This is a genomic window from Streptomyces sp. NPDC048603 (assembly GCF_043199475.1).
Taxonomy (GTDB): Bacteria; Actinomycetota; Actinomycetes; order Streptomycetales; family Streptomycetaceae; genus Streptomyces.
On the sequence record NZ_JBICVY010000003.1, the window covers coordinates 57,672 to 113,601 of the forward strand.

Below are 55,930 nucleotides of genomic sequence, written 5' to 3' on the forward strand. Positions count from 1 at the left end.
CCTGATGCGCTACCTGGTGGCGGTGGACCGGCGGCTGCAGCAGATGCCGACGGCGGTCCAGCGCGACACCACGCGCATGGAGAAGGTCCACGAGATGCAGGACGAGTACGCCTGGCTGCTGGAGCAGTTGCCCAAGGGGCGGCCGGTGCCGGGCGAGGTGACCGAGATCCGCTGGATGATCGAGGAACTCCGGGTCAGCTATTTCGCGCACGCCCTGGGGACGGCGTACCCGATCTCCGACAAGCGCATCGTGAAGGCGGTGGACGCCGCGGCGCCGTGACCCGGTTCGACCTGGACCCCAGAACTGCTGTACAGTCTGACTCGCAACCAAGGTCCTGTGGAGCAGTTGGTTAGCTCGCCACCCTGTCAAGGTGGAGGTCGCGGGTTCAAGTCCCGTCAGGATCGCAACAGACTCAGGGCCCGTATCCCATCGGATACGGGCCCTGAGTCGTTTTTGTCTTTCCACGCGTTTCCTGTTTCCGGGGACAGCGATGCCGCCCAAGAGCGAGAATCCCCCTTACGAGTGCACCGCCTCGTACACAAGAGTGATCCACTGTGACAGGGGTCACCACACGAATTTCTGAGATCCCCTCTTTTATCGCACCCCTACGCGGCCTCAATTTAATATGTGCAATGGCACCTCCCCGTGGGCGCGGCCCGGGGGAGCCGGCCGGAAGGCGGACCGGGGCACGGACGAAGAGCCTCCGGGGCACAAAAAAGATCGCGCTGGACCCGGCGGAGTCCAGCGCGATCGAACGACGTGGTGAACCTGTTGGGGCAGGCCCAGTCGGTGGAGCAGGGTGGGTCACATCGGATTGGGGGATCCGTTCGAACCCGGTGAAGCGGGGTGCTACGGGTGCTACGGGTGCTGCGCGGCCTTACGCCTCGCTGCGCTGCTGCGGAATGCCCGCGAGCAGAGCACGAACCTCGGCCTCGCGGTAACGGCGGTGCCCACCCAGGGTGCGGATGGACGTCAGCTTGCCGGCCTTGGCCCAGCGGGTCACCGTCTTCGGGTCCACGCGGAACATCGTGGCGACCTCAGCCGGGGTCAGCAGCGGCTCGGCATCAGGGGTGCGAGCGGTCATGAGCGGCCTCCTCGGGAGAACCGAACCATCTCGGTTCTTTCCTCTAAATTCTGCACCTTGGCCCGCGTTGCCCGAAATGGACAGACGCGGGCCGAGTCGGTTATAGGACGAACGGCTTGTCCTCGGCACTACAACTACACCATCTGTCCAGCCTCGTCGGCCAAACCGACGGAATTGCCCTCCGAGGTGTTCATCAGCGGCGGAAGCCGATGGACCCGCCCATAACGGACAGTCACCCCACCGTAACGATCAGTCACAGAGCGATCAGGAGTCGCGAGACCCCCCATAGAGTGCAATGCCGAGCATTCCGCCCTTAGTTGGACGGAAGGAACCCTCCCCGGACTCCTTGTCCTATTTTGGCACGAGGGTAGGGGAACGGCGCAAGGGTGTGGTTAGTGCGGTCCGTCACGCTTGGGCCAATGGCCCGTATCGGGACGTAGGTCCTGGCACTAGGACCCCAATGCCTGGGTTCGGGTCCATGATCCCTGATTGTGCCCATTGTGGCGATAGCACCGACACGCGGCATGTGACGGGGAGTTCCCGTCCGGGCGACAGGACCGCGCCCGGCTCCCCCGCCGGAGGGCGGCGCCTCCGGCCGGCGAAGGTTCCCTCCCCCGGCTGGCAAAGAGTCTCCCCGTCAGAAGGTGACGCGTCTCTCCCTTCAGGACGTGACGCGCGTCTCCTTTCAGTTGGCGAACAGCCTCTCCCGCACCGCCCGCCAGCGCTCCGCCAGCCCCCCGTACACCGACCGCGCACCCTCCTCGTCCCCGGCGCGCAGCGCCGCCAGCCCAGCCGCCAGGTCCGCCGCCGACCGGTCCGCCGCCAGCCGGGCCGGCGGCAGCGCGTGCACCAGCCCGCCGTAGTCCAGCTCCACCATCGACTTCGGGTGGAACTCCTCCAGCCAGCTCCCGACCTCCACCAGCCCCTCGGCCAGGCCCGAATAGCCCTCCGCCTCCCGCAGCGTCCGCAGCCCGCGCGCCAGCCGCCGCCGGGCCTGCACCATCGGCGTCCGGTAGCGCAGACGCTCCCCCGGCAAGTAGTCCCGCTCCTCGTCCGCGACGAGCACGAACCAGCGCAGCGGCACCTGCCAGACCGCCGTGCGGATCCACGGCCGGGCATCGGGGTTCCGCTCCCGCCAGCGCCCGTACTCCTCGGCCGCCCGCCGCCGCACCCCCGGCGGAAGCGCCGCGTCCAGCACAGGCGCCGGGAAATCCGCGACGAGCTCCTCGAGCGCCAGCCAGCCGCGCAGCCGGGTCCGCCACGGGCAGACCAGGACCACCCCGTCCACCTCCTCGGCGAACGCGTCCGAGCTCTCCCGCTCGGGCACCCCCGAGGGCGGGACCCGCACCAACTCCGCCAGCGAGCGTCGCAGTTCGTCCTGGGCGGTGGGCCGCTCGCCGCGCCGGACGTACGCCGCCCAGTGCGTCCGCTCCGGCTCCGGGAAGGCCGCCAGCGGCTCGTAAACGCGCAGGTAGGAGGCGTAGGGAACGGTCGGCGCCGAGCGCGCCGAGGGGACCGGGAGATCGCTGGATTCGCTCACCCACGACTCTTCCCCCGCGCCGCCGGGAGCTACTCCGCGCACGCCCGGCGTACTGCGCGGGTGGGGCGCGCACGGAGTCCGGGCGAGTGATCCGGGCCACTCCTCCCCGCGCCCGCCCGCCCAGGTCTTACGCTGCTCATACAAGCCCTCCCCACCCTCAGGAGGGTCACCGCCGCATCTCTTCCATGGGAGTCACCACCGTGACCGAAATGACCGACGGCGTCCTGCACACCCTGTTCCGCACGGAGCAGGGCGGCCACGAGCAGGTCGTGCTGTGCCAGGACCGCGAAAGTGGTCTCAAGGCCGTCATCGCCATCCACTCCACCGCGCTGGGCCCGGCCCTCGGCGGTACGCGCTTCCACGCGTACGCCTCGGACGAGGAGGCCGTCCTCGACGCGCTGAACCTCGCGCGCGGCATGTCGTACAAGAACGCCCTCGCCGGGCTGGACCACGGCGGCGGCAAGGCCGTGATCATCGGCGACCCCGACGTCCTCAAGTCCGAGGAACTCCTGCTGGCCTACGGCCGGTTCGTCGAGTCCCTGGGCGGCCGCTACGTGACCGCCTGCGACGTCGGCACCTACGTCGCCGACATGGACGTGGTGGCCCGCGAGACCCGCTGGGCGACCGGCCGCTCCCCCGAGAACGGCGGCGCCGGCGACTCCTCGGTGCTCACCGCCTACGGCGTCTTCCAGGGCATGCGCGCCAGCGCCCAGCACCTGTGGGGCGACCCGACCCTGCGCGGCCGCAAGGTCGGCGTGGTGGGCGTCGGCAAGGTCGGCCACTACCTGGTCGAGCACCTGCTGGAGGACGGCGCCGAGGTCGTGATCACGGACGTCCGCCAGGAGTCGGTGCAGCGGATCCTCGACAAGCACCCGGGCAAGGTCACGGCGGTCGCCGACACCGACGCCCTGATCCGCGTCCCGGGCCTCGACATCTACGCCCCCTGCGCGCTGGGCGGCGCCCTGAACGACGACTCGGTGCCGGTACTGACCGCCAGGGTGGTCTGCGGCGCGGCGAACAACCAGCTCGCGCACCCGGGCGTGGAGAAGGACCTCGCCGACCGCGGGATCCTCTACGCACCCGACTACGTGGTCAACGCCGGCGGCGTGATCCAGGTCGCCGACGAACTGCACGGCTTCGACTTCGACCGGTGCAAGGTCAAGGCCACCAAGATCTTCGACACCACGCTGGAGATCTTTGCGCGCGCGAAGGCCGATGGGATTCCGCCGGCCGCCGCGGCCGACCGGATCGCCGAGCAGCGGATGGCGGACGCCCGCGCCGCCGCCCGCACCGCGTAGGCGTCAAGACCCCCCGGTTGCGCCCGCCGGGGTGCGGCGAGAGAAGACTCACTGCACTTCGGCGGGTCGCCCGCCAATAAAGGGTTAAAATCGCAGCTGACCAGCGAGTACAGGGCGTCTCATGGTCACTGCACCGGGGCACGTCATGCGGGCGGCGTACCGTATGGCCGCGGAAGCAGGTACCGTTAAAGCCCTAAGGACGGTCTCTCCACGGAGAGCCCGCTCCGAACCATGAACGCGTGTCAAGACTCTGGGGCCGTCGAGCCCCGTCACCGAGGGGGTCGAGCCATGGGGCGCGGCCGGGCAAAGGCCAAGCAGACGAAGGTCGCCCGCCAGCTGAAGTACAGCAGCGGCGGGACTGATCTGACGCGTCTGGCCAGCGAGCTGGGCGCATCGACTTCGCAACCGCTCTCGCAGCAGCCGCCGAATGGCGAGCCGTTCGAGGACGACGACGAGGACGAGGACGACCCGTACGCCCGCTACGCGGAGCTGTACAACGACGACGACGAGGACGAGGACGACGAGTCCGGTCCGTCGCAGCAGCGTCGCGGCGCTTGACGCGCTCACCTCGCTCATCGCTTCGCACACAACGCATCACACACTGAAACCCGGTCCAGGGCATTGCCCGGACCGGGTTTCGGCGCTGCTCAGCTCGCGTAGGCACCCGTCAGGGCCGCGCCCTCGGTGTGGTCCCCGCGCTCGGTGATCTCTCCCGCGACCCAGGCGTCGACCCCGCGGTCGGCCAGCACGGTCAGGGCCACGTCCACCGACTCCTGGGGTACGACGGCCATCATGCCGACGCCCATGTTCAGGGTCTTCTCCAGCTCCAGCTGCTCCACCCGGCCGGCCTTGCCGACCAGGTCGAACACCGCACCCGGGGTCCAGGTCGAACGGTCGACCGTGGCGTGCAGGTGGTCCGGGATGACCCGGGCCAGGTTGGCCGCGAGGCCGCCGCCGGTGATGTGCGAGTACGCGTGCACCTCGGCCGTACGGGTGAGGGCCAGGCAGTCCAGCGAGTAGATCTTGGTGGGCTCCAGGAGCTCCTCGCCGAGGGTCCGGCCGAACTCCGGGACCTCCCGGTCCAGGGACAGCCCGGCCCGGTCGAAGAGGACGTGGCGGACCAGCGAGTACCCGTTCGAGTGAAGGCCGGAGGACGCCATCGCGATGACCGCGTCACCCGTCCGGATGCGATCGGCGCCGAGCAGCCGGTCGTACTCGACCACACCGGTGCCGGCTCCGGCGACGTCGAAGTCGTCCGGTCCGAGCAGGCCCGGGTGCTCGGCGGTCTCGCCGCCGACCAGCGCGCAGCCGGCCAGCACACAGCCCTCGGCGATGCCCTTGACGATCTGCGCGACCCGCTCCGGGTGGACCTTGCCGACGCAGATGTAGTCCGTCATGAACAGCGGCTCGGCACCGCAGACCACGATGTCGTCCATCACCATGGCGACCAGGTCGTGGCCGATGGTGTCGTAGACGCCCATCTGGCGGGCGATGTCGACCTTGGTGCCGACGCCGTCGGTGGCGGAGGCGAGCAGCGGCCGCTCGTAGCGCTTGAGGGCGGAGGCGTCGAAGAGTCCGGCGAATCCGCCGAGGCCGCCGAGGACCTCGGGGCGCTGGGTCTTCTTCACCCACTCCTTCATGAGCTCGACGGCGCGGTCGCCCGCCTCGATGTCGACGCCCGCGGACGCGTAGCTGGCACCGGTGGTCTCTGACATGGGAGAGAGAACTTTCGTGTCGTACTGCGTGAGGGGTTACGGGCGGTCACGGACCGGACGGCCCGTGACCCGTCCCGCTACGGACGACGGAGCGCGTCGGCGGCGTCGGTACCGCCGGCCAGCTCGGTCTCCAGCAGCTGCTTGCCGAGGAGCTCCGGATCGGGCAGCTCCATCGGGTACTCGCCGTCGAAACAGGCACGGCAGAGGTTGGGCTTCTGGATCGTCGTCGCCTCGATCATGGAGTCGAGGGAGATGTACGCGAGGGAGTCGGCGCCCAGGGACTTGCCGATCTCCTCGACCGTCATGCCGTTGGCGATCAGCTCGGCACGGGTCGCGAAGTCGATGCCGAAGAAGCAGGGCCACTTCACGGGCGGGGAGGAGATCCGGATGTGGACCTCGGCCGCACCGGCCTCGCGGAGCATCCGGACGAGGGCGCGCTGGGTGTTGCCGCGGACGATCGAGTCGTCGACGACAACCAGGCGCTTGCCCCGGATGACCTCCTTGAGGGGGTTCAGCTTCAGGCGGATACCCAGCTGGCGGATCGTCTGGGACGGCTGGATGAAGGTCCGGCCGACGTAGGCGTTCTTCACCAGGCCGGAGCCGTACGGAATCCCGCTGGCCTCGGCGTATCCGACGGCGGCGGGGGTGCCCGACTCCGGCGTCGCTATCACCAGGTCGGCCTCGGCGGGCGCTTCCTTGGCGAGGCGGCGGCCCATCTCGACCCGGCTGAGGTAGACGTTCCGGCCGGCGATGTCCGTGTCCGGACGGGCCAGGTAGACGTACTCGAAGACACAGCCCTTGGGCTTCGCTTCCGCGAATCGGGAGGTGCGGAGGCCGTTCTCGTCGATCGCGATGAGCTCGCCCGGCTCGACCTCGCGGACGAAGCTGGCGCCGACGATGTCCAGGGCGGCGGTCTCACTGGCGACCACCCAGCCGCGCTCCAGCCGGCCGAGGACCAGCGGGCGGATGCCCTGCGGGTCACGGGCGGTGTAGAGGGTCCCCTCGTCCATGAAGACGAGCGAGAAGGCGCCCTTGACCTTCGGGAGCACCACGCGGGCGGACTCCTCGATGGTCAGCGGCTTGCCGTCGGCGTCGACCTGTCCGGCCAGCAGGGCCGTCACCAGGTCGGTGTCGTTGGTCGCGGCCACCTGGGTGGCACGGCCGTCCTGCCGGGGGAGGTCGGCGACCATCCCGGCGAGCTCGGCGGTGTTCACCAGGTTGCCGTTGTGGCCCAGCGCGAGCGAGCCGTGGGCGGTCGCCCGGAAGGTGGGCTGGGCGTTCTCCCAGACGGAGGCGCCGGTCGTCGAGTAGCGGGCGTGACCGACCGCGATATGACCCCTGAGAGAACCCAGGGAGGTTTCGTCGAAGACCTGGGACACGAGGCCCATGTCCTTGAAGACGAGGATCTGGGAACCGTTGCTCACAGCGATGCCCGCGGACTCTTGTCCACGGTGCTGCAGGGCATACAGTCCGAAGTAGGTGAGCTTGGCGACCTCTTCACCCGGAGCCCAGACACCGAAGACGCCGCAAGCGTCCTGGGGGCCCTTCTCGCCGGGGAGCAGGTCGTGGTTGAGTCGTCCATCACCACGAGGCACAACACCGAGTCTAGGCGACATCGACCACTGGTCCGAATTGGGGACGCCCCGGGAAATGTCACAGCACGAAGGGTGACTGTCTACGCGTGTCTCGGTATCCGGAACGCGATCTTGACAGTGCCGGTGGGTGTCGTGGAGGCTCCCGTGCCATGCAGCCTCTCGGTGACGGCACCGTCACCCTCGTCGAGCGCCGACACGTCGACCTGGTCCGTGTAGCGAGCGCGATCTGTCGCTGCTCCGTCCGCTAGCCGCTGCGCGCCGCCGTAGCCGGCCTGTGGGGCCGGCGCGGCGATCCCGCGTGGCCCTGCCGTAGCCGGCTCGCGCCCGCCGAAGCCTTGCCCTGCGTGGCCTGCCGCGCCTTTGCCTTGCCTCGCATCTGCCTTGCCCTGCCCTGCCCTTCCGCAGCCTTTGTCTGCCCTGACGCGGGCTGCTCCTGGTTCTGCACAGCGATCCTGTGGTCTGCCTGGTGCCCGGCCTCTCGGGCCGTTCCCTGCGGGGCCTTCTCCCCTCCCCGCCCCTTCCCGTAACCGGGGCTCTGCCCCGGCCCCCCCTTCGGGGCGCTGCCCTGTGCGGCGGCCTGCGGGCCGATCGTGGCTTGTCGCGCAGTTCCCCGCGCCCCTGACGGGGCGCACCGGTCCTGCCCCGTCAGGGGCGACGACGGGGCCCGGGGCGGAGCCCCGCCCGGGTTCGGGGCGGAGCCCCGAGGGGTCCGGGGCGGAGCCCCGCCCGGGTCCGGGGCGGAGCCCCGGTTTCGGGATGGGGGTCCCCCCGGACGGAGTCTGGGGGAGGGCGGGGTGGGGGAGAGCCGCGCAGCAGGGCGAGGCGTACGTCAACCATTCGCACTGTCCGGGAGTACCCATAGCCATGCCCAGTAACAGCCAGTCTCCGCTGTCCCGCCGCGCCTTCGGCGGCGCCGTCGGAGCCACCGCCGCCGCTGCGGCGATAGGGGCGGCCGGCCCGGCCGCCGCAGCCCAGGGCTCCGCGCAGGACGCCGTGTACGCCGAGCGCGAGTTCACCGCGCGCCGCGGCCGGCACTCGCGCCGCCCCAACATCCTCTTCATCCTCGGCGACGACCTCGGCTGGGCCGACCTGTCCTCGTACGGCGCCCCGCACATCAAGACCCCCAACCTCGACCGCCTCGCCCGCCAGGGCGTCCGCTTCACCGACGCCTACTCCGGCTCCGCCACCTGCTCCCCCACCCGCTTCAGCCTCTACACCGGCCGCTACCCGGGCCGCACCAAGGGCGGCCTCGCCGAGCCGATCGCCGACAAGTCCGCCGGCCTGGAGCCGACCCACCCCACCCTCGCCTCGCTGCTCCGCGACGCCGGTTACGCCACCGCGCTGATCGGCAAGTGGCACTGCGGCTACCTGCCCGACTACAGCCCGACCCGGTCCGGCTGGGACGAGTTCTTCGGCAACTTCGGCGGTGCCCTGGAGTACTACTCCAAGCTGGGCCTCGGCGGCGAGTACGACCTCTACGAGGGCGACGCCGAGTACAAGGACCTCCGCTACTACACCCGCATCCTCACCGAGCGGGCGAGCGAGTACGTCTCCCGCCCGCGCGGCCGCGACGCGAAGCCCTGGCTGCTCAACCTGAACTTCACCACCCCGCACTGGCCCTGGATCGCCGACGGCGACACCGAGGCGAGCGCCGAGATCACCCGCCGGATCAAGGCGGGCGACGGACGCGCCCTGTGGCACCAGGACGGCGGCTCGGTCGAGAAGTACAAGGAGATGGTCGAGGACCTCGACCGGTCGATCGGCGAGGTGCTCAAGGCCCTGAAGCGGTCCGGGCAGGAGGAGGACACGATCGTGGTCTTCTCCAGCGACAACGGCGGCGAGCGCTTCTCCCACAACTGGCCGCTGTCCGGCAACAAGGCCTCCCTCCAGGAGGGCGGCATCCGGGTCCCCAACATCCTGCGCTGGCCCGCCCGCATCGACGGCGGCCAGGTCAGCCGGGTCCCGGTGGTCACCCCCGACTGGACGGCCACCCTGCTGGAGGTCGCCGGCGCCCGCCCGCACCCCGCCTACCCGCTGGACGGCGCCAGCCTGGCCGGCTACCTGCTGCGCGGTGAGCGGGCACCGGCCCGGGACCTGTTCTGGCGGGTCCGCGGCGAGCGCGCGCTACGCCGCGGCGACTGGAAGTACTACCGCGGCAAGAGCGGCCGCGACCAGCTCTTCGACCTGGCCGGGGATGTCCGCGAGCAGGCCGACAAGGCCACGGTGGACCCGGTCCGCCTGGCCGAGCTGCGCTCCGCCTGGGAGAAGACCAACGGCACGCTGCTCCCCTACCCGGGCTGATCATCCGCTGTCATGATCACCGCATGACCGAATCCAGCGCGTACGTGCGGCAACTTCCCATCGGGGTACCGCTTCCCCTCCCGGACACCGGCGTCCAGGAATGGGACGTATTCCCCTACGAGGGGGACATCCGCGTCCGGGCCCTGCAGCCACCCACGCTGCCCGAGCCGCCGCGGAACGGGGAGCACGGCCCGGAGGGCTGTGTGCCGTGCTCCTACGCCGACGCCGACTGCCTGTGGACCGACGACCACTGGCGGCTGGTCGACGAGCACGGCGCCATGCCGGCCATCGTCAAACTGCTGCCCCGCGGCCACCACGACCTGGCCGACCTGCCGGCCGAGCGGTCCGCGGAGCTGGGCCCGATGATCCAGCGGGTCGAGCGGGCCCTGCTCTCGCTGGGCGGGATCGCCCGGGTGCACGTGAACCGGTGGGGCGACGGCGGCGCCCATCTGCACCTGTTCTTCTTCGCGCGGCCGGAGGGCATGCTGCAGTTCCGCGGCAGCTGCCTCCCGCTGTGGGACGAGGCCCTGCCCAAGGTGGACGGGGATCTGTGGGCGGCGAACCGCGGCGCCGTGGCGAAGGCCATGGCCCAGGACGGCGGCACCGCCCACGTCTGACCACCGCCGGGTGGCCGGACCGGTCACTTCGCCCGCGCGGTCGCCCTCAGGCCCGTGCCGTCGGCCGCGGTCAGGGTGAGCGCGTCGTCCTGGACGGCGTACTGCAGCGGCCCGTTGCGGAGCAGCGCGGAGAACGCCCCTTCGACCTCTCCGGCCGGGCCGGTGCAGGCCATCCGGGTGGCGGCGACCGGCCCGAAGGTGATCTTCGGGCCGTCCACCACCGCCTTGCTGCTGAACCGGTTGCAGCCGAGGCTGCCGGTCACCGCACCGTCGGCGGCGATCGTCAGCTCGGCCCGGCCCTGCGCCCCGGCCGGCACGGAGGACACGGTCTCCCCCTTGATCAGCGAGTCCACGCTCCAGCGGGTTCCGGTGAGCGGCGGAGCCGGCGGGCGGGGCGCCGAGCTCAGCGAGATCCGGTCCCCGGAGGGGGTGGTCAGGGTCAGGGCGTCGCCCGCGCGGGCAATCTGCAGCCGGCCCTTGAACAGCTCGGCGAACGCGTTCTCGAAGGCGAGGTCCGGGCAGGCCATCATGGTGCGCGAGCCCTGCTTCACCTCGACCGTCCGGCCGTCGTCCGCGACGGCGAGTTCGGCCGAACCGCCGTTGCAGCCGTAGGCGACGCCCGCCTCGGCGAGCCCGGGACGGATCTTGATTTCGGCCTGCGGGGGCGCGTTCAGCGTTCGGCCGCCCGTGCTCAGCGACTCGACCGACCAGGTGCCCGCGGACAGGTTCTGCCCGTCCCCGGGGCCGGCCGGCCGGCCCTGGCCCGCGTCACCGCAGGCGGCGAGGGCGAGTACGGCGGCCAGGAGGACGGGGACGGTCCGGACGGCCCGGGAGGTCCGGGAGGTTCGGCTGGCTCGGGAGGTTCGGCTGGCAATCCTCATGCCCCTCCGACGTGGCCGCCGGCCAACCGGTTCCCAGCCGGTTCCCTCAGCTCATCACCGGCAGCAGGCCGGACAGGTCCGCCCGGTCCCCGGAGGCGCTGACCCGCGCCCCGGCCAGCTCCGCCGCCCACCCGGCGCGCCCGGTCGCGAGCCGGATCCAGGTCAGCGGGTCGGTCTCCACCACGTTCGGCGGGGTGCCCCGGGTGTGCCGTGGGCCCTCCACGCACTGGACCACCGCGAACGGCGGGATCCGCACCTCCACCGCGCCCCCGGGGGCCTTCTCCGCGAGCGCGTCGGCGAGCACCCGTACGCAGGCGGCGAGGGCCTGCCGGTCGAGGGGGATCTCCAGTCCCAGCGCCCGGTTGAGGTCGTCGGTGTGGACGACCAGCTCCACCGCCCGGGTCACGACGAAGTCGGCCACCGTCATGCCGCCGATCCACAGCGCGAGCAGCCGGTCCCCGGGCAGTACGCCGAGCAGCTCGGTGAACCGCTCCCCGGTCCGCGCGTACAGGGCGTCGAGGTCCTCAGGCGCCTCGGGTCGCCCCTCCCCCGGCTGCACGTCGACGGTCCAGTCCGCGAGGGGCCCGGTCGCGAACGGCCAGGTGCGTACGCTCACCTCGGCCTTCTCCGCCGGAGGCAGGGCGGCGGCTTCGGCCAGTGAGCCCACGGCCCACGCGATGTGCCCGGCGAGGTCCCCCACGGTCCACTCCCCGACGCCCGAGGCCGCCGCGATCTGTTCCCCGGTCAGCCCGCGCACGGCGTCGGCGACATGGCCGTACTGGGCCAGTACGGCCGCCTTGGTCCGGGCCGTGTCGTACCTGCGCGTCTTGGGTGCCATGCGGCGAGTCTGCCCGATCAGTCCCCGCCCCCGCAGCCGCCGCCGCAGCTGCTGCTGAAGGAGCTCCCGCAGCTGCTGCTGCCGGAACCGCAGCCGCCGGAACCGGAGTCGCCGCCGGAGGACGAGGAGGCCCCCGCCCGGCGGGCCTCGGCCGGCCGGCGCGCCTCCAGCCGGTACGAGGTGCCCGCGGGCCGCCAGGCGGAGAGGCCGTGGCGGCGGCGCGGCAGCAGCTGCGCCACCGTCACCATGGTGGAGAGCCGGCCGCTGTGGTGGTAGTACGCGCTCTCGATCAGGACCTCGGCGCCCTCGTGCGCCGGGCCGTAGAGGATCGCCTCGTAGGGCTCGGAGAACTGGTTGATGTCGTGGTGCTCGACGCGCAGCCGCTCCCCGGGGCCACCGAGCAGGGTGCGTCCCTCGGCCCAGTCGCGGTACCGGTACGCGTACGAGATCAGCGGGGGCGCGTCGGGTGTCCGGGCGTCCGGGTACAGCCACCTGGTCTCGACGGTGCCCCCGCGTACCCCGACGAGGAGCGCGGGCTGCGGGCCGGAGCGCAGCCGCCGGGCGGCGCGCAGCCCGCTCAGGCCATGGCCGATCAGGGCTACGCCGGGCATGAGCAGCAGCATGGCCAGGATCTGTTGCCCGGTGGCGTCGTACGGGTGGTCCCGGTCCGCGCCCAGGTCCGCGGACAGGGCCCAGCCGAGGAGGGCGGCGGCGGCCAGGCAGAGTCCGGCGCCGGTCAGGACGCCGGGCAGGCCGCGTCTGCGCCGGATGGCGGCGGGTTCCTCCGGCAGCCGGTGACGGGCCTTGCCCGCGGCGGCGAGCATCAGACCGCGCTGGCGCCGCCGGGCCCTCAGCCGCAGCAGCGCCCCGGTGGCCGCGTATCCGCACAGGGCGAGGACCAGCAGGTTGCCGATCCGGCCCGGGGTGTCCCAGCCGGGGAGCCCGGCCAGGTCGTACACCGCGTACCCGGCGGGCAGGAACGCGGCCACCGCGGTCACGGCCGGGACCATGCGGTACCAGAGCGGCAGGCAGAACAGCACGACCGCCGGCGGAAAGCTCTCCCAGACCGTGCCCCGGATGCCTTCGGCGGGTTCGTTCCAGGCGAGCAGGACGATCGCCGTGAGCACCAGCGGGGCCAGTGCCCAGACGGCGGCCGGGGCGAAGAACGCGGGGAGGCGGGCCGCACGCCAGCGTTCGGCGTCCGCGACGCTCCAGGTGGGGACGCCGCCGGGTGGTATCGCAGCGTCAGGCAGGAACTTGACGTGGTCACTCACGCCGCCAGTATCCGGAGAAACCCTGACGGGGACAGGGCCCGTCAGGGCACGGAACGGCTACGGCCGTTTCGGCCCCCCGCCACCACGACGGGAGGAACGCGGGCCCGGTCCGGAACCGGGAGGGTTCCGGACCGGGCCCGCGGCGGCCGCGCCGAGCGGCCGGGACGGTCAGGCCAGCAGGGCCGGGATCGTCGCCTCGTGGGCCTCGCGGAGCTCGGCCAGCGGGAGGGTGAACTCGCCCTGGATCTCGATCTCCTCGCCGTCCACCACTCCGATGCGGGTGGCGGGCAGGCCGCGCGCGCCGCACATGTCGGTGAAGCGGAGCTCCTCGCTGCGCGGGACGGCCACGACGGCCCGGCCCGCGGACTCCGAGAAGAGGAAGGTGAACGCGTCCAGGCCCTCCGGGACCACCACGCGCGCACCGTTGCCGCCCTTGAGGCAGGACTCGGTGAGCGCCTGGATCACGCCGCCGTCCGACAGGTCGTGCGCGGCGTCGATCATGCCGTCGCGGGAGGCGGAGATCAGGATCTCGGCGAGCAGCTTCTCGCGCGCCAGGTCCACCTTGGGCGGCATGCCGCCGAGGTGGTCGTGGACGACCTGGGACCAGGCCGAGCCGCCGAACTCCCCGTGGGTGTCGCCCAGCAGGTACAGCAGCTGGCCGGCCTCCCGGAACGCCATCGGCGTACGGCGGTTGACGTCGTCGATGACACCGAGCACCGCCACCACCGGGGTCGGGTGGATGGCGACCTCGCCGGTCTGGTTGTAGAGGGAGACGTTGCCGCCGGTGACCGGGGTGCCCAGCTCCAGGCAGCCGTCCGCGAGACCGCGGGTGGCCTCGGCGAACTGCCACATGACACCCGGGTCCTCCGGCGAGCCGAAGTTCAGGCAGTCGGAGATCGCGAGGGGCTTGGCACCGGTCGCGGCGACGTTGCGGTACGCCTCGGCCAGCGCCAGCTGCGCGCCCGTGTAGGGGTCGAGCTTGGCGTAGCGGCCGTTGCCGTCGGTGGCCATGGCGACGCCGAGGTTGGACTCCTCGTCGATGCGGACCATGCCCGCGTCCTCGGGCTGCGCGAGGACGGTGTTGCCCTGCACGAAGCGGTCGTACTGGTCGGTGACCCACGACTTCGACGCCTGGTTCGGGGACGAGACCAGGGCCAGGACCTGCGCGCGGAGCTCCTCGGAGGTCTGCGGGCGGGGCAGCAGGCCCGCGTCGTCGGCCTGGAGGGCGTCCTGCCACTCGGGGCGGGCGTAGGGGCGGTGGTAGACCGGGCCCTCGTGGGCGACGGTGCCCGGGGGCACGTCCACGATCTGCTCGCCGTGCCAGAAGATCTCCAGGCGCTCGCCGTCGGTCACCTCACCGATGACGGTGGCGATGACGTCCCACTTCTCGCAGATCTCCATGAAGCGGTCGACGTGCTGCGGCTCGACGATCGCGCACATGCGCTCCTGCGACTCGCTCATGAGGATCTCCTCGGGCGAGAGCGTCGCGTCGCGCAGCGGGACGGTGTCCAGCTCGACGCGCATGCCGCCGGAACCGGCCGAGGCCAGCTCGGAGGTGGCGCAGGACAGGCCGGCACCGCCGAGGTCCTGGATGCCCGCGACCAGCTTCTCCTTGAAGATCTCCAGGGTGCACTCGATGAGGAGCTTCTCCTGGAAGGGGTCGCCGACCTGGACGGCGGGGCGCTTCTTGGGCTTGCCCGTGCCATCGGCACTGTCAGACGCAGCGTCGAAGGTCTCGGACGCGAGGACCGAGACGCCGCCGATGCCGTCGCCGCCGGTGCGGGCGCCGTAGAGGATGACCTTGTTGCCGGGGCCGGAGGCCTTGGCGAGGTGGATGTCCTCGTGCTTCATCACGCCGATGCAGCCGGCGTTGACCAGCGGGTTGCCCTGGTAGCAGGAGTCGAAGACGACCTCGCCGCCGATGTTGGGCAGGCCCAGGCAGTTGCCGTAGCCGCCGATGCCCGCGACCACGCCCGGCAGGACGCGCTTGGTGTCGGGGTGGTCGGCCGCGCCGAAGCGCAGCGGGTCGACGACCGCGACCGGGCGGGCGCCCATGGCGAGGATGTCGCGGACGATGCCGCCGACGCCGGTGGCCGCGCCCTGGTAGGGCTCGATGTACGAGGGGTGGTTGTGCGACTCGACCTTGAAGGTGACCGCGTAGCCCTGGCCGACGTCGACGACGCCGGCGTTCTCGCCGATGCCGACGAGCATGGCGTCGTTCTGCGGGGCCTTCTCACCGAACTGCTTCAGGTGGACCTTGCTGCTCTTGTACGAGCAGTGCTCGGACCACATGACCGAGTACATGGCGAGCTCGGCGCCCGTGGGCCGGCGGCCGAGGATCTCCCGGATGCGGGCGTACTCGTCCTCCTTGAGGCCGAGTTCCTTCCAGGGCTGCGCCGCGTCCGGGGTCTCCGTCGCGTTCTTGACCGTGTCGAGGCTCATGCGTTGACCAGCTTCTTCAGGACCGAGGTGAAGAACGGGAGGCCGTCGGTGCGGCCGGTCCCGATCAGCGGCTCGACCGCGTGCTCGGGGTGCGGCATGAGGCCGACGACGTTGCCCTCGGCGTTGGTGATGCCGGCGATGTCGCGGAGCGAGCCGTTGGGGTTCACGTCCAGGTACCGGAAGGCCACCCGGCCCTCGGCCTCCAGTTCGTCGAGCGTGCGCTCGTCGGCGACGTACCGGCCGTCCATGTTCTTGAGCGGTACGGAGATCTCCTGGCCGGCGGTGTAGTCGCCGGTCCACGCGGTCTCCGCGTTCTCCACCCGCAGCTTCTGGTCGCGGCAGATGAAGTGCAGGTGGTTGTTGCGGAGCATCGCCCCCGGCAGCAGGTGGGCCTCGGTGAGGACCTGGAAGCCGTTGCAGATGCCGAGCACCGGCATGCCGGCCCTGGCCTGCTCGATGATGGTCTCCATCACCGGCGAGAAGCGGGAGATGGCCCCGGCGCGCAGGTAGTCCCCGTAGGAGAAGCCGCCCGCGAGGACGACCGCGTCGACCTGGTGGAGGTCCTTGTCGCGGTGCCACAGCGAGACCGGCTCGGCCCCGGCGAGGCGCACGGCGCGCAGCGAGTCACGGTCGTCGAGCGTTCCGGGGAACGTGACGACACCGATGCGAGTGGTCACCGTCAGGCCTCGACCTTCACGGTGAAGTCTTCGATGACGGTGTTGGCGAGGAACGTTTCGGCCATCTTGTGGATGCGGTCGAGGGCGGCCTGGTCGACCGGTCCCTCCACTTCCAGCTCGAAGCGCTTCCCCTGGCGGACGTCGGCGATCCCCTCGAAGCCCAGGCGCGGCAGTGCACGCTGCACCGCCTGGCCCTGGGGGTCGAGGATCTCCGGCTTGAGCATGACGTCGACTACGACGCGTGCCACTGGCACTCCCGATGAGGTGGTTGGTGCAAGGCGGTTCCCTCAGCGTACCCGCCCGGAATTTCTACGCGGGTAGATATCGTCCGCTTCGCCAACGCTTCGCAAAATCCACGGGAAAACCGCCCGCTCGGGATTGCGGCGGGACACGCGGAGCGAATTAACTGAGCGTCGCAATGCGCCGGAAATCGCGGTACAAAGGAATCCCCGGGATTCAACCGGGAAAGGCGCATTGTTACAAAACATCCACATGGTCGACATACCCGCACGTCAGAGGCGTGGGTGTCGCACGAAGGGGCCGATATCCGTGGCGCAGCGCGTAGTAGTCACGATCTCCGACGACATCGATGGCGGAGAAGCAGCGGAAACGGTCGTGTTCGGGCTGGACGGTAAGTCGTACGAGATCGACCTCAATCTCGCCAACGCAAAGAAACTCCGTAAGAGCCTCGCCCCGTACGTCGCCGCCGGACGCCGGCAGGCCCGCTCCGGCAAGGCGTACAAGCACACCTCCCTCGCGCCGGACCCGGCGGTCGTACGCGCCTGGGCCCGCTCCAACAACCTGGAGGTGCCGCCGCGCGGCCGGATCCCCAAGAAGGTCTACGAGGCCTACAGCGCGGCGCACTGACCGCCGAACGCGGCCCGCCGACCACCGATTTGCCAAGCACCCGGTGTCATCCGCTAGTGTGTGGATCACGCCGAGGGGCCAGCGACCAGCAGGTCGGAAACCCCGAAGGTCGTGCGGGTGTAGTTCAGTAGCAGAACATCCCCCTTCCAGGGGGAAGGCGCAGTGTGCGATTCCTGTCACCCGCTCTGAATCTCTTTGCCAACCACCTCGGTGGATCGGGTAGAGTGGTTCCCGCGCCGCCCAGTGAAAGCTGTGTGGATGCATGCGGACGTGGCTCAGTTGGTAGAGCATCACCTTGCCAAGGTGAGGGTCGCGAGTTCGAATCTCGTCGTCCGCTCAGAAGGAAGGCCCCGGTCATTATGACCGGGGCCTTCCGCGTTGTCCGGGCACCCATGACATTTGTCATCGGTGGTCATGACAGGGCGCACTGCCGCGGGCCCGGATCCGGCCGGAGTCTGGATCCATGACCAACACCGACCAGCACGTGATCGACGTCGCCGGACTGCGCCGCGGCTACACCGGGGGCTTCGAGGCCGTCCGCGGCATCTCCTTCTCCGTCGCCCGTGGCGAGATCTTCGCCCTCCTCGGCACCAACGGAGCCGGGAAGACCTCGACCGTCGAGCTGCTGGAGGGACTGGCCGCGCCGAGCGGCGGCCGGGTGCGGGTGTTCGGTCTCGACCCGTACAAGGAGCGCGTCAGGGTGCGGCCGCGCACCGGGGTGATGCTGCAGGAGGGCGGGTTCCCCTCCGACCTGACGGTGGCCGAGACGGTCCGGATGTGGGCCGGGGTCACCTCCGGGGCCCGGCCGGGCGCCGAGGTGCTCGGACTGGTCGGCCTGGCCGCCCGGGCCTCCGTACGCGTCAAGCAGCTCTCCGGGGGCGAGCGCCGGCGGCTGGACCTGGCGCTGGCCCTGCTGGGCCGGCCCGAGGTGCTCTTCCTCGACGAGCCGACCACCGGTATGGACCCGGAGGGACGGCGGGACACCTGGGAGCTGGTCCGCGCGCTGCGCGCCGAGGGCACCACGGTCCTGCTGACCACGCACTACCTGGAGGAGGCCGAGCAGCTGGCCGACCGGCTGGCGATCCTGCACGAGGGGGAGCTGGTGCTGTCCGGCACGCCGGCCGAGGTGACCGCCACCCGGCCGTCCCGGATCCGGTTCACGCTCCCCGAGGGGGTGCTGCCGGCGCAACTCCCGCTGTCGCTGCGGGCGGCGGCCGAGGGGCGGCGGGTGGAGATCCGTACCGACCGGCTGCAGACCTCGCTGGGCGTGCTGCTGCGCTGGGCCGAGGAGGCGGGGGTGGAACTCCTGGGCCTGGACGCCCGGTCCGCCTCCCTGGAGGAGGCCTTCCTGGAGATCGCGGAGAGCCGGCGCGCCGGCTCGACCCGCTCCACCGGCTCCACCGGCCGTACCGACCACACCGACCACACCGACACGATGGCGAGTGCCCGATGAACACGCTGACCCTGAACCCCGGCCGGCTGTTCGCCCTCGGCCGCTCCGAACTGACCCTGCTGGTCCGCAACCGGGCCACGCTGTCCGTGGCCCTGATGATGCCGCTGGTGATGGTCTTCATCCTGCGGAACTCGCTCGGCGGGATCGATCTGCCGGACGGCACCTCCGCGATCGGCGCGGCCACCGTGACCGGCGGCATCGGCATGGTGCTGCTCCTGGTCGTCTACATGAGCCTGGTCTCGGCCTACGTGGCGCGGCGCGAGGAGCTGGTGCTCAAGCGGCTGCGCACCGGCGAGGCCGGGGACCTGGAGATCCTCGCCGGCGGTGCGCTGCCCGCCGCGGTGCTCGCCCTGGTCCAGGTGACGGTGCTGGCGGTGGCGGGTGCCGTCGCCCTGGACGCCGGCACCCCGGACAACCCGCTGCTGCTGGTGGCCGGAGTGCTCGCGGCGGTGCTGATGCTGGCCGGGATGTCCGCGGTGACCAGCTCCTTCACCCGCAACGTGGAGAGTGCGGGCATCACCACCCTGCCTCTGTTCCTGATCAGTTCGCTCGGGTCCGGCCTGTTCGTGCCGATGGACAACATGCCCGGGAAGCTGGCCTCGGTGTGCGAACTGCTGCCGCTGAGCGGGGTGATGACCCTGATCCGGTCCGGGTGGACGGGCACCGGGGAGGGCAGGGACCTGGTGACCGCGGCGGTCGTCACCCTGGCCTGGATGATGATCACCGTGTTTGCTGTCCAGCGGTGGTTCCGCTGGGAGCCGCGGCGCTAGAGCGCCGCGCAGATTGCCGGAATTCGGAACGGGGGGTGTCGGCCGGTGACCAGGCTGACCCGATGGTGGACCGGCCGCACCAGTGCGGCCAAGGTCGAGCTGTACACGCGGTGGTCCTTCCACAGCTTCGCGGTGATCGAGATCCTGGCCCTCTGCCTGGCCCTGCTGGCGGCCGCCGGCCGGCCGGGACCGCTCGACGTGACCCTGGCGCTGCTGGTCGCCGTGCACGCCGTGCTGTGCGGGGTGGTGTCGAAGCAGGGCCTGGACTGGGCGCTGGACCGGCGGGAGAGGCCGGTCCGGCCGGCCGTGGCACTGGCCGCGGTGACCTGCGCGGCCACCCTGCTGTTCCTCTTCCTCGACTCCGTGCGGGGCGAGGACGACCCGCAGATCGCGCCGACCGTGATCAGCGGCCTGGTGGTCTTCGGCATCGGCTCGCTGACCCTGGCGCTGCGGAACATGCGGCGGATGTTCTACGTGGTGCCCGCCGTGGCGGCGGCGGTCGGTCTGGCGGCGTTCGCGCTCGTCGGGGACCCCGGGTACGCCCTCGGCTACGTCGTCGGGCTGCTGATCGGCGGTATGAGCATCAGCTTCACCTGCGGGTTCTCCTGCTGGCTGCTGAAGACCGTCTGGGAGCTGGAACGGTCCCGGGAGTTGAAGGCGCGGCTGGCGGTGGCCGAGGAGCGGCTGCGGTTCGGCCGGGACCTGCACGACGTGATGGGCCGCAACCTGGCGGTGATCGCGCTCAAGAGCGAGCTGGCGGTGCAGCTGGCCCGGCGCGGCCGGCCGGAGGCCGTGGACCAGATGGTCGAGGTCCAGCGGATCGCGCAGGAGTCCCAGCGCGAGGTGCGCGACGTGGTCCGCGGCTACCGGGAGGCGGATCTCGCCGTGGAACTGGAGGGCGCCCGCGGGGTGCTGGCCGCGGCCGGCATCGACTGCCGGGTGGAACTGTCGGACCGGCGGACGCTGCCCACTCCGGTGCAGTCGGTGCTGGGCTGGGTGGTCCGGGAGGCCGCCACCAACGTGCTGCGGCACGGGGACGCCCGCAGCTGCCTGATCCGGCTGGCCGGGGAACGGAAGGGCCAGCTGGTGCTGGTCGTCGAGAACGACGGCGCCCCGGCGGCGCCGTCCGGGCGGCCCGGTTCGGGCCTCGCGGGCCTGCGGGAGCGGCTCGCCGTGCTGGACGCCACGCTGGAGGCCGGGACGGTCGCGGGGGGCCGGTTCCGGCTGACGGCGCGGGTGCCGGCGGATGCGCTGCGGGCGGACCGGCCCGGACCGTCCACCGGGGGCGACGACATCACCGACATCGCCGGGACCGCTGAGACCGCCGTGACCACCGAGGCCGGCGGCATGACCGAGATCGCTGGGATTCCCGGACGGGGGGTGCGGGCATGAGCCCCGTACGCGTACTGCTGGCCGACGACGAGCACCTGATACGCGGGGCGGTCGCGGCGCTGCTGGCACTGGAGGACGACCTGCTGGTCGTCGCCGAGGCCGCGTCCGGGCCCGAGGCCCTGGCGATGGCCCGGGCCCACGAGCCGGACGTCGCGGTCCTGGACATGCAGATGCCGGGAGCGGACGGTGTGAGTGTCGCCACAGCACTGCGGGCCGAACTCCCTGACTGCAAGACCATGATCGTGACCAGCCACGGCCGGCCCGGGCATCTGAAACGGGCCCTGTCGGCCGGGGTGCGCGCCTTCGCTCCGAAGACCGTTTCGGCGCAGAAGCTGGCCGAGATCATCCGGACCGTGCACGGCGGAGGCCGTTACGTGGACCCGGAGTTGGCGGCCGACGCGATCAGCGCCGGGGATTCCCCGCTGACCCCGCGCGAGGCCGAGGTCCTGGAACTCGCCGCGGACGGAGCGCCGATCGCGGAGATCGCCGAACGGGCCGCGCTGTCCCAGGGAACGGTGCGGAACTACCTCTCGGCGGCGGCCGCGAAGCTCGGCGCGGAAAACCGGCACACGGCAGTGCGTCTCGCACGCGAGCGGGGTTGGGTATAGTGGGTCTCGCGCTACGGCGCCTGCGGACGTGGCTCAGTTGGTAGAGCATCACCTTGCCAAGGTGAGGGTCGCGAGTTCGAATCTCGTCGTCCGCTCAGAAGGAAGGCCCCGGTCATCATGACCGGGGCCTTCCGCGTTCCCCGGCTCCTCTGCGCATGGGCTCCGTTGTCCGGCGGACCCTGGGTCCGCCGGACAACGGCTGCCGCCGGCCCCCTAGGCCCAGGTCTGGCCGGTGAGGCGCTCGTAGGCCTCGATGTACTTGGCGCGGGTCGCGTCGACGACCTGCTGGGGCAGTGCCGGGGGCGGGGTCTCGCTCTTCCGGTCCCAGCCGGAGGCCGGAGAGGTCAGCCAGTCGCGGACGAACTGCTTGTCGTACGACGGCTGGGCGCGGCCCGGCACCCACGCGTCGGCCGGCCAGAAACGGGAGGAGTCCGGGGTGAGCACCTCGTCGGCGATCACCAGCTCCTCGCCGGCGAAGCCGAACTCGAACTTGGTGTCCGCCAGGATGACCCCGCGCTCGCGGGCGATGTCCCGGCCGCGGCCGTAGACGGCGAGGGTGGTCTGACGCAGCAGGGCGGCGGTCTCGGCGCCGACCTGGCGGGCGACCTCCTCGTAGGAGACGTTCACGTCGTGCTCGCCGACCTCGGCCTTGGCGGCCGGGGTGAAGATCGGCGCGGGCAGCTCGGAGCCGTCCACCAGGCCCTCGGGCAGGGCGAGTCCGCAGACCGTGCGGGTCTGCTCGTACTCGGCGAGGCCGGAACCGGTGAGGTAGCCGCGGGCCACGCACTCCACGGGGACCATGTCGAGGTTCCGGCAGACCAGCGTGCGGCCGGCCCAGTCGGCGGGAGCGCCGGCCGGGACGTCGGTGCCGATGACGTGGTTGGGGACGAGGTCCGCGAGCTGGTCGAACCACCACAGGGAGAGCTGGGTCAGGACGCGGCCCTTGTCGGGGATCCCGTTCGGGAGGACCCAGTCGTAGGCGGAGATGCGGTCGCTGGCGACCATGACGAGGTTCCCGTCCTCGTCGCGGTAGAGGTCGCGGACCTTGCCGGTGTGGAGGTGGATGAGGCCCGGAACCTGAACCGGCTCGGGCTTTTCTACGAATCCGGACACGAGGTCTCCCTGTGGTTCTGTATGAGCACACCGATTCTCCCGCACGTGCTCGGCGGCTCCTGTCACGGGGTCTCGCGTCCGGCCCGCCGAGCCCGGCCGGCGCGTCCGGTCAGTCCCGCTTGCAGATCCGGTCGAGGAGGTTGGCGGTGGCCCGCCGGATCCGTTCGTCGACGTGGCCGGGGCGGTCCAGCGCGGGGGACCAGGCGAAGGTGCCGGAGGCGAAGACCAGGGCGCCGCTGGGGGCCCGGTACAGGGAGGTCTCCTGGTGCCTGCGGTGGCCCGCGCCGTCCTGGTACGGGGAGTGCGCGAGGAGGATCCGTTCCTGGTGCACGGGCAGCTGGGTGCGCGGGAAGTAGCGGTCGGCCTCGCCCGCGACCAGGCCGTCGAGCTCGTCGTTCTCGACCGCTCCGGTGGCGTCCCACAGCCAGTGGCCGGCGTTGCGCACGATCAGGGGGGCGGGCTCGGGGACCCGGCCGGCGTACTGGATGCCGAGCAGCTGCTGCTCGGGACGGTCCACCTCGCGCCACAGGGCGCTGCGGCCGGGCCCGCGGCGTTTTCGGCAGGTGAGCAGCCGGTCCGGCACCCCGGAGGGGGACGGGCTGAGCTCCACCTGCCAGTACATGGTGTTGGCGGAGAGGAAGACCAGCGAGGTGCCGTGGTCGCGGGCCCGTTCGGCGGTGCGGCGCATGGGCACCGACCAGTACTCGTCGTGGCCGGGGAAGACCAGCCCGCGGTAGCGGGTGGGGTCGACCCGGCCGGCGTGCAGGTCGCGGGTGTCGGCGTAGGCGAGGTCGTAGCCGTACCGCTCGGCCCAGCGGATGAAGTCGTAGGCGTGGCCGACGTGCAGGGGCAGGCCGGCTCCGGCGTAGGGGCGGTCGAAGGAGACGGTGATGGCCGCGTCCTCCTCGCCGAGCAGCCGGCCCTCCTCGTCCCAGGCGTGGTAGAGGCTGGCGCCGGTGCGGCCGTCCTCGGGATAGAGGTTGTACGCCTGCCAGGTGACGTCCGGGAGCAGCAGCAGGAGGTCGGCGGGGTGGTCGTCCCGGACCGTGAAGGGGATGTGCGAGCGGTAGCCGTCGGCGGTGGTGAGCACGGCCACGTACGCGCCGACGTTCCAGTAGGAGGGCACCTGGAGCCGCCAGGAGAGCCACCAGTGGTGGCAGGAGACTGTGCGGTCGGCGGTGAGCGGGGCGGGCTGGACGATGCCGGACAGGCGGGGGCTGGAGTGGACCTTGGAGGCGCCGTCGCCGCCGTAGTGCCCGATCCGGTAGATGTCGACCGAGAACTCCTGGGGCGGGTCCACGGTGATGTGGAAGTCGATGGCCTCGCCGGGGGTGACCGCGCCGGTGGAGGCGAAGCCCTTGATCTGGCGGTGCACGTCGTCCGCGGTGCGGGGGCCGCCGGCGGGCCGGGGGCGGTCGTCCCCGGCGGCGCGGGGCGAGGGCAGGTCGACGTACCAGGGCACGACCTGGCCGGTGTCGTCGAAGTACAGCTCGCTGCCCCGGAACCACGGAAGCGGTCCCTGCCCGAAGGGATCGGTCACCGCGTGCGCGAGCGCACCCGACTCCCACCGCCGGATCTGGTCCGCACCCATTCCGCTCCCCTCCCTCGCTCCCCCGAACGCGTGGACGTACGTCGTCGCGGTGTTGCCCGCGACCGGTCCCAGCACATCACATAACGCACGCACTCCGTCACCGTTCGTCGCGAATTGACGGTAACGGACTGGCAAGGTCCGGTCAGGGCCGTGCCCTCCGCCCGCCGCGCGGCGGGGTTCAGACCAGGCGGACCGGCTTCTCCGGGCGGACGCCGATCTCGGCGAGCCAGTCCCGGAGGGGGCCGGCGTCGCCGTCCTCGACCAGGGACAGGACCCGGGGGGCCAGGTCGGCCCGGCGTTCGCCGCCGACCAGCAGGACCGGGCCGTCGAGCCAGTCCAGGCCCGGGGCGGCTCCGGCGGAGTCCACCGCGGCGCAGCACACCATGGCCGTGACGTGGTCGGCCAGCAGGTCCCGGCCCGTACGGGGCGGCTGCAGCGGGAACAGCGGCACCGCGTCCGCGCCCCGCGCCTTGGCCGCCTGCGCCCCGGCGACCCGCTCCTCGCGGGCCACGTCGCCGCTGAGCCGCCCGGCCAGGGTCTCGCCGGCCGTGCCGCAGGCGTCGGCGAGGTGGGCCAGTACGCGCTCCAGGGTGGGACCGGCGAAGACGTCCCCACGGCCGGCCGGTGCCGCCGGCGCGGCCGGAGCGGCCTGAGCGGCCGCCGGTGCGGCGGGGGCGGCGACCCCGGAGGGCGCCGCGACGGCGTCCAGGGCGGCGTGCAGACGCGCCGCCTCCATGCGCCACTTCCGGTCCACGACCTCCTCCGGATAGGCGGCCCAGTCCACCGGGGACCAGTCCGGGCCCGGTTCGGCCGGACCGCCGTGGAACAGCCGGGCCGCCAGCAGCGAGGCCGCCTCGTCGATGAGGCCGGGCTGCTCCAGGAGGTCACAGGCCGGCCGCTCGCCCAGCCGGGAGGTGAACCCCTCGGCGAGCCGGTCGCGGCGGGACAGCTCGGTCAGTGCCGAGACCACGCCCGCGTCCAGGTGGGCGGGCCAGCGGCCCATCCGCCAGGCCGGCAGCGCGACCCGGGTGAGCAGCCGGTCCCAGCCCGCGTAGGCGAGGCCGACCTGCTCCTGGGCGACGATCCGCAGCCCGTAGTCCACCCGCTGGGCCCGTTCCGAAGCGGCCGAGGCCACCCCGCGCTCCATCTCGGTCGCGTCCTCGCGGCACAGCCGCAGCAGCAGCCGGGCCGCCCGGGCGATCCAGCCCAGGCCCGGCCTGTTGCCCACGTCCACCGCCGCGTCCAGCCCGCGCACGAACCGCCGGGCTTCCGCTATGTCGGGCATCGCCGAGGGGCCCGTACCGGCGACCACCGGGGCCAGCACCGCGCGCAGCTCGCCGACCCGCATCCACCACAGGAACGGGGAGCCGATGACCAGCACCGGGGCGGCCTCCGGGACGTCCGGGGATATGCCCTGGCGCCGGTGGGCGGCGTGCGTGCGGTCCTCCAGCCAGCTGTCGCAGTCCGGCGTCAGCGCTATGGCGGACGGCGCCGGCACGTCCAGCCGGTCGGCCAGGTCCCGCACCAGCCGGTACAGATCGGGGGCGGCCGACTCCGCGAGGGGCACCGTCGGTGTGACGGCCGGGCTCGCCCGGTGCACCACGGCGGCGAAGACCCCGGCGGCCAGCAGCACCAGCGCGGCGACCGCGCACACGACGAGGGTCACGGCGGGCCAGGGGTCCCCGGACAGTCGGCCCGTCATCAGGGCTGCCACCAGCACCACCGCGAGGGCGGCGGGGAGCAGTACGACGGCCAGTGCCCTGCTGCGCACCCGCAGCACGGCAAGGGCCCGGTGACGCGCGGACAGCGCGCCGACCTCCACGATCGACTCCATGGTCGAACCGGTTCCGGACACGGCCGGACCTCACCCCCTCTGCCCTGCGGCGGCTTTGCTCACTCCCCCACTGTGACACTCGCCACTGACATCGCAATGCCGGTGGTCCATGTGCCGGAACTCGCACCGGGCCACCGTTGGAACGCTTGCGCCGCACCCTAGTTGGGGCGGGGAGAGGCGTCAGGCGAAGCGCACATCGATCACCCGATGGAATGGCTTTGGGTAAAGCTGGGTGCGTTCGAAGGCGGCCGGATGCACTCGCACGCGAACGCGCGCGGCGGGCCCGGGCGCGTCCACCGCGCCCGGGCCCGCCGCCCGTGCTCCTCGCCGTGTTGCGGCCGGTCAGCGGCCTTCGGCCGCCTTGGCCGCGATGTCCGTGCGGTGCTGCGATCCGTCCAGCCGGATCCGCGCCACGGCCTTATACGCCCGCTCGCGCGCCTGCGCCAGATCGGAACCGGTCGCGGTGACGGAGAGGACCCGTCCGCCCGCACTGAGGACGGCGTCGCCCTCCCGGCGGGTGCCGGCGTGCAGGACGTACGCCTCCGGCGCGTCCTGCGCGGCGACCTCGTCCAGCCCCTCGATGGGGTCGCCGGTGCGCGGGGTGCCCGGGTAGTTGTGCGAGGCCACCACGACGGTGACGGCCGCGTCCTCGCGCCAGTTCAGCGGGGGCTCGGCGTCCAGGGTGCCGTTGGCGGCGTTCAGCAGGACGCTCGCGAGCGGGGTCCGCAGCCGGGCCAGCACCACCTGGGTCTCGGGGTCACCGAAGCGGGCATTGAACTCGATCACGCGGACGCCGCGGGAGGTGATCGCGAGGCCGGCGTAGAGCAGACCGGAGAACGGGGTGCCGCGGTGGCGCAGTTCGTCGACGGTCGGCTGGAGAACGGTCTCCAGCACCTCCCCGACCAGCTTGGGGTCGGCCCAGGGCAGCGGCGAGTACGCGCCCATGCCGCCGGTGTTGGGGCCCTGGTCGCCGTCGAGGGCCCGCTTGAAGTCCTGGGCGGGCTGCAGCGGCAGCACGGTGACCCCGTCGGTGATCGCGAAGAGGGAGACCTCGGGGCCGTCCAGGTACTCCTCGATGACCACGCGGTCGCAGGCCAGGGCGTGCTCGCGGGCCGCGTCGCGGTCCTCGGTGACGACGACGCCCTTGCCCGCGGCGAGGCCGTCGTCCTTGACCACGTACGGGGCGCCGAAGGCGTCGAGGGCGTCGTCGATCTCCTGCGGCGTGGTGCAGACGTAGGAGCGGGCGGTGGGCACGCCGGCCGCCGCCATCACGTCCTTGGCGAACGCCTTGGAGCCTTCCAGCTGCGCGGCCTCGCCGGACGGGCCGAAGACCGGGATGCCGGCCGCGCGGACGGCGTCGGCCACACCGGCGACCAGCGGGGCCTCCGGACCCACGACGACCAGGCCGGCGCCGAGTGCGGCGGCGAGCCCGGCGACCGCGGCGCCGTCGAGGGGGTCGACGTCACGCAGCTCGGCCACATCCGCGATTCCCGCATTACCGGGGGCGCAGTACAGCGCGGTGACGTCGGGATCGAGGGACAGAGAGCGGCACAGGGCGTGTTCGCGGGCGCCGCCGCCGATGACGAGGACCTTCACGGGGTGCAGCCTAGCCCGCGCGCCCGACGGGCCCTCGTGCGGCCACCCAATTCCGCGGCCCTATTCGTTCGTATATTCCTCCACCACGGTGGCGCCGAGCTCGCGCACGATCAGGTCGTGCCCGCTCAGCGCGCTCTCCACGAGGTCCGGGTCGTCGTCCTCCGGAACGTCGTCCTCGGGCGCGACCGGCGGCGGTACGTCGTGCACGGGCGCCGGAGGCGGTACGGGGGTCTGCGACGGCCCGGCCGGGGCCCCGGACGCCCGGGCCTGCGGTGCCGGGGCGGCGGCGGGCGGGGTGTAGGCGGCCGTGGGCGCCGCCGCGTAGGAGGACGTGGCGGCCGGGGCGGGCGGGCCGCCGCCGCCGACCACGGCGTCGATCTTCCAGTTCACCTGGAACTGCTCGGCCAGCACCGCCTTGAGGACGTCCTCGCTGCCGCTGCTGGAGAAGTTGTCCCGGGCGCCCGGGTTGGGGAAGCCGAGCTGGAGGGTGGTCCCGTCGAAGCCGGTGACCTGGGCGTTCTGGCTGAGCAGGATCCAGGTGAACCGCCGCCGGTTCTTGACCGCCTCCAGGATGCCCGGCCACATGGCCTGCACCTGTCCGGCCCCGGCGGCCATGCCGGGGGAGGCGGCGGCCGGCTGCGCCGCGGCGGCCGGAGCCGCCTGGGGTGCGGGGGCGGGCGGGGTCGCGGGGGCGGCCGCGGGCACTCCGCCGCCGGGCCGGGCGGCGCCTGGCCACGCACCGGCCTGGCCGCCGGCGGCCCCGCCGCCGGGCTGGGCGGCGCCCGGCCAGGCACCCGGCTGGGCCGGGGCGGGCCGGTCGGGCTGGGCCGGGGCGGGCGCGGCCGCCGGGGCGCCGGATCCCGGCTGGGCCGCGCCCGGCCAGGCGCCGGGCGCCGGAGCGGCGGCCTGAGCAGCCTCCGGGGCGGCCGGGACGGCTTGGGCGGCCTGTGCGGCTACGGGCGAGGGGGCCTCCGGCGCGGCGGCCGGGACTGGGGCAGGGACGGGGGCAGGGACGGCGGCCGGGACGGATGCCCCGGGGACCGGCCCGGCCGGCGCCGCCTGGCCACCGCCGCGCACCGCGGCACGGGCCGCAGCCGCGCCGCCGCCCGGCGGCACCGGCGCGCCGGCCGGCGCCATCCCGTGCGCCTCGGGCCCGGGCACGTACCCCATGGCCGGAGCGCCCGTGGGCGCTGCGGACAGCATGGCGCCGGCGCCCCGCTCCAGCCGGTCCAGCCGGGCCTGGAAGGAGCGCTCGTCACCGAAGGCCGCGGGCAGCAGCACCCGCGCGCAGATCAGCTCCAGCTGCAGCCGGGGCGAGGTCGCCCCGCGCATCTCGGTCAGACCCGTGTTGACCAGGTCGGCCGCGCGGGAGAGCTCGGCGGCGCCGAAGACCTGGGCCTGCGCCTGCATCCGCTCGACCACGTCGGCGGGGGCGTCGATCAGGCCCTTCTCCCCGGCGTCGGGCACCGCCGCCAGGATCACCAGGTCGCGCAGCCGCTCCAGCAGGTCCGCGACGAACCGGCGCGGGTCGTTGCCGCCCTCGACCACCCGGTCGACCACCTCGAAGGCTGCCGCGCCGTCCCCGGCCGCGAACGCGTCGACCACCGAGTCGAGCAGCGAGCCGTCCGTGTAGCCGAGGAGGGACGTCGCCATGGCGTACGTCACACCCTCCTCGCCCGCGCCGGCCAGCAGCTGGTCCATCACGGACATCGAGTCACGCACCGACCCGGCACCGGCCCGCACCACCAGCGGCAGCACGCCGTCCTCGACCGGGATGCCCTCCCGGCCGCAGACCTCGCCCAGGTACTCACGGAGCGTGCCGGGCGGGACCAGCCGGAAGGGGTAGTGGTGCGTCCGGGACCGGATGGTCCCGATGACCTTCTCCGGCTCCGTGGTCGCGAAGATGAACTTGAGGTGCTCCGGCGGCTCCTCGACCACCTTCAGCAGGGCGTTGAAGCCCGCCGAGGTGACCATGTGGGCCTCGTCGATGATGTAGATCTTGTAGCGGCTGCTCGCCGGCCCGAAGAAGGCCTTCTCCCGCAGGTCACGGGCGTCGTCCACACCACCGTGCGAGGCGGCGTCGATCTCGATGACGTCGATGGAACCCGGCCCGTTGCGCGCGAGGTCACGGCAGGACTGGCACTCCCCGCAGGGTGTCGGAGTGGGACCCTGCTCACAGTTCAGGCAGCGGGCCAGGATGCGCGCGCTGGTCGTCTTGCCACAGCCGCGGGGCCCGCTGAACAGGTACGCGTGATTGACCCGGTTGTTCCGCAGGGCCTGCATCAGCGGGGCAGTGACATGCTCCTGCCCGATGACCTCGGCGAACGACTCGGGGCGATAGCGGCGGTACAGCGCAAGGGACGACACGCTTACGAGGTTATCCGGGCCCGCCGACAACGGGCGGCCACCGGCCCGTCCGGGAACGCAAGCGCCCCCCACGCACCCGCCAGAGCCCACTTACCCTTGCTGCCTTCCGGCCCTGGGGGAGTTGGGTGAGATAGCGCCACGTGAGGGGCTGGCCCCAGCGTAGCGGATGGACGGCCGTCGAATCGACTCCGCTCCCCGACCGGATCCGCTCCCGCGGATCACGTTCGCTAGCACCCCTCAACGTCTTGTATTGTTTGCGGCGGAGGATTCGCCTAGAGGCCTAGGGCGCACGCTTGGAAAGCGTGTTGGGGGCAACCCCTCACGAGTTCGAATCTCGTATCCTCCGCCAGCTCAGAGGGCCGGACCGCATCAGCGGACCGGCCCTCTGGCGTTTCTCCGGGGCCGGACTCCAGTGGTCCTGCTCCTCTCCCCTCCTGCGGTGCTGCTCCTCTCCCCGAGCCCCCGCGAGGCACCGGCGGGACAATCGGACCCACGGGGCCGAGCCCGGAGGTCGCCATGTGTCCTCAGTCACCGCCGCAGTGGGGGCCCGTCCCACCGCGGCCGCCGGACGGTCGCAGCTGGTTCGCCCGGCACCCGCTGCTGACGGTGCTGCTCGCCGTCACCGCCACGCTCGCGGCCTTCGGGATCGCCGGATCACTGACCGGCGGACAGCCGAGGCCGACGGTCCCGCCCGGCAGGGCGGTCGCGGACTCCGGACATCTCCCCGGACTGGGCGAGCCGGCCCGGGACGGGAAGTTCGAGTTCACGGTCACCAGGCTCCGTCCCGGGGTCAGCAACATCGGGGGTCAGTACGGCCGGGATGCGCAAGGCCAGTTCTTCCTGGTCCACATGACCGTGAGGAACATCGGGGACAGGGCTCAGACCTTCGACGGCTCCGACCAGAAGCTCATCGACCGCAACGGCAGCGAGTACAGCGCGGACACCGCCGCGGCGCTGTACCTCGACAAGAGCGAGTCGTTCCTCAACCGGATCAACCCCGGCAACACGGTCGACGGCATCGTCGTCTTCGACGTCCCGAGGACTGCGTCCCCCGTGCGGATCGAGCTGCACGACTCGTTGTTCAGCGGCGGCACCACGATCGATCTGACCGTCCGGCGTTGATCCCCGCCTTGCCGGGAAGCCGTACACGCTGCTGCAGAGCCGATCGGAGGACAAGCCGTGTGGCCGGTGGCGTACGCCTCACCGGCCCCCTAGCGTGGGCGCGGCGCGGGAGGACCGGGGGGACCGGGCACACCACACCCCTCGAAGAACGGCACGCTCATGGCAGACAAGCCCTCGATCGTCCTGGTCCACGGTTTCTGGGGCGGAGCCGCCCACTGGTCCAACGTCATCGTCGAGCTGAACAAGCGCGGCTTCGGCCGGCTGCACGCGGTGGAGAACCCGCTGACCTCGCTCGCCGACGACGCCGAGCGCACGCGCAAGATGGTCCGGCAGATCGACGGCCCGGTCCTGCTCGTCGGCCACTCCTACGGCGGCGCGGTGATCACCGAGGCCGGCGACCTGCCCAACGTGGCCGGGCTGGTCTACATCGCCGCGTTCGCCCCGGACGCGGGCGAGAGCCCCGGCGCGATCAGCCAGGAGATGCCGCCCGCGGCCTTCGAGAACATCGCCCCGGACTCCGACGGCTACCTGTGGATCAGGCAGGACAAGTTCCACGAGAGCTTCTGCCAGGACCTGTCCGCCGACGAGGCCCTGGTGATGGCCGTCACCCAGAAGGCACCGCTCGGCTCGACCTTCGGGGACAACGTGACCGCACCGGCCTGGAAGAAGAAGCCGTGCTGGTACCAGGTCTCCACCCAGGACCGGATGATCCACCCCGACAACGAACGCCGCATGGCGCAGCGGATGACCCCCCGCGCGATCGTCGAACTCGACGCGAGCCACGCCTCCCTGGCCTCCCTGCCCGGCCCGGTCGTCGACCTGATCGAGAAGGCCGCCGGCGAACTCCAGGGCTGAGCCCCTCCCGACCGCACGGGGAGGCCCGGACCACGTGGGCGGTCCGGGCCTCCGTCGTCCTCCGGGCGGGCTACGGGGCGATCGTGATGCGGAGGGCGTTCGCGGCCGTGTCCAGGGCGGAGCGGACTGCGGCGGGGTCGGGGGCCGTGGCGATGACGTGGCCCAGGCGGTCGTAGGCGTTCTGGGCGGGGCGGACCGTGGCGCCTTCCCGGGTGGAGAGCGTCAGGGAGGCCACGCCGTCGACCCCGCGGGCGGCGTCGGCGCCCTCCACGGACCGGACCGTGCCCGGGCGGTCCGCGAGCAGGAAGCGGATGCCCGCGGACGCGGCGCGGGACGGGGTGAGGTCGACCGGCATGCCAGTGGCCGCCCGGACCTGCTGTTCGAGCAGATCGATGCCGGTGGCGTGGCGGACCGCCTCCGGGATCATGCCGCCGGCCAGCCGCGGGTTGATCTCGATCACCGCGGCGCCGCGCGGTGTCAGCTTGACCTCCGTGTGCGTCGCGCCGAGTTCCCACCCGATGGCCTTGAGCGCCGCGCCGACCGCCTCCGCGATCTCGGCGGCCGCAGCCGGGAGCAGGGGGGCGGGGAAGAGGTGGCCGGTCTCCACGAACCACGGGCCGGAGGTGACCTCCTTCGCGGTGATCCCGACGCAGGTGGCGACGCCGTCGTGGGAGAACGTCTCCACGCTGTACTCGGGTCCGTCCAGGTACTCCTCGACGAGGACGGTGCCCGCGGTGGGCAGGCCGCGCGCGTTCGTCCGCACCGCGAGGATCCGTTCCGCGTGCGCCGCGACCTCCTCGGCGGTGGAGCAGAGCAGCACCGCGTTCGAGCCCGAGTCGTCGGCCGGCTTCACCACGCACGGCAGGCCCGTCTCACGGACCGCCGCGGCCGCCTCCGCCGGGTCCGTGAGGACCGCGAACCGCGGCTGGCCGACGCCCGCGTCCCGCAGCACCCGCCGGGTGACCGCCTTGTCGCGGCAGGCGGCCACGGCCTCCGCCGGGTTGCCGGGCAGGTCCAGCCAGTCGGCCAGCCCGGCCACCACCGGCACGTAGAAGTCGCTGGTCGTGGTGACCCCGGCCAGCTCCTGGCGCGGGAGCCCCTGCTGGATGACATCCCGCAGCGCGGCGACGGAGTTGGTGTCGCAGACCAGGACCTCGCAGCCGGTCCCGGCGAGGCCGGCGTACCGCTCCGGGCTGCCGGTCAGCAGGACCGGGGTCAGCCCGAGCTCCCGCGCCGTACGCAGCGCGATCATGCCGGTGCCGGTGGTGTTGGACTCGACGAAGAGAAGCCGGCGGGGCCGGTCCGCCGGGCGGGTCAGCGCGGCGCGGGACCACCGCGTCACCGGGGTGCCGTACGCCACCTCCGCGGGCCGCGCGGCCCTCGGGAGGTCGGCCACGCGGTGCGCGGCCCAGTAGTCCTCGCTGTACACGCTCTCCGCGTAGCGGTCCCCGCGGTCGGGGAGGATGCCGACGATCCGGCTGCCCGGTTCGGCCCGGGCGGCGACGTCGGCGAGCACCCGGTAGACGGAGCCGGAGGTGTTGCCCGCGAAGATCTGCTGCTCAGCGGCCAGGTCCCGGGTCGCGGCGAAGGCCTCGTGGTCGTTGAGCCAGTGCACCTCGTCGATGACCCCGCGGTCCAGGTTGTGCGGCGAGAGGCTGTTGCCGAGGCCGCCCTGCAGGCGGCGGGGCATGTCCGGCTGGTCGAACAGGGCGCTGCCGACGCAGTCCACGCCCACCGACCGCAGGCCCGGCAGGTGCCTCCGCAGGGCCCGGGTGCTGCCGGACAGGGAGCCGCCGCTGCCCACCGCCCCCACCAGGACGTCCACGGTGCCCAGGTCGCGGATCAGCTCCGCGGCGAGCGCCCGGTAGGCGCGCGGGTTGTCGGGGTTGGTGTACTGGCGCGGCCAGAAGGCCCCCGGCATCTCGCGTATCAGCTCGTCGAGCCGTTCCAGGCGGGCGGCCTGCCAGCCGCCCCGGGCGGGCATCTCGCGGACCACGTGCACCTCGGCGCCCAGCGAGGTCAGCTTCGCCATGGTGATGGGGTCGATCCGCGGGTCGGTCACGATGTGCACGGGGTGCCCGAGGGACCTGCCGACCAGGGCCACGCCGCAGGCCATCGTCCCGGAGGAGCTCTCCACGATCGGGGCCCCGGGTAACAGGACCCCGATGCGGCGCGCCTCCTCGATGGCGCTCTTGGCCACCCGGTCCTTCATTCCGAAGGGGTTGGCCAGCTCCAGCTTGGCGTACACCTCGGTGCCGGCCGGCGCGTCCAGGCGCAGCCTGACCAGCGGAGTACGGCCGACCATGTCGTTGACGGTGTGGAAGAGCATCGTCACTCCTCAGGCGGTGGTGGCCGGGGCGTACCCGGGGGCGAACGGGCGGAACGGCCGGAGCGGCCGGAGGTCCCCGGCGGAGCCCGCACCCTCGGGGGACCGCAGGCCGCCGTACGACCAGTCGTCGCGGTGGCCGAGCGAGCGGTAGACCATCGTGGTGCCCGGCAGCGAGGCGCACGCGCCGAGCGCCAGGTCGGCCTTGAGCGCGGTGTCGGGGTCGTCGTGGGGCAGCAGGATGCCGAGCATGGTGCCGCTGTGGGCGCAGGCGATGCCCAGCCCGTCGATGTCCCGGCAGATGCGCCGCAGCGCGGGCAGGGAGGGGCGCGGGTTGTGCCGGGCGTTCAGCTCGGCGCTGCGGGTGGCGACCCTGCCCAGGGAGTGCAGGTCGGAGTCGCGGATCGCTTCGCGCGCCTGGTCGAGCAGCCGCGCGTACTCGTGGGTCTCGGCCTCGGTGCGCGTCCCGGCGGCGTGGTTGTAGCTGATGGTGTCGACCGTTCCGCCCTCGTCGTACGCGATGACGGTCATGGCGGGGACGGTGCCCAGGCGTTCGCGGAGTCGGACCTCGCGGTGGCTGAACGCGACGATCTCGTCGTACATGACGCCATCGGTCGGCTCGATGTCCCGCAGCAGGTTCTCGATGTCGGCCGGGGTGAACCGGGTGCCGATGGCGTCGGCGACGGCCCGGGCGGTGGCCACGAGGTCCGCCGAGGAGCTGGCCATGCCCTTGCCCTCGGGCAGCTCGCTGCCGATGCGGAGCTGGCCGCCGCCGGGGCGGCCCGCGGCGCGGAGCGCGCGCTGGGCCAGCCGGGCGGCCTTGCGCTTGTGGGCGGGGGCCACCTGGACGGTGCCCGCGTCCGGCTCCCAGGCGAAGGTCGCCGTGGACCAGGCCGCGACCGGTGAGGTCACCATGAAGTGCTCGCCGGTGCCGGGGAGAACGCCCTGGAGGAGCTCTCCGAAGGTGCCGAAGGCCCTGCCGACTCCGGCACAGCCGCTGCGCGACGCACCTTCACCGCCGGTGGCCGGCGACTCCGTGTCCGTGGTGCCGGCCGGCCCGTCAAGATCCTGCGTGTACGGCTGCGCTGACATGCTCCCGCTCTCCTCCCTCTGCTGCTCCGCCGTGTCCTGCTGCTCCGCCGTGTCCTGCTGCTCCGCCGCGGGCGGCCCGGGTGCGGTCGGCCCACTCCCCGTCGAGCCGGCCGTATTCCTCCGCCTGGGCGCGCAGGACGGCCTCGACCGCCTCCGGCCGGGTCGATCCGTCGGACTCCGGGGCGGTCAGGGCGCGCCGTACGTCGAAGACGCCGGCCAGGACCGCTTCGGGTGCCGCCAGTTCGGAGCCGAGCTCCGCCGCCGCCCGCGCGAGCAGCGCCGGATCCGTGTCGGCGGGTGCGAGGCCGGCCTCCATCGCGGCGACGATGTACCGGCCCGCGATCACCTGGGCCCGGCGCCAGGGCACACCCTCGCGCAGGGTGAGGGCGTTGGCCAGGGCGAACCCGCCGAGGAACTCCCGCTCGCACGCCTCGGCCATGCGCCGGGTGTCGAACCGCACGTGGTCGAGGACCGTCGTGGCGAGCCGCAGCACGCTCTCGAAGGTGTCGAAGGCCTGGGAGAGCTGGGCTCCCGCCTCCTTGGAGACCTCGACCGAGTTGGAGAAGGCGGTGTTGCGCTGTCCGAGGACCGTGTCCAGGTGGGACGAGGCCAGGTGCGCGGACCGGCCGCGGATCCGTTCGAGCACGGGGAAGTTCTTCTTCTGGGGCATCGCCGAGGAGATCCCGGAGAGTTCGTCCGGCAGGTCGAGGTAGCCGTACGCGCTGCCGCCCCAGGCCATCAGGTCGGTGGTGAAGCGGCTGAGGGCCACGCCGAAGACGCCGAACTCGGCGGTGATCTCCAGGGTCCAGCCCCGGTACGCCACCGAGGTCAGGGCGAGCGGCTGCACCGCCCGGAAGCCGAGCAGGCGGGCCAGCCGGTCCCGGTCCCAGGGCAGTTCCTGGCCGGCCATGGCGCCCGCGCCGAGCGGGCAGGCGTCGATGCCGTCGTACGTGGCGAGCAGCCGCCGGGCGGTGTGGAGCACCTGCTCGGACAGGGCCGCGAGGTAGAAGCCGGGCGAGATGATCTGCGCGGCCTGCAGGTGCGTGTAGCCGGGCATGGGGTCGTCGGCGTACCGGCCGGCGAGGCGGTGCGCGGCACGTCCGAAGGCCAGCAGGACGGCCGCCGCGCCGGCCAGCCGACGCCGGCCGAACATCAGCTGGGCGCAGGCCTGGAGGTCGTTGCGGCTCCGGTCCACGTGCCAGGCCGGCACGGGGGCGGCGAGCCGTGTCTCGACGTGGCGCTCCAGGGCGAAGGCGATGTCCGACATGTTCGCCTGCCGTCCCGCCAGCAGCTCCTCGCGGGTCACCGAGCCGAGCAGCCCGTCGAGTTCGGCCGCCTGGCCGTCCGTGACGAGGCCCATCCGGAGGTACTCGGCGACCAGGGCCCGCTCGATGGCTATGTAGTGCGGGAGGAGGTGGTCCGCCTCGTGGCGGAACTGCGGGTCGAGGATCTCGTCCCGCAGCAGATCGCTCGGCCCGCTGCCGATGCGTCCGCTCAGCGGGAGCGCGGGGCTCCCGCCGGTGTCGGGGTCAGGGTGCACCTGGAATCCGTTTCTCTCGCGTGGACAGGACTGCGGTTCCGCCCCGCCTACGGCTCCGCCGGCACCGGGACGGGTGCGGCGGTGGCCAGGACCGGGGCGGCGGCCGGGGCCCCGTCCGGGGTGGGGGCCGGCGCCGGTGCGCGGGCCGGGGCGGGCTCGTCCGCGGCCGCGGGCTTGTCTGCTCCGGCGGGCTTGCCGGCTCCGGCGCACGTGTCGGCTCCGGCGGGCTTGTCCGCGCCCCAGATCCGGGGCGAGTTGCTGATCGCCGCGGTGGCCGCGAGGCCGGCCAGCAGCACGCCGCCGACGAGCGACCACGACGGGACCGGGCCGAGGGCCTGGACCAGCGGCAGGAAGACCAGCGGTGCGATCACCACGCCCAGGTTGAAGTGCGCCGTGTAGAAGCCCATGTTGCGGGCCTTGAGCCGGCCCGGGCTGATGGCGCTGATGTGGTCGGGCATCACCGGATAGACGATCATCTCGCCGAGCGTCCACACGGCGGTGGCCAGGAGCAGCAGCCAGGTCGCGTACGTCCCGAATCCCATCAGGACGAAGCCGAGGACGGCACAGGCGTAGCCGATGAGCAGGCTGGTGCGGCGGGTGATGCCGAGCATCGCGTGGTTGAGGGCGATCTCGCAGGTGATCACCATGAAGCCGTTCACCGCGAAGATCGCGCTGACCCAGCCGGCCGGCCGGTCCAGCGTGTGGATCACGTACACGCTGGCCACGGTGGAGGGCAGGGCGTAGGCGAGGTGGATCGGGGTGGTGACGGCGAGGAAGCTCCAGAAGCGCGCCTCCGGCCGGCCCGGTGCGCCCTCCTCTCCGGCGGCCTCCCCGGCATCGGTGTCGTCCTGCGCCCGGCCCGCGGCGATGGGGACACGCGCCAGGATGAACGCCGAGGCGAGGTAGCCGACGGCGGTGCCCCAGGGCAGCAGGGCGGGGCTGATCTCGAACAGGATCGCGGCGAGCAGCGGGCCGATGCCCATGCCCAGGTTGATGGCGAGGCGGACCGCCGAGAAGGCGAACCGCCGCTGCTCCTCGGGCATCACGCGGGCCGTGAGCGTGTACGCGATGGGGTTGACCAGCTCGTAGCAGAAGCCCCAGAGCGCGGTCAGCGGCACGAGCAGCCACAGGGGGGTGGTGAACGCGATGACCACGACGATCGCGGCCACGCCGGCCAGGCCGGCGACGGCGAGGCGCTGTTCGCCGAACCGGCCGGCGAGGGCTCCGCTGGCGACACCCGCGAGGAGTGCGCCGACGCCGAACGTGCCGACGATCAGGCCGATCAACTCGGTGCTCAGGCCGTGCCGTTCGCTCGCGAGGTAGACCGCGTAGAAGGGGTAGAGCACGACGGCGCTGCGCGACAGGGCCACCGTCGCGAGCAGGCCGGCGATCGGCCGCAGTCCGGCGATGTTCGCCCGTAACCCGGGTTTGTGGGCGGGGAGTCGTCCTGTCCCGGACATCACACGACTCCGCAGGCGACCCGGGGGCCGCCGGACGCCCGCCCGCCCGCGGCGGCCGCAACCCCGTCCGGGGCGGCGGTGGTTGAGCCCAGGGGCCGGACCTCGAAGAGCGATTCGCGGACGGACTCGATGAAGCGGTAGTCGGCGTCGACGGTGGCCTGGTCCGGGGCGGTCAGGAAGACCCGCAGCGGGCTGGTGAGCAGGTCGTGGGTGGGCACGATGACGTCACCGGCCTTGCGCTTGACCATGAGGTCCACCACCGAGGGGAGGGCGCGGATCTCCGCGACCAGCTTCTCGTTGACCGAGATCACCTCGCCCGCGAGCTCGGTCGGCGCGTTGTAGACGACCGCGGGCTGGCGCTTGGTGTACACGCCGTCGCCGTAGCCGGCGAGGAAGCGCTCGGGGCGGGCGTACGCCAGGGCCGTGAGGTCGGCGCTGTTCGCGCCGATGGCCCGGTCGTGGAAGGCGGGGTGCAGGTGGCCGTTGACCCGGGCGCCGACCTCCACGAGGGCGGGGCCGTCCTCGGTGATGATCACCTCGGAGTGGGCGGGGCCGTTGTGGATGCGCAGGGCGTCGAGCACGGAGCGGATGTAGTCCATCAGCACGACCGCCGCCGGGTCGTCCGGCGCCAGCAGGATGTCGCGGTTGTAGATCGGCTTGCCGTTGGCGAGCAGCTGCTTCTCGTACTGCCAGACGCCGCAGACGAAGGGGTGGCCGTCGACGCTCACGGTGTCGACGATGTACTCGGTGCCCTGGAGGAAGCTCTGGACCAGGACCTCGGTGTTGGCGCCGTTGAAGACGGTGCTGCTGCCCAGGATGTCCGGGAAGGCGGCGCGCAGGTCGTCGGCGTCCCGGCAGATGAACACGCCGTCGGTGGACGCGGAGGAGAGCGGTTTGGCCACGCACGGCCAGTGGCCGTGGCGCTCGGCCCAGGCGACGGCCCGCTCGGCGTCGTCGGTGGCCAGCTGGGCGGCGGTGCGCAGGCCGGCCGCGGAGACGGCCTCGATCATCCGGTACTTGTCACGGCGGGCGGCGGAGTACTCCGTGCCGTTGGTACGGACGCCCAGGGCCTCGCTGAGCCGGTCGGCGAGCCGTACGCCGGGCTCCTGGCCGGGGAGGACGAACCGCGGGCGGAGCTCCTTGAGGGCGCTCTCGGTGCTGCCGTCGGGGTCGTACACCAGCCAGTCGAGATAGCTCGACCGGTCCCACGGCTGCATCCGGGCTATCGGCTCGGGCGAGCTCTGGACGTGGATGACCTCGATGCCGTGTCGGCCGAAGGCGGCCGGCAGGTGGTTCCCGGTGCCGTAGGCGTCGACCAGCACGCCCACCTCGCGCCCGGCGGCCTTGCGCACCACCTCACGGGGGTCGTTCCACAGCTCGGATCGCACGCCTTCGGACTGCTTGCTCATCAGGTCCTCGCATCCCTGCCTGATTGGCGGTGATCAACGGCTGGCGGCACCAGCCACAGGCATAGAAAACCAACCACCTGGTTTTGTCAACCCTCGATCACGGCGAAGATCCACTGCCTGAATTGCGCGCTTGCAGGGGGAATTGCGGGCGAAAGGGGCCTCAAACCTTAGAATCCCCGTTGACAAAACAGCGCGCTTGGTTTGTTATATCGATCAGCTGATCGTGGGAACCAGACGGCTTCGGGGCTTCGGAAGGATCAAGCATGCTGACACAGGCGCCACCGCACGATGTGGCCGCAGGACTCGCCGTGGAGATCCGGCGCAAGGTCATCGAGATGAGCGGTTCGCCCAACGGCGTCCACATCGGCGGCAGCATGTCGATCGCCGACCTGCTGGCCGTGCTCTACGGCGAGGTGCTCCGGGACCCGGCCGGCGACGGGCCCTCCGGCGACCGCGACTACCTGGTCCTGAGCAAGGGGCAGGCCTCCGCCGGCCTCTACGCGGCGCTGGCGTCCACCGGGGTCATCCCGGAGGCGGAGTGCGCGACGTACGCCGAGGAGGGCGGCAGGCTGGGCGGCCACCCGATGAAGCGGCTGCCCGGCGTGCACTTCTCCACCGGAGCGCTGGGGCACGGACTCTCGCTGGGGCTGGGCATCGCCCTGGCCGGACAGCGTTACGGCTACGACAACCGGGCCTACGTGATCCTCGGCGACGGGGAGCTCCAGGAGGGCTCCAACTGGGAGGCGGCCATGGCCGCGGCCCACCTCGGGACCGACAACCTGTTCGCGATCGTGGACCGCAACCTCTGGCAGATCAGCGGCCGGACCGAGGACACGATGTCGCTGGAGCCCCTGACCGACAAGTGGGCGAGCTTCGGCTGGCGCGTGCTCACCGTCGACGGCCACGACCACGGCCAGATCCGGCGCGCGCTGGGCACCCCCGCCGAGCCGGGCCGGCCCACCGTGGTGATCGCCCGCACCGTCAAGGGCCGCGGCGTCCCCGGCCTGCAGGACACCAAGCAGAGCCACTCGGCCACCCTCAAGCCCGAGGCACAGCGACTGGCCCTCGAGGCCCTGGAGAGTGAATTGGCATGAGCACCACACTCGCCGCCCGCCGTACCGTCGCCGAGGTGCTGGACCACGTGTGGGAGAACCGGTCCACCATCCAGGGCCGCGACGCCTACGTGATGATGCTACTCGCCCTGGGCCGGGAGAACCCGGACCTGGCCTGCGTGGCCACCGACATGGACTACGAGGACCACTTCGCGGCGGAACTGCCCCGCCAGTACGTGGAGGTGGGCATCGCCGAGCAGAACATGATCGGCGTCGCCGCCGGCCTGACCGTGGCCGCGCGCCCGGTGTTCGCCAACGGCATGAGCCCGTTCGTCATCGCCCGCGCCTACGAACAGATCAAGATCGACGTGGCCGGCGCCAACCTGCCGGTCAAGATCGTCGGAACGCACGCGGGCCTCGCCTCCGGCCACTACGGCCCGACGCACCACTCGCTGGAGGACATCGGCGCGACCCGGATGCTGCCCAACATGACCGTGGTCGTGCCGGGCGACGCCTGGGAGGCCGCCCAGGCCACCGTCGCCGTGGCGCGCGACCCCGGCCCCGCCTACCTGCGGCTGGGGCGGCTGGCCACGCCGACGCTCTACGGGGAGCGCGGCGAGTTCGTCCTCGGCCGGGCGCGGGTGCTGCGGGAACCCGGCCGGGTGGTGTTCGTCGCCACCGGCCCCTACCCGAACCTGGTGGCCGCCGAGGCCGCCCGGGAACTCGCCGCCCAGGGCGTGACCGCCGGACACCTCAACATGCACACGGTCAAGCCGCTCGACCGGGCGGCGGTCCTGGACGCGATCGAGGTGGCCGAGGTGGTGGTGACCATCGAGGACCACCGCGCCGTGGGCGGCCTGGGCAGTGCGGTCTGCGAGGTCGTCGCCGAGGTCGGCGGTCCGCCGGTGCGCCGCATCGGAGTGCCCGACGTCCACTACGACCTCGTCGGCGGCGAGCAGTACCTGCTGCGGCACGCCGGGATCAACGCGGCCAACGCGGTCGCCCGGGCACGGGAAGTGCTGGAGCGGTGAACGCCGAACCGCGCCCGGCCGGATCACCGGCCGGCGGACGGCCCACGCTCGACGTGCTCGCCGGTGCCGGCTTCATCGCCGCGTCCGCGACCTTCGTCCGGCTCGCCGACACCACCGCGGGCATGGCGGCGTTCTACCGCTGTGCCTTCGCGGTGCCGGTGCTGTGGGCCCTGATGGTCCTCGACCGGAAGCGGGCCGGGCGCATCCGGCTGTCGGCCAGGGCGCGCCGGCTGGCCCGGCTCGCCGGGGTGGCGCTCGCCTGCGACCTGGTGCTGTGGAGCCACACGATCAACGCCGTGGGCTCCGGTCTGGCCACCGTCCTGGGCAACCTGCAGGTGGTGTTCGTCGCGCTGATCGCCTGGACCGTGCTCGGCGAGCGCCCGGCCCGCTCCCTGCTGGTCGCGCTGCCGCTGATGCTGGCGGGCGTGGTGCTCATCGGCGGGGTGTTCGGCAGCGGGACGTACGGCGACAGCCCTGGGCTGGGCGTGCTCTTCGGCGTCGGCACCTCCCTCGCCTACGCCGGCTACATCCTCATCCTGCGCGCCTCCGGACTGAGCACGGGCAAGAGCGCCGAGGTGGGCACCATCGCCCCGCTCTACGAGGCGACGCTCGGCGCGGCCGTCGGGGCGGCGGTGCTCTCCTTCGCCGTCGGCGACGTACGGCTCGACGTGCCCTGGGCCTCGCTGGGCTGGCTGCTCGTGCTTGCCCTCTCCTCCCAGGTGGTCGGCTGGCTGCTGATCTCCCGGTCGCTGCCGGCCCTGCCCGCCGCACTGACCAGCACCCTGCTGCTGGTCCAGCCCGTCGGCGCGGTGGCGCTCGGGGCGGCGGTCTTCGGCGAGAGCCCGTCCGCGGAGCAGCTCGGCGGGGTCGCGGTCCTGCTGGCCGGCGTCCTGGTCGCCGCGGCGGGCAGCGGCCGGTCGCCCCGCCCCGCGTCCGCCGGGACCGCCCCTGTGACCGCCTCCACCGCCTCCGCCGGCCCGGCCCCCTCGGCCGGCTCTGCCCCCTCGGCCGGCCCGGCCGCCGCAGCCGGCCCGACCGTCCCGAGCACACCGACCGTCCCGACCGCCCCGAGCACACCCGAAGGAGTCCGGTGAAGAGCCCCGTGGCGTCCGTCCCCGCGACGGCGCAGACCATCCGCGTCCTGAAGTTCGGCGGCACCTCGATGGGCACCACACCCGAGCGGATGCGCGCCGTGGCCGAGCGCGTGGCCGCCGTGCACCGGGAGGGCCACCCGGTCGTCGTGGTGGTCTCCGCGCGCGGTGCCACCACCGACGAGCTGGTGGCCGACGCGCAGTCGGCGTCCGCGGCACCGGCGGCCCGGGAGATGGACCAGCTGCTGTCCACCGGCGAGATCGTCTCGGCGGCCCTCCTCGCGATCGCCCTGAAGGAAGCGGGAGTTCCCGCGGTCTCGCTGACGGGAGCGCAGGCCGGCATCGTCGCCTCCGGGCAGCACGGTGACGGACGGATCTCCGAGGTCGAGGGGTCCCGGCTGCGGGAGGTGCTCCGCGGCGGCACGGTCGCCGTCGTCACCGGCTTCCAGGCGGTGGGCGCCACGGGCGACGTGGTCACCCTCGGCCGGGGCGGCTCCGACACCTCCGCCGTCGCCCTCGCGGCCGCACTGGGCGCCGAGGTCTGCGAGATCTACACCGACGTGGACGGCATCTACAACGCCGACCCGCGGATCGCCGCCGACGCCCGCCTGCTGGACAGGGTCGGCAGCACCGTCATGGCCGAGATGGCCTACTCCGGGGCGCGCGTGCTGCACCCGAGGTCGGTCGAGCTCGCCGCCCGGGCGGGCGTCAGCATCCATGTGCGCTCCGCGTTCTCAGAAGAGCCCGGCACCACCGTCGTATCCGATGAAACTGGAGAAGAAATGCTCGAGGACGCCCAGCCCGTCACCGGGATCGCCCACGACACGGACGTCGCCCGCGTGGTGATCCGTCCGGGCACCCTGGCCCACCGGGGCACGGAGCTGTTCGCCGCGCTCGCCGAGGCCTCCGTCTCCGTGGACCTGGTGTCCCGGGTCGGCGACCGGGACATCGGCTACGGCTGGGACTTCACCGTGGCCCGGTCCCACCTGGACGCGGTCCGGGAGGTCCTCGCCGGACTCGGCTGCGAGGCCGACGTCCACGAGCCGGTGGCCAAGATCTCCCTGGTCGGCGCGGGCCTGCTCAGCAAGCCGGAGACCACGGGCCGCATGCTGGCCGCCCTGGGGCGGGCGGGCATCGAGGCGTACTCGGTGTCCACCTCGCAGGTCCGCACCTCCTTCACCCTGCCCAAGGCGCACTGCGGCCGCGCCGTGGGCCTGCTGCACCGCGAATTCCGGCTGGACCGCCCCGCCGAAACCCCCGGCCAGGCCCTGGCGGGTCACGCCGTGGCCGTCTGACGGCCGGTACCGCGGGCACCGCGAAGGCCCCGGCGGGGACTCCCGCCGGGGCCTTGTGTGGTGCGTACGGCCGGACCCTGACGGCTCGCGCAGGCGCACCGGTGATCAGCCCTGCGGGCACGCCGCTGCGCGGAGAGGCCGGCCCAGGCGGGACAATGGTGGGGCGAGGTGATCCGGTGGCGTCGTACGTGGCAGTGACCGCTCTGAGCCATGCCGGGCTGGTACGTGAGCACAACGAGGACAGCCTGGTCATCGGGCCATGGACGCTGTGCGGGACCGTCACCGAGAACCCGCAGACCCTGGTGTTCCGCCGCGGGACCCCGCTGTGCGTCGCCGTCGCCGACGGACTCGGCGGGCAGCCCGCAGGGGAGGTGGCGAGCGCTCTCGTGGTCCGCAACCTCTCCATCCTGGGCCCGTCCCTGGACGGCGAGGACACCGTCCGGCGGGCGCTGGAGGCCTGCAACGAGGCCGTGTACGCGGCGGCCGACGGGGACCCGGCGCTGCTGACGATGGGCACCACCGTCGCCGGGGTCGTGGTGCTCGCCGACTCGCTGCTCACCTTCAACGTGGGCGACAGCAGGGTCTACGAGACCGGCCGGGACGGGCTGCGGCAGGTCAGCGTCGACGACAGCCCGGCCCTCCGGCCGGGCCAGCGGACCACGTCGATCGTCACCCAGACTCTTGGCGGCAGCCTGGAGTTCCAGCAGGTCACCCCGCATCTGACGGGTATGCCGCTGGCCGTCGGCCACCGGTGCCTGATCTGCACCGACGGGCTCACCGACACGGTCACGGACGAGCAGCTCGACCGGCTGCTGCTCGGCGCGGAGGACGACGGCCGGGCGGCGTTCGAACTGTGGCGGGCCGCCATCGAGGCCGGCGCTCCCGACAACATCACGCTCATCGTGCTCAGCGTGGGGGAGTGAGCCTCGTCCAGTCGGCCTCATCGAGCAGACCCCATCGAGCAGACCCCAACGAGCAGACCTCGTCGAGTCGGCCTCATCCGGCCGATGCCTCGGGGAACAGCCACGGCTGCTGCGGCAGCGTGCGGCCCGTCTCGATCAGGGTCTTCAGATTGCACACCACGGCCGCCCAGCCCGCCTCGGCCTCCGCGACCTCTGCCTCGTCGGACAGGTTCTCGTGGGTGACGGTGAGCCGGACGAGGTCCTCCCACGCCTCGATGCCGAAGGTCACCCGGGACGCGTCCGCGGCACCGGCCTCGTCCCCGGGCAGCGCCCAGGTGGAGACCAGACGGGTGGGCGGCACGCTCTCCAGCACGGTGCCGACGACGTCGGCGATGCCCGAGCCGTCCGTGCGCCGGTGCTCCCACGGGGAGCCGGGCCGCCAGTCGGAGACGTTGCTGTGGCCCCAGTAGGCGGCGGTCAGGTCGGCGTCGGTCAGCGCGTACCAGACCTGGTCGGGCGTGCCGGCGAGGTAGCTGACGTAACGGCAGGACAGTCTTCCCATGGTCGTGCGTCCTCCGGTCGGGCCGACGGCTCGGAACCTCCATACGTACCGTCGGCCGTCCGGGTGCGCACGCCGGTTGCCCCGGACGGCCGACCGAGGCCGTCGCCGACGCGGGCGAGGCATGGGGCCGGGCCCGGCGGGCACGCGACGCGCGTGAAACACGCGCGGCCGGTCGGCTCAGGCGCAGCGCAGTGCCGCGTACAGGTCCAGCTTGTGGTCCAGCCGTGAGAGGTCCCGGCCGGTGAGCGCCTCCACCCGCTCGATCCGGTAGTGCACCGTGTTCACGTGCAGGTGCATGGCTTCCGCCGTGCGCGTCCAGGAGCAGTTGTTCGCCAGGAACACCTCCAGCGTCTCCCGCAGCATCCCGTCCCCCAGCAGCCCGAGCGTGCGCCCGCGGAACACCTCCCGGACCTCCGGCGGCACCCCCGCCAGCAGCGTGGAGAGCGTCTCCAGGTCCTCCACGGTGCGTACGGGCTCCTGCCCGTCGGCCGCGGTCAGTGCGAACCGGGCCTGGCGCAGCGCGGCCCGCAGGTCTTCGGGCCCGGCCGCCGGCGCTCCCACGCCCAGCCGGATCCCGGCCTCGGGGCGGCAGGCCTGCAGCAGCGGCCAGACCGCACGCAGCCGGGCCGGTACATCGGCGCCGTCGGCCGCGTCGGCCGCGCCCGGTGTCCCGGGCCCCACGTGGAGCACCGCCGCCGTCTCCCCGACCACGCGGGCCACGTCCAGGTGCGCCACCGCCTCGGCGAGCGCCGCCCCCGAGTTCGCCGCCAGCACCAGGTAGGGCCCCCGGGCCGGCAGCCCGGCCGCCTGCAGGGCCTCCTCCAGCACCCCCGGCTCCGCCGCGGCCCCCGCTTCCACCAGGATCCGGAGTTCCTCCCCCGTCTGCCGGGCCGCGGCCTCCCGGCCGGCCTGTCCGTCCCGGTACTGGGCGAACACCTCGGCGATCTCGTGCAGCACCCGCGGCGGAGCCGAGTCCGGGTCGGGCACGTGCAGGATCCAGGCGTCGTACGGCGACCCGCCCGCGCCGACGCGCAGCGAGATGCCGCCCAGCCGGGCCGGGTCGGCGGCCTGCCGGGCCGGGATCGGCGGGGCGGACGGCGTACGGGCGACCGTGCGGCCGCTCGCGGTCAGCAGGTAACAGGACAGCCGCCCCAGGTGCGCGCAGGCCCGGTCCAGCAGCTCGGCCGGCGCGGCTCCCCGCTCCAGCAGTCCGCTCAGCTCGTTGCGCACGTTCTCGGGAAGGGCGAACAGCCGGGTGGGACGGCGGCTGAGGTCGCCCCACCGCCGCAGGTACACGGTCTCGGTGACCGCCCGGAAGCTGGTGCGGGCGGGGACCGCGACCAGCGGGACCCGGTGGGCGCGGCAGGTGGCCACCAGGTCCTCCGGTACCCCGCCGTGGGTCTCCTCACCCGCCAGCAGGGCGGTGGCCCCGGCGGCCGAGAGAGCGGCGACGAACCGCTCGGTACGGGACGGCTCGTCCGGAGCCCACCACACCAGGCCGCTGAGCACGAGCTCCCCGGGCTCCAGGAAGCGCCCGGGGTCCTCCAGATCGGTGGCGGTGACCCCGCTGACCTCCTGGCCGAGAAGGTTCGGGTCGCCCCAGAGCAGGCTGAGGCCGAGGTTGTCGGACTGGAGCAGATCGAGGACGTGCATGGCAGGGACTCCTTGCGGTGGGCGGTGACCCACATACGCCAGGCGAATACGTGAATAGCCATCGTAAATGCAAGGTGTTTCACCCAGATAGGCTCTTGGTTGATCCACCAAAGACATGCCCGGCAGGTCCGCCTTTTTCCGTGTCCCGGAACAGTCGTCCCCACCCCGGACCCGTTGCTTCACTGGCCAGAAGGTTTGCGCCACCAGTGGACTACCGGCGAAGGGAAGTGGCGGAAAATGGATCTCAACACCGTGCTCGATGTGCGCGACGGGCGCCGCCGCGAGCCCTGGCGCCCCGGCGACGCCTACCTCGGCGGCGGCACCTACCTCTTCTCCGAGCCGCAGACGCACATCCGCCGCCTCGTCGACCTCTCCCGGATGGGCTGGGAGCCGCTGACCTGGATGCCCGACGGCTCCCTCGACATCGCCGCCACCTGCACCATCACCGAGCTGTCCCGGTTCGGCCGGACCCTGCCGAAGCCCGCCGCGCCGCTCATCGAGCAGTGCTGCCGGGCCTTCCTCGCCAGCTTCAAGATCTGGAACATGGCGACCGTCGGCGGCAACCTCTGCAACGGCCTGCCCGCCGGGCCGGTCATCTCCCTCGCCGCCGGCCTCGACGGCACGGTCCTCCTCCAGGGCCAGGACGGGGCCACCCGCCGGCTGCCCGTCACCGACTTCATCCGGGGCGCGGGCGTCAAGGACCTGCGCGAGGGCGACCTGCTGCGCTCGGTGCGCATCCCGGCCCGCTCGCTGGAGTGCCGGACCGCCTTCCGGCAGGCCTCCCTCTACGGGCTGGGCCGCTCCGCCTCACTGATCATCGGCACGGCCGACCCCCAGGACGGCTCCTTCGCCCTGACCGTCTCGGCCGCCACGACACGCCCCTTCCGCTTCTGGTTCGCCCTGTGGCCGACCGCCGCCGAGCTGCGGGCGGCGATCGACGGCACCGTCCGCCCCGACGAGTGGTTCGACGACATCCACGGGCTGCCCGCCTGGCGGCGCCACATGGCCCTGCGCCAGGCGGAGGAGATCCGCGCCGAACTCACGCTGGAGAAGGCTTCCCGATGAGCTACGAGATCGAGATCAACAAGCAGCGGTTCGAGAACCGGCCGCGGCCCGGCCAGTGCCTGCGCACCTACCTGCGCGAACGCGGCTGGTTCGGCGTGAAGAAGGGCTGCGACCAGGGCGACTGCGGCGCCTGCACGGTCCACGTGGACGGGCAGCCGGTGCACTCCTGCCTCTACCCGGCCGTCCGCGCCGAGGGCCGCCGCGTCACCACCCTGGAGGGCCTGGCCCACCCCGACGGCGAGCTCCACCCGGTGCAGCGCAAGTTCCTGGAGGCGCAGGGCTTCCAGTGCGGCTTCTGCACCAACGGGTTCGTGATGACCACCGCCGCCCTGGAGGCCGAGAAGGGCACCGCCCACGACGACGGCAAGCTCGACGACCTGCCCCGGGCCTTCAAGGGCAACATCTGCCGCTGCACCGGCTACCGCGCCATCGAGGACGCCGTCCGCGGCGTGAAGCACATCGAGGAGCCCGAGGCGGGCAAGGCCGTCGGCCGCAACCTCGGCGCGCCCGCCGCACCCCAGGTGGTCACCGGCACCGCGCGCTACACCTTCGACATCGACGTGCCCGGGATGCTGCACATGAAGCTGCTGCGTTCCCCGCACCCGCACGCCCGGATCACCGCGATCGACACCTCCGAGGCGCTGGCCGTGCCCGGGGTGCACGCGGTGTTCACCCACGAGGACGTCCCGGACGTGCTCTACTCCAGCGCCCGCCACGAGCACCCCCATGAGGACCCCGACGACACCCGTCTGCTGGACGACGTCGTCCGGTTCGTCGGGCAGCGCGTGGCCGCCGTCGTCGCCGACAGCGAGGGCGCCGCGGAGGAGGGCTGCCGCCGGATCCGGGTCACCTACGAGGAACTCCCCTACGTGATCGACCCGGAGAAGGCCATGGCCCCGGGCGCGCCGGTCATCCACGCGGGCAAGGGACCCGAGGCGCGCATCGCCCGCGTCGAGAACAACGTGGCCGGCGAGGTGCACGGCGAGATCGGCGATGTGGAGGAGGGCTTCGCCGAGGCCGCGGTGGTCTACGAGGAGACCTACCGGACCCAGCGCGTCCAGCACGCCAGCCTCGAAACCCACGGCTGCGTCGCGTACTTCGAACCGAAGGAGGACGGCACCGGCGAGCGGATCACCGTCCGTTCCTCCACCCAGACCCCGTTCCTGACCCGGCGGGCCCTGTGCGCGCTGTTCGGGGTCGGCGAGGACGACGTCCGGGTGGTCGCGGGCCGGGTCGGCGGCGGCTTCGGCGGCAAGCAGGAGATGTTCGCCGAGGACATCGTGGTCCTGGCCGCGATGAGGCTGCACCGTCCGGTGAAGCTGGAGTTCACCCGCGCCGAGCAGTTCTACGGCGCCAGCACCCGGCACCCGTTCACCGTCCGGATCAAGCTGGGCGCCCGCGCCGACGGCAGGCTCACCGCCATCTCCATGCGCATCGTGTCCAACACCGGCGCGTACGGCAACCACGGCCCGGGCGTGATGTTCCACAGCGCCGGCGAGTCCTTCGTCATCTACAACGCCCCGCACAAGAAGGTCGAGGCGTACTCCGTCTACACCAACGTCGTCCCCTCGGGCGCCTTCCGCGGCTACGGGCTGGGCCAGACCACCTTCGCCCTGGAGTCGGCGATGGACGAGGTGGCGCGGCGGCTGGGCATGGACCCGCTGGAGTTCCGCGAGAAGAACATCATCGGCCCGCTCGACCACATGCACACGCCGATCGGCCACGACGACGACCTGTTCATCGCCAGCTACGGACTCGCCGAATGCCTGGCCGTCGTGCGCAGGGCGATCGCCGAGGACACCAGCCACGAGAAGGTGCCGCCGGGCTGGGTGACCGGCCAGGGCACCGCCGTGTCGATGATCGCCACGAGCCCGCCCCGCGGCCACTACGCCGACGCCACCATCACCCTGCTCCCGGACGGCACGTACGACATCGCGGTCGGCACCGCCGAGTTCGGCAACGGCACCACCACCGTCCACAAGCAGCTCGCCGGGGACGCGCTGAACACCACCGCGGACCGGCTGACCGTCCGCCAGGCCGACACCGACGTGGTCCGGCACGACACGGGCGCCTTCGGCTCGGCCGGGACCGTGGTGGCGGGCAAGGCGGTGCTGCTCGCCGCGACCTCCCTCGCCGAGCGCATGAAGACCTTCGCCTCCGAGCACACGGGCGTCGCCCGGCACCTGTGCGTGCTCGGCCCCGAGTCCTTCGACTGCGCGGGCCGGACGGTCACCCTCAAGGAGCTGTACGAGGCGGCCCACGCGGAGGGGAAGGCGAGCGAGATCAGCTGCGAGGGCCACTTCGGCGGCACCCCGCGGTCGGTGGCCTTCAACGCCCAGTGGTTCCGGCTGGCCGTGGACCCCGGCACCGGCGAGATGAAGATCCTGCGCAGCGTGCACTCGGCGGACGCGGGCAAGGTGATGAACCCGATGCAGTGCCTCGGCCAGGTGGAGGGGGGTGTGGCACAGGCGCTGGGCGCGACGCTCTTCGAGACCGTGCGGATCGACGAGCGCGGCGAGGTGACGACGGCGGCGTTCCGCCGCTACCGGCTGCCGCAGTACGCGGACATGCCGCGCACCGAGGTCACGTTCACGGAGACCTCGGACTCGATCGGCCCGCTGGGCGCCAAGTCGATGAGCGAGAGCCCCTTCAACCCGGTGGGGCCGGCCTTCGCCAACGCGCTGCGTGACGCGACGGGGGTCCGGTTCACGGAGATGCCCCTGCTGCGCGACATGGTGTGGCAGAAGATGCAGGGCCAGAACGGGAATCAGCCCTGAAGCTGCCAGCTGTAGGAAGCTCCCAACCTGGCAGATGAGGATTCGGAAGTCGAGTTCCGGGCATGACTCGGCCATGGCCGAACTCATGTTGCACGGGGACTTGGACCACCCGGCGAAGCTCACCGTCGAGGACCTGCGGTCCTGGCCGCAGCACCGCGCCGAGGTCACGTTCGACTGCGCGACGAACGGCCCGCAGCACCACGTGTTCGAGGGCGCGCTGCTCCGTCAGGTGGTCGCGGACGCGGGACCGGGCTTCGACGCGGGCAGGCGGAAGGAACGTTCACGCTTCCTGCTCACGGTGAACGGGGGCGACGGCCACCACACCGTGCTCGCGTGGGCCGAGGTGGACGAGGAGTTCGCCGACAATCCGGTGCTGCTGGCGACCCGCCTCGACGGGGAGGACCTCGACGAGGCGGGTGCCCAGCTGGTGGTCCCTTCGGACCGGTGCGGAGCCCGCTACGTCAGCGCGGTCACGCACGTGTGGTTCGGCGCGATGGACAGGACCTGAGGGTCAGGACCCGAGGGCCGGGCCCCGGGAGCCGGGCTCCGGGGGTCAGACGGTGGCCAGGGAGATCTCGGTCGACTTGATCAGCGCGACGACCGGGGCGCCGGACGTCAGGCCGAGCGCCTCGACGGCGTCGGCGGTCACCGCGGCGGTCAGCGCCCCGCCGTCCACGTCGACCTTGACGGAGGCCATGGCAGGGCCGACGGCCACGTCGACGACCGTGCCGTTGATCTGGTTGCGGATGGAGATGCCGTCGACCGGGCCGGTGGCCAGGGCCACCTCGGTGGCCTTGACCAGGGCCTTCACCGAGGACCCCGCGGCGATGCCCAGGTCCTTGACGGCGTCCGCGGTGATGGCGGCGGTGATGTCCTGGCCGCCCTCCAGACGGACCTTGACCGCGGCCATGGCCTCGCCGGTGGCGACGGACGTGACGGTGCCGGCGATCTGGTTGCGGATGCTCAGGCTCATGGTTCGTTCAACCTCGCGTGTGGATACGGTGTGCCGTCCGGCGGGACGTCACATGAGCGACGCTAGGCCGAAGTTCGTCACGGCGCGTCGAGGCCGTGGCATCCGCCAACCGGAACCACCCTTCCGGCCCGCTCCTGCACCTCATGATCCACATCACGTGGTGATCAGGCCTCGCGCGGCCCGATCCGGAGGTCTCCGGAGGAGGTCTTCACCGTGAGGCTCGCCTCCGCGGCCGGGTCGGTGGGCACGGAGATGTCACGATCCCCGGAATCGGTCTTGGTCTCCACCCGGTAGGGGCCTCCCGGCAGGCGTACGGTGACATCGCCGGAGGAGGTCTTCGCCGAGACCGAGCGGGGCGCCGCCTCGAACTCCAGGCGTGCGTCTCCCGAGGAGGACTCCGCGTCGGCGGTGGGCCCGGCCAGGGCCGTGCCGGTGACGTCCCCCGAGGAGGTGCGTATCTTCAGCGCGCCCGCGATCCGGTCCGCGCGGACGTCGCCCGAGTCGGCGTGCAGGTCGGCCGCCGCGACCCCGGTCACGCGGATGTCCCCGCTGCTGCTGCGCAGCTTCACCGTCGCCGAGGCCGGGACCTTGAGCTCGTAGTCGATGGAGCAGTCGTCGCCGCAGTCGCCGTCGCCGAACGTCAGCACCCCGCCGCTGACCTGCTGGCCGGTGGTGGGCACCTCACCGCCCCGGTAGCGGATGGTGCGGTGCACGGCGACCCCCGGGCCTTCCCCGGTCGTGACGTTGATGTCCCCGGACCCGGTGTCCCGCAGGTCCACCACCGTGACGGAGTCGGTGACCTCCGCTTCGACGATGGCGGTCTTCCGGTCCCCGGTCAGCGAGCAGCCACTGCTGAGCAGCAGCCCGGCAGCGACGGCGAGGGCGGCGCCCACGGCGGTGGCGGCCACGGCCGGACGGGGGCGGGAGGTGCGATCAGCAGTCATACCGACGATCGTGCCGTCCCGGCCGCGCGCCGCCGATGGTGCCGTCCACCGGACCGGGGCGGGGGTTAACCCCCGGCCCGGCGCGCCCCGCCGGGTCCGCCGCTCACCGTGTCACTCGTCGCTCAGCCGAGGCATCTCCCCGGACGTGGTGGACATGTCGATGACCGCGAACGCCGCGCCCTGGGGGTCGGTCAGCGCGGCGAACCGGCCGAACGGGCTGTCCATCGGCCCGAAGTGCAGGGCGCCGCCGAGGTCCTTGGCCTTCTTCACCGCCGCGTCGCAGTCGGGAACGGTGAAGTAGAGCTGGATGTAGGACGGGACCTCCGGCGGGAACTCCTCTCCCATCCTCATCCGCCCCAGCACGGGCTGCTCATGGCCCGGCAGGCTGAACACCTTGAAGTCCATGCCGGCCGCCGCCGGGTCATCGCCCGGCTCCATCCGCTGCGCGGAGTAGGGGAAGACCGCCTTGAGGAACTCGTCGGCCTTGCCGGGGTCCCGGGTGAACACCTCGGCCCAGGCGTAGGCGCCGTTCTCCCCCATCTTCTCGAAGCCCTTGTGCTGCCCGGGCTGCCAGCAGCCGAACACCGCGCCGCTGGGCTCCTGGGCGAGCAGCATGGTGCCGAACTCGCCGACCTGCATCGGCTCCATCAGCAGATTGCCGCCCGCCGCCCTGATCCTCCCGGCGGTGGCGGCGGCGTCGGCCGTGGCGAAGTACAGACACCAGGCCGAGGGCATGTCCTCCCCGCCCGGCATGGGCGGCACCACGGCCGCCACGGCCTTGCCGTCCGCGTACGCCTGCGTGTAATTCCCGTACTCACTGGACGCGTCCCCGAAGGTCCAGCCGAGCACCTCGCCGTAGAAGCGCTTCGCGCCCTCGACGTCCTTGAACATCGCGTCGGCCCAGCAGGGCGCGCCTTCGGGGAAGTCAGTCATGGTGGATCCACTCCTGTCGCGTGTGTCCGCTCGGGTAGCACAGTCCGCTCGGTAGACACGCTAGGCCGGGGGTCTGACAACCGCGCGCGGAGGCGGGCCGCGGGGCAGGCTGGAGGCATGGACATCACCATGAGGCTCGCGCAGCAGCCGGAGGCCGACGAGCTGCTGGGCCGCAGCCCCCTCGCCGCGCTGGTGGGCATGCTGCTGGACCAGCAGGTACCGATGGAGTGGGCGTTCTCGGGGCCGTGGACGATCGCGCAGCGGATGGACAGCGACGACCTGGACGCGCACGTGATCGCGGCCTCCGACCCGGAGGAGTTCGCCGCGCTGCTGTCGCGGAAGCCGGCCGTGCACCGCTACCCGGGGTCGATGGCGAAGCGGATCCAGCAGCTGTGCGCGTACCTGGTCGAGCACTACGGCGGCGACGCCGCGGCGATCTGGTCGGACGCGAAGACCGGGGACGAGCTGCTCGGCCGGCTGAAGGACCTGCCCGGCTTCGGCGAGCAGAAGGCCCGGATCTTCCTGGCCCTGCTGGGCAAGCAGCTGGGCGTCCGCCCCAAGGGCTGGCGCGAGGCCGCGGGCGGCTACGGGCAGGCGGGGGTCTACCGCTCGGCGGCGGACATCACCGGCCCGGAGTCCCTGGCGAAGGTCCGCGCGTACAAGCAGGAGGCGAAGGCGGCGGCGAAGGCGGCGAAGACCGGGAAGGGGTGAGCTGCGCGCGCCCGCGCCGCGCCCAGCCCGCACCGAGCCCCGATTGACCGGGAAAACCGTGCGCCCAATGCACCTGCCGACCAGTCACACCATGATCTACTTTTAAGGCATGGACACGACGCAGACCTCGCCCCTCCTGACCCGGGACGCCACGGCCGAGAAGATCTCCGACGCCCCCGGCAGCCTGATCACCCTGCTCGCCGACCAGCCCGGTCTGACCTGCAACACCGCCGAGTTCGAGGAGGGAGCGGCCGGCGCGCCGGTCCACTTCCACACCCGGGCCACCGAGTTCTTCTTCGTCACCGACGGCAGCCTCGACGTGCTCGTCGACGACGAGATCGTCACGCTGGGCAAGGGCGACTTCCTCGCCGTCCCGCCCGGCACCAAGCACGCCTTCGCGCCCGCCGCCGGCTCCACCGCCCAGGTGCTGGTCGGCTTCACCCCGGGCATGGAGCGCTTCGACTACTACCGCCTGCTGGGCCGGGTCAACGCCGGCGAGGCCACCGTGCAGGACATCAAGGACTCCTCCCCGGTGTACGACAACCACTATGCGGAGAGCGCCGTGTGGAGCTCCCGCACCCGCTGAGCCACCCGGACCCGCCGCTCCGCCCGGACCCGCCGGTCCGTTCAGCGGCGCCGCCGGGCCGTGCCGAAGACCGAGCGGGAGATCTCCCGGCCCAGCTGCGTGCCGATCGACCGCGCCAGGGAGCGGAACAGGCCGCTCCCCATCACCTGTTCGGCCAGTGAGGGCTCCGGCTCCGGCGTGCGCTTCGGCGCACTCCCCGGCGCCGCCTTCGCCTCCGCCCGTGCCTCGGCCCGCGCCCGCTTCTCCGCCTCCGCGGCGGCCGCCGCGGCCTCCGCACCGGCCTCCGCGGCCGCCTGCTCGGCGCTGATCCGCTCGTAGGCCGACTCCCGGTCGACCGGCTCCGCGTACCGGGACCGGAGCGGCGAGGAATTCACCGCCCTCTCCAGCCCGGCCGCGTCGGCCGGACCCATGAGCGACCGCGGGGCCCGCAGCCTGGTGGCGGCCGGCGGGGTCGGGGCACCGTTCTCGCTCAGTACGGTGACCACGGCCTCGCCCGTCCCCAGCCGGGTGAGCAGCTCCTCCAGGTCGTACTCCGAATCGGGGAACGTGCGCACGGCGGCCCGCAGCGCCTTCGCGTCGTCCGGGGTGAAGGCCCGCAGCGCGTGCTGCACCCAGCTGCCGAGCTGCGCCAGCACGTCCGCGGGCACGTCCTTGGGCGTCTGCGTCACGAAGAAGACCCCCACCCCCTTCGAGCGGA

Annotated in this window: 49 protein-coding genes, 5 tRNA genes and 1 other RNA gene (2 of these 55 only partly in view); 28 read left to right on the plus strand and 27 right to left on the minus strand. The window is 72.6% G+C overall.

Annotated features, from left to right (window positions below; genetic code table 11):
- Together hrpA and ACGFQ9_RS06820 are read left to right on the plus strand one after the other, a co-directional pair.
- Nucleotides 1-280, plus strand: the 3' end of a protein-coding gene (hrpA, locus tag ACGFQ9_RS06815) for an ATP-dependent RNA helicase HrpA (protein WP_393571943.1). Its footprint begins 3,668 nt before the window's first position; only the last 280 of its 3,948 coding nucleotides appear in the window; its start codon lies beyond the left edge, outside the window; the stop codon is at nt 278-280.
- Between the two features lie 51 nt (nt 281-331).
- Nucleotides 332-405: transfer RNA gene (locus tag ACGFQ9_RS06820), tRNA-Asp, on the plus strand.
- Nucleotides 406-878: 473 nt separating this feature from the next.
- On the opposite strand, the gene bldC is transcribed toward ACGFQ9_RS06820, so the two are convergent.
- Nucleotides 879-1,085, minus strand: coding sequence for a developmental transcriptional regulator BldC (bldC, locus tag ACGFQ9_RS06825; protein WP_003949541.1), 207 nt, complete (start codon nt 1,083-1,085; stop codon nt 879-881).
- Nucleotides 1,086-1,770: 685 nt separating this feature from the next.
- A complete protein-coding gene (locus ACGFQ9_RS06830; protein WP_393571945.1) occupies nt 1,771-2,625 on the minus strand; it encodes a hypothetical protein in 855 nt (284 codons plus the stop codon).
- A gap of 200 nt (nt 2,626-2,825) precedes the next feature.
- Here ACGFQ9_RS06830 and ACGFQ9_RS06835 point away from each other — a divergent pair, with 200 nt between their 5' ends.
- Both ACGFQ9_RS06835 and ACGFQ9_RS06840 read left to right on the plus strand, forming a co-directional pair.
- Nucleotides 2,826-3,923 carry a Leu/Phe/Val dehydrogenase gene (locus ACGFQ9_RS06835; protein ID WP_393571947.1) on the plus strand — a complete coding sequence of 366 codons (1,098 nt, stop codon included), beginning with the start codon at nt 2,826-2,828 and terminating at the stop codon, nt 3,921-3,923.
- 288 nt (nt 3,924-4,211) lie between these two features.
- Nucleotides 4,212-4,481: a DUF3073 domain-containing protein gene (locus ACGFQ9_RS06840; RefSeq protein WP_393571949.1), complete on the plus strand. Its 270-nt coding sequence runs from the start codon at nt 4,212-4,214 to the stop codon at nt 4,479-4,481.
- A gap of 89 nt (nt 4,482-4,570) precedes the next feature.
- Here the strand turns inward: ACGFQ9_RS06840 and purM are convergent, their stop codons facing one another.
- Nucleotides 4,571-5,638 carry a phosphoribosylformylglycinamidine cyclo-ligase gene (gene purM, locus ACGFQ9_RS06845; RefSeq protein WP_393571951.1) on the minus strand — a complete coding sequence of 356 codons (1,068 nt, stop codon included), beginning with the start codon at nt 5,636-5,638 and terminating at the stop codon, nt 4,571-4,573.
- 77 nt (nt 5,639-5,715) lie between these two features.
- Nucleotides 5,716-7,233 (minus strand): amidophosphoribosyltransferase, encoded by a 1,518-nt coding sequence (gene purF / locus ACGFQ9_RS06850; RefSeq protein ID WP_393571953.1) that lies wholly within the window; start codon nt 7,231-7,233, stop codon nt 5,716-5,718.
- A gap of 149 nt (nt 7,234-7,382) precedes the next feature.
- Here purF and ACGFQ9_RS06855 point away from each other — a divergent pair, with 149 nt between their 5' ends.
- From ACGFQ9_RS06855 to ACGFQ9_RS06865, 3 genes are all read left to right on the plus strand, one after another.
- A complete protein-coding gene (locus tag ACGFQ9_RS06855; protein WP_393571955.1) occupies nt 7,383-7,481 on the plus strand; it encodes a putative leader peptide in 99 nt (32 codons plus the stop codon).
- A 616-nt stretch (nt 7,482-8,097) separates the two neighbouring features.
- Nucleotides 8,098-9,534, plus strand: coding sequence for a sulfatase (locus ACGFQ9_RS06860; protein WP_393571957.1), 1,437 nt, complete (start codon nt 8,098-8,100; stop codon nt 9,532-9,534).
- Nucleotides 9,535-9,557: 23 nt separating this feature from the next.
- Nucleotides 9,558-10,151 (plus strand): hypothetical protein, encoded by a 594-nt coding sequence (locus ACGFQ9_RS06865; protein WP_393571959.1) that lies wholly within the window; start codon nt 9,558-9,560, stop codon nt 10,149-10,151.
- Between the two features lie 23 nt (nt 10,152-10,174).
- On the opposite strand, the gene ACGFQ9_RS06870 is transcribed toward ACGFQ9_RS06865, so the two are convergent.
- The 6 genes from ACGFQ9_RS06870 to purS all read right to left on the minus strand — a co-directional run bounded on the left by ACGFQ9_RS06870 (nt 10,175) and on the right by purS (nt 16,517).
- Entirely contained in the window at nt 10,175-11,032 is an 858-nt protein-coding gene (locus ACGFQ9_RS06870) for an META domain-containing protein (protein WP_393571961.1), read from the minus strand.
- Nucleotides 11,033-11,078: 46 nt separating this feature from the next.
- On the minus strand, nt 11,079-11,870 hold the full coding sequence (locus ACGFQ9_RS06875; RefSeq protein WP_393571963.1) for a sterol carrier family protein: 792 nt from the start codon (nt 11,868-11,870) through the stop codon (nt 11,079-11,081).
- A gap of 17 nt (nt 11,871-11,887) precedes the next feature.
- Complete coding sequence (locus tag ACGFQ9_RS06880) at nt 11,888-13,144, minus strand: hypothetical protein (protein ID WP_393571965.1); 1,257 nt, start codon at nt 13,142-13,144, stop codon at nt 11,888-11,890.
- 168 nt (nt 13,145-13,312) lie between these two features.
- Nucleotides 13,313-15,586 carry a phosphoribosylformylglycinamidine synthase subunit PurL gene (gene purL / locus ACGFQ9_RS06885; RefSeq protein WP_393571967.1) on the minus strand — a complete coding sequence of 758 codons (2,274 nt, stop codon included), beginning with the start codon at nt 15,584-15,586 and terminating at the stop codon, nt 13,313-13,315.
- Complete coding sequence (gene purQ, locus ACGFQ9_RS06890) at nt 15,583-16,263, minus strand: phosphoribosylformylglycinamidine synthase subunit PurQ (RefSeq protein WP_393571969.1); 681 nt, start codon at nt 16,261-16,263, stop codon at nt 15,583-15,585. The genes purL and purQ overlap by 4 nt, the downstream gene beginning before the upstream one ends.
- Before the next feature lie 2 nt (nt 16,264-16,265).
- Nucleotides 16,266-16,517, minus strand: a complete 252-nt coding sequence (gene purS, locus ACGFQ9_RS06895; protein ID WP_008740952.1) for a phosphoribosylformylglycinamidine synthase subunit PurS — start codon at nt 16,515-16,517, stop codon at nt 16,266-16,268.
- Between the two features lie 295 nt (nt 16,518-16,812).
- Between purS and ACGFQ9_RS06900 the strand changes: the two genes are divergently transcribed.
- The 8 genes from ACGFQ9_RS06900 (at nt 16,813) to ACGFQ9_RS06935 (ending at nt 21,448) form a co-directional block, all read left to right on the plus strand.
- The gene (locus ACGFQ9_RS06900; protein WP_393571971.1) at nt 16,813-17,130 is read left to right on the plus strand and encodes an Lsr2 family protein; all 318 of its coding nucleotides are present in this window, start codon (nt 16,813-16,815) and stop codon (nt 17,128-17,130) included.
- A 113-nt stretch (nt 17,131-17,243) separates the two neighbouring features.
- A tRNA-Gly gene (locus ACGFQ9_RS06905) sits at nt 17,244-17,315 on the plus strand.
- Between the two features lie 79 nt (nt 17,316-17,394).
- Nucleotides 17,395-17,467, plus strand: a tRNA-Gly gene (locus ACGFQ9_RS06910).
- Between the two features lie 126 nt (nt 17,468-17,593).
- Nucleotides 17,594-18,583, plus strand: coding sequence for an ABC transporter ATP-binding protein (locus tag ACGFQ9_RS06915; RefSeq protein ID WP_393571973.1), 990 nt, complete (start codon nt 17,594-17,596; stop codon nt 18,581-18,583).
- A complete protein-coding gene (locus ACGFQ9_RS06920; RefSeq protein ID WP_393571975.1) occupies nt 18,580-19,353 on the plus strand; it encodes an ABC transporter permease in 774 nt (257 codons plus the stop codon). Before ACGFQ9_RS06915 ends, ACGFQ9_RS06920 begins: the two co-directional genes overlap by 4 nt.
- A 45-nt stretch (nt 19,354-19,398) precedes the next feature.
- On the plus strand, nt 19,399-20,745 hold the full coding sequence (locus tag ACGFQ9_RS06925) for a sensor histidine kinase (RefSeq protein WP_393571977.1): 1,347 nt from the start codon (nt 19,399-19,401) through the stop codon (nt 20,743-20,745).
- Nucleotides 20,742-21,353, plus strand: a complete 612-nt coding sequence (locus ACGFQ9_RS06930) for a response regulator (RefSeq protein WP_393571979.1) — start codon at nt 20,742-20,744, stop codon at nt 21,351-21,353. Before ACGFQ9_RS06925 ends, ACGFQ9_RS06930 begins: the two co-directional genes overlap by 4 nt.
- A 22-nt stretch (nt 21,354-21,375) precedes the next feature.
- Nucleotides 21,376-21,448, plus strand: a tRNA-Gly gene (locus ACGFQ9_RS06935).
- A 118-nt stretch (nt 21,449-21,566) separates the two neighbouring features.
- Here the strand turns inward: ACGFQ9_RS06935 and ACGFQ9_RS06940 are convergent.
- From ACGFQ9_RS06940 to ffs, 6 genes are all read right to left on the minus strand, one after another.
- Nucleotides 21,567-22,466, minus strand: coding sequence for a phosphoribosylaminoimidazolesuccinocarboxamide synthase (locus ACGFQ9_RS06940; protein ID WP_393571981.1), 900 nt, complete (start codon nt 22,464-22,466; stop codon nt 21,567-21,569).
- A gap of 109 nt (nt 22,467-22,575) precedes the next feature.
- On the minus strand, nt 22,576-24,057 hold the full coding sequence (locus tag ACGFQ9_RS06945; protein WP_393571983.1) for a N,N-dimethylformamidase beta subunit family domain-containing protein: 1,482 nt from the start codon (nt 24,055-24,057) through the stop codon (nt 22,576-22,578).
- Between the two features lie 178 nt (nt 24,058-24,235).
- Nucleotides 24,236-25,891, minus strand: a complete 1,656-nt coding sequence (locus tag ACGFQ9_RS06950; RefSeq protein WP_393572978.1) for a hypothetical protein — start codon at nt 25,889-25,891, stop codon at nt 24,236-24,238.
- Nucleotides 25,892-26,233: 342 nt separating this feature from the next.
- Nucleotides 26,234-27,487: a phosphoribosylamine--glycine ligase gene (gene purD / locus ACGFQ9_RS06955; protein ID WP_393571985.1), complete on the minus strand. Its 1,254-nt coding sequence runs from the start codon at nt 27,485-27,487 to the stop codon at nt 26,234-26,236.
- 60 nt (nt 27,488-27,547) lie between these two features.
- A complete protein-coding gene (locus tag ACGFQ9_RS06960; RefSeq protein WP_393571987.1) occupies nt 27,548-29,854 on the minus strand; it encodes a DNA polymerase III subunit gamma and tau in 2,307 nt (768 codons plus the stop codon).
- Between the two features lie 54 nt (nt 29,855-29,908).
- Nucleotides 29,909-30,007: signal recognition particle sRNA small type (gene ffs / locus ACGFQ9_RS06965), an RNA gene on the minus strand.
- A 108-nt stretch (nt 30,008-30,115) separates the two neighbouring features.
- Between ffs and ACGFQ9_RS06970 the strand changes: the two genes are divergently transcribed.
- The 3 genes from ACGFQ9_RS06970 to ACGFQ9_RS06980 all read left to right on the plus strand — a co-directional run bounded on the left by ACGFQ9_RS06970 (nt 30,116) and on the right by ACGFQ9_RS06980 (nt 31,831).
- Nucleotides 30,116-30,203: transfer RNA gene (locus tag ACGFQ9_RS06970), tRNA-Ser, on the plus strand.
- Between the two features lie 167 nt (nt 30,204-30,370).
- Nucleotides 30,371-30,976: a DUF4352 domain-containing protein gene (locus tag ACGFQ9_RS06975; protein WP_393571989.1), complete on the plus strand. Its 606-nt coding sequence runs from the start codon at nt 30,371-30,373 to the stop codon at nt 30,974-30,976.
- A gap of 159 nt (nt 30,977-31,135) precedes the next feature.
- Complete coding sequence (locus ACGFQ9_RS06980) at nt 31,136-31,831, plus strand: alpha/beta hydrolase (RefSeq protein ID WP_393571991.1); 696 nt, start codon at nt 31,136-31,138, stop codon at nt 31,829-31,831.
- A 70-nt stretch (nt 31,832-31,901) separates the two neighbouring features.
- Here the strand turns inward: ACGFQ9_RS06980 and ACGFQ9_RS06985 are convergent, their stop codons facing one another.
- The 5 genes from ACGFQ9_RS06985 to ACGFQ9_RS07005 are packed head-to-tail and all read right to left on the minus strand — an operon-like array spanning nt 31,902 to nt 39,658.
- Nucleotides 31,902-34,160 carry a pyridoxal-phosphate dependent enzyme gene (locus ACGFQ9_RS06985; RefSeq protein ID WP_393571993.1) on the minus strand — a complete coding sequence of 753 codons (2,259 nt, stop codon included), beginning with the start codon at nt 34,158-34,160 and terminating at the stop codon, nt 31,902-31,904.
- 9 nt (nt 34,161-34,169) lie between these two features.
- On the minus strand, nt 34,170-35,249 hold the full coding sequence (locus ACGFQ9_RS06990) for a kinase (protein ID WP_393571995.1): 1,080 nt from the start codon (nt 35,247-35,249) through the stop codon (nt 34,170-34,172).
- Nucleotides 35,218-36,789, minus strand: coding sequence for an argininosuccinate lyase (locus ACGFQ9_RS06995; protein WP_393571997.1), 1,572 nt, complete (start codon nt 36,787-36,789; stop codon nt 35,218-35,220). Before ACGFQ9_RS06995 ends, ACGFQ9_RS06990 begins: the two co-directional genes overlap by 32 nt.
- 47 nt (nt 36,790-36,836) lie before the next feature.
- Nucleotides 36,837-38,249 carry an MFS transporter gene (locus ACGFQ9_RS07000; RefSeq protein ID WP_393571999.1) on the minus strand — a complete coding sequence of 471 codons (1,413 nt, stop codon included), beginning with the start codon at nt 38,247-38,249 and terminating at the stop codon, nt 36,837-36,839.
- On the minus strand, nt 38,249-39,658 hold the full coding sequence (locus tag ACGFQ9_RS07005) for an ATP-grasp domain-containing protein (RefSeq protein WP_393572001.1): 1,410 nt from the start codon (nt 39,656-39,658) through the stop codon (nt 38,249-38,251). The genes ACGFQ9_RS07000 and ACGFQ9_RS07005 overlap by 1 nt, the downstream gene beginning before the upstream one ends.
- 263 nt (nt 39,659-39,921) lie before the next feature.
- Between ACGFQ9_RS07005 and ACGFQ9_RS07010 the strand changes: the two genes are divergently transcribed.
- The 5 genes from ACGFQ9_RS07010 (at nt 39,922) to ACGFQ9_RS07030 (ending at nt 45,050) form a co-directional block, all read left to right on the plus strand.
- On the plus strand, nt 39,922-40,752 hold the full coding sequence (locus ACGFQ9_RS07010) for a transketolase (protein WP_393572003.1): 831 nt from the start codon (nt 39,922-39,924) through the stop codon (nt 40,750-40,752).
- Entirely contained in the window at nt 40,749-41,741 is a 993-nt protein-coding gene (locus ACGFQ9_RS07015; RefSeq protein WP_393572005.1) for a transketolase family protein, read from the plus strand. Before ACGFQ9_RS07010 ends, ACGFQ9_RS07015 begins: the two co-directional genes overlap by 4 nt.
- Complete coding sequence (locus tag ACGFQ9_RS07020; protein ID WP_393572007.1) at nt 41,738-42,835, plus strand: DMT family transporter; 1,098 nt, start codon at nt 41,738-41,740, stop codon at nt 42,833-42,835. The genes ACGFQ9_RS07015 and ACGFQ9_RS07020 overlap by 4 nt, the downstream gene beginning before the upstream one ends.
- A complete protein-coding gene (locus ACGFQ9_RS07025) occupies nt 42,832-44,127 on the plus strand; it encodes an aspartate kinase (RefSeq protein ID WP_393572009.1) in 1,296 nt (431 codons plus the stop codon). Before ACGFQ9_RS07020 ends, ACGFQ9_RS07025 begins: the two co-directional genes overlap by 4 nt.
- A gap of 155 nt (nt 44,128-44,282) precedes the next feature.
- The gene (locus ACGFQ9_RS07030) at nt 44,283-45,050 is read left to right on the plus strand and encodes a PP2C family protein-serine/threonine phosphatase (RefSeq protein ID WP_393572011.1); all 768 of its coding nucleotides are present in this window, start codon (nt 44,283-44,285) and stop codon (nt 45,048-45,050) included.
- Between the two features lie 73 nt (nt 45,051-45,123).
- On the opposite strand, the gene ACGFQ9_RS07035 is transcribed toward ACGFQ9_RS07030, so the two are convergent.
- Both ACGFQ9_RS07035 and ACGFQ9_RS07040 read right to left on the minus strand, forming a co-directional pair.
- Complete coding sequence (locus ACGFQ9_RS07035) at nt 45,124-45,591, minus strand: SRPBCC domain-containing protein (protein WP_393572013.1); 468 nt, start codon at nt 45,589-45,591, stop codon at nt 45,124-45,126.
- A gap of 177 nt (nt 45,592-45,768) precedes the next feature.
- Nucleotides 45,769-47,244: a helix-turn-helix domain-containing protein gene (locus ACGFQ9_RS07040; protein WP_393572015.1), complete on the minus strand. Its 1,476-nt coding sequence runs from the start codon at nt 47,242-47,244 to the stop codon at nt 45,769-45,771.
- Between the two features lie 237 nt (nt 47,245-47,481).
- On the opposite strand from ACGFQ9_RS07040, the gene ACGFQ9_RS07045 reads away from it, so the two are divergent.
- The 3 genes from ACGFQ9_RS07045 to ACGFQ9_RS07055 all read left to right on the plus strand — a co-directional run bounded on the left by ACGFQ9_RS07045 (nt 47,482) and on the right by ACGFQ9_RS07055 (nt 51,594).
- Nucleotides 47,482-48,309 (plus strand): FAD binding domain-containing protein, encoded by an 828-nt coding sequence (locus ACGFQ9_RS07045; protein WP_393572017.1) that lies wholly within the window; start codon nt 47,482-47,484, stop codon nt 48,307-48,309.
- Complete coding sequence (locus ACGFQ9_RS07050; RefSeq protein WP_393572019.1) at nt 48,306-51,086, plus strand: molybdopterin-dependent oxidoreductase; 2,781 nt, start codon at nt 48,306-48,308, stop codon at nt 51,084-51,086. Before ACGFQ9_RS07045 ends, ACGFQ9_RS07050 begins: the two co-directional genes overlap by 4 nt.
- A 73-nt stretch (nt 51,087-51,159) precedes the next feature.
- On the plus strand, nt 51,160-51,594 hold the full coding sequence (locus ACGFQ9_RS07055; protein ID WP_393572021.1) for a molybdopterin-dependent oxidoreductase: 435 nt from the start codon (nt 51,160-51,162) through the stop codon (nt 51,592-51,594).
- Nucleotides 51,595-51,639: 45 nt separating this feature from the next.
- On the opposite strand, the gene ACGFQ9_RS07060 is transcribed toward ACGFQ9_RS07055, so the two are convergent.
- The 3 genes from ACGFQ9_RS07060 to ACGFQ9_RS07070 all read right to left on the minus strand — a co-directional run bounded on the left by ACGFQ9_RS07060 (nt 51,640) and on the right by ACGFQ9_RS07070 (nt 53,936).
- Nucleotides 51,640-52,059 (minus strand): molybdopterin-binding protein, encoded by a 420-nt coding sequence (locus ACGFQ9_RS07060; protein WP_393572023.1) that lies wholly within the window; start codon nt 52,057-52,059, stop codon nt 51,640-51,642.
- Nucleotides 52,060-52,223: 164 nt separating this feature from the next.
- On the minus strand, nt 52,224-53,003 hold the full coding sequence (locus ACGFQ9_RS07065) for a DUF4097 domain-containing protein (protein ID WP_393572025.1): 780 nt from the start codon (nt 53,001-53,003) through the stop codon (nt 52,224-52,226).
- A gap of 111 nt (nt 53,004-53,114) precedes the next feature.
- Nucleotides 53,115-53,936, minus strand: a complete 822-nt coding sequence (locus ACGFQ9_RS07070; RefSeq protein WP_393572027.1) for a VOC family protein — start codon at nt 53,934-53,936, stop codon at nt 53,115-53,117.
- 117 nt (nt 53,937-54,053) lie between these two features.
- Between ACGFQ9_RS07070 and ACGFQ9_RS07075 the strand changes: the two genes are divergently transcribed.
- Complete coding sequence (locus ACGFQ9_RS07075) at nt 54,054-54,647, plus strand: HhH-GPD-type base excision DNA repair protein (protein ID WP_393572029.1); 594 nt, start codon at nt 54,054-54,056, stop codon at nt 54,645-54,647.
- Between the two features lie 109 nt (nt 54,648-54,756).
- Entirely contained in the window at nt 54,757-55,233 is a 477-nt protein-coding gene (locus ACGFQ9_RS07080) for a cupin domain-containing protein (protein WP_393572031.1), read from the plus strand.
- Nucleotides 55,234-55,274: 41 nt separating this feature from the next.
- On the opposite strand, the gene ACGFQ9_RS07085 is transcribed toward ACGFQ9_RS07080, so the two are convergent.
- Nucleotides 55,275-55,930, minus strand: partial view of a helicase HerA-like domain-containing protein gene (locus ACGFQ9_RS07085; protein WP_393572033.1) — the 3' portion only. The gene runs 958 nt beyond the window's last position; the window shows 656 of its 1,614 coding nt (coding positions 959-1,614); its start codon lies off the right edge, out of view — the gene reads right to left on this strand; the stop codon is at nt 55,275-55,277.

What these genes read in the sequence shown, in the direction of transcription:
- bldC (WP_003949541.1), bottom strand. Translation starts at nt 1,085, where the DNA reads ATGACCGCTCGCACCCCTGATGCCGAGCCGCTGCTGACCCCGGCTGAG.
- ACGFQ9_RS06840 (WP_393571949.1), top strand. Translation starts at nt 4,212, where the DNA reads ATGGGGCGCGGCCGGGCAAAGGCCAAGCAGACGAAGGTCGCCCGCCAG.
- purM (WP_393571951.1), bottom strand. Translation starts at nt 5,638, where the DNA reads ATGTCAGAGACCACCGGTGCCAGCTACGCGTCCGCGGGCGTCGACATC.
- ACGFQ9_RS06855 (WP_393571955.1), top strand. Translation starts at nt 7,383, where the DNA reads ATGCAGCCTCTCGGTGACGGCACCGTCACCCTCGTCGAGCGCCGACAC.
- ACGFQ9_RS06860 (WP_393571957.1), top strand. Translation starts at nt 8,098, where the DNA reads ATGCCCAGTAACAGCCAGTCTCCGCTGTCCCGCCGCGCCTTCGGCGGC.
- ACGFQ9_RS06865 (WP_393571959.1), top strand. Translation starts at nt 9,558, where the DNA reads ATGACCGAATCCAGCGCGTACGTGCGGCAACTTCCCATCGGGGTACCG.
- ACGFQ9_RS06870 (WP_393571961.1), bottom strand. Translation starts at nt 11,032, where the DNA reads ATGAGGATTGCCAGCCGAACCTCCCGAGCCAGCCGAACCTCCCGGACC.
- ACGFQ9_RS06875 (WP_393571963.1), bottom strand. Translation starts at nt 11,870, where the DNA reads ATGGCACCCAAGACGCGCAGGTACGACACGGCCCGGACCAAGGCGGCC.
- purL (WP_393571967.1), bottom strand. Translation starts at nt 15,586, where the DNA reads ATGAGCCTCGACACGGTCAAGAACGCGACGGAGACCCCGGACGCGGCG.
- ACGFQ9_RS06915 (WP_393571973.1), top strand. Translation starts at nt 17,594, where the DNA reads ATGACCAACACCGACCAGCACGTGATCGACGTCGCCGGACTGCGCCGC.
- ACGFQ9_RS06920 (WP_393571975.1), top strand. Translation starts at nt 18,580, where the DNA reads ATGAACACGCTGACCCTGAACCCCGGCCGGCTGTTCGCCCTCGGCCGC.
- ACGFQ9_RS06930 (WP_393571979.1), top strand. Translation starts at nt 20,742, where the DNA reads ATGAGCCCCGTACGCGTACTGCTGGCCGACGACGAGCACCTGATACGC.
- ACGFQ9_RS06945 (WP_393571983.1), bottom strand. Translation starts at nt 24,057, where the DNA reads ATGGGTGCGGACCAGATCCGGCGGTGGGAGTCGGGTGCGCTCGCGCAC.
- ACGFQ9_RS06950 (WP_393572978.1), bottom strand. Translation starts at nt 25,891, where the DNA reads ATGGAGTCGATCGTGGAGGTCGGCGCGCTGTCCGCGCGTCACCGGGCC.
- ACGFQ9_RS06975 (WP_393571989.1), top strand. Translation starts at nt 30,371, where the DNA reads ATGTGTCCTCAGTCACCGCCGCAGTGGGGGCCCGTCCCACCGCGGCCG.
- ACGFQ9_RS06980 (WP_393571991.1), top strand. Translation starts at nt 31,136, where the DNA reads ATGGCAGACAAGCCCTCGATCGTCCTGGTCCACGGTTTCTGGGGCGGA.
- ACGFQ9_RS06985 (WP_393571993.1), bottom strand. Translation starts at nt 34,160, where the DNA reads ATGCTCTTCCACACCGTCAACGACATGGTCGGCCGTACTCCGCTGGTC.
- ACGFQ9_RS06990 (WP_393571995.1), bottom strand. Translation starts at nt 35,249, where the DNA reads ATGTCAGCGCAGCCGTACACGCAGGATCTTGACGGGCCGGCCGGCACC.
- ACGFQ9_RS07000 (WP_393571999.1), bottom strand. Translation starts at nt 38,249, where the DNA reads ATGTCCGGGACAGGACGACTCCCCGCCCACAAACCCGGGTTACGGGCG.
- ACGFQ9_RS07005 (WP_393572001.1), bottom strand. Translation starts at nt 39,658, where the DNA reads ATGAGCAAGCAGTCCGAAGGCGTGCGATCCGAGCTGTGGAACGACCCC.
- ACGFQ9_RS07010 (WP_393572003.1), top strand. Translation starts at nt 39,922, where the DNA reads ATGCTGACACAGGCGCCACCGCACGATGTGGCCGCAGGACTCGCCGTG.
- ACGFQ9_RS07015 (WP_393572005.1), top strand. Translation starts at nt 40,749, where the DNA reads ATGAGCACCACACTCGCCGCCCGCCGTACCGTCGCCGAGGTGCTGGAC.
- ACGFQ9_RS07030 (WP_393572011.1), top strand. Translation starts at nt 44,283, where the DNA reads ATGGTGGGGCGAGGTGATCCGGTGGCGTCGTACGTGGCAGTGACCGCT.
- ACGFQ9_RS07035 (WP_393572013.1), bottom strand. Translation starts at nt 45,591, where the DNA reads ATGGGAAGACTGTCCTGCCGTTACGTCAGCTACCTCGCCGGCACGCCC.
- ACGFQ9_RS07040 (WP_393572015.1), bottom strand. Translation starts at nt 47,244, where the DNA reads ATGCACGTCCTCGATCTGCTCCAGTCCGACAACCTCGGCCTCAGCCTG.
- ACGFQ9_RS07045 (WP_393572017.1), top strand. Translation starts at nt 47,482, where the DNA reads ATGGATCTCAACACCGTGCTCGATGTGCGCGACGGGCGCCGCCGCGAG.
- ACGFQ9_RS07050 (WP_393572019.1), top strand. Translation starts at nt 48,306, where the DNA reads ATGAGCTACGAGATCGAGATCAACAAGCAGCGGTTCGAGAACCGGCCG.
- ACGFQ9_RS07055 (WP_393572021.1), top strand. Translation starts at nt 51,160, where the DNA reads ATGGCCGAACTCATGTTGCACGGGGACTTGGACCACCCGGCGAAGCTC.
- ACGFQ9_RS07060 (WP_393572023.1), bottom strand. Translation starts at nt 52,059, where the DNA reads ATGAGCCTGAGCATCCGCAACCAGATCGCCGGCACCGTCACGTCCGTC.
- ACGFQ9_RS07065 (WP_393572025.1), bottom strand. Translation starts at nt 53,003, where the DNA reads ATGACTGCTGATCGCACCTCCCGCCCCCGTCCGGCCGTGGCCGCCACC.
- ACGFQ9_RS07070 (WP_393572027.1), bottom strand. Translation starts at nt 53,936, where the DNA reads ATGACTGACTTCCCCGAAGGCGCGCCCTGCTGGGCCGACGCGATGTTC.
- ACGFQ9_RS07075 (WP_393572029.1), top strand. Translation starts at nt 54,054, where the DNA reads ATGGACATCACCATGAGGCTCGCGCAGCAGCCGGAGGCCGACGAGCTG.
- ACGFQ9_RS07080 (WP_393572031.1), top strand. Translation starts at nt 54,757, where the DNA reads ATGGACACGACGCAGACCTCGCCCCTCCTGACCCGGGACGCCACGGCC.